Raw genomic sequence first — 52,188 nt, 5'->3', positions numbered from 1 at the left:
AGGAGGTGGAGGAGGCGCTCAAGGGCGATCCCCAGCACAGAACGCTCCTGGACTTCCTCCACCTGTGGAACCGCTTCGGCAGGGACAGCGTCCGCTTCGTGGAGGGCGACCCGCCCCGCCTGGTGACCCGCCTCGTCGACCCGGGACCGGCAGTGTCCCCCGTACTGGCGAAGGTCCGCAGCGCTCTGCTGATGAGCGGGACGCTGCACCCTCCGGAGATGTTCGCCGACGTCCTTGGTGCCGAGGGCGCGGTGTGCCGCCGCTATGCCTCCCCGTTCCCGCGGGAGAACCGCATGGTGCTGGCGGTGGGCGGGGTGTCCTCGCGCTTCCGCCTGCGCTGCCAGTCCATGTACGAGGCGGTGGCAAGGCAGCTGGTCCTGTGCTGCGCCGCCGTTCCCGGCAACCTCGCCGCGTTCTTCCCGTCCTACGACTTCATGACCATGGTGGAGAAGGCGCTGGACAGGAGCGCCGTCGGAAAGGAGGTGGTGGTGGAGCGGCGGGAGTTCGGGAAGAACGAGAGGGACGCGGTCGTCCATAGGCTCAGTGACGGCTCCAACCTCCTCATGGCGACGGTGAACGGCTCCTTCTCCGAGGGGGTGGACTTCAAGGCCAACCTGCTGTCCGCGGTGGTAGTGGTGGGCCTTCCCATCCCCCCGCCCTCACGGGAGGGGGAGAGCATGCTGTACTGCATGGAGAAGAAGTTCGGGCGGCGAAAGGCGGACCACTACGTGCACACCTATCCGGCCATCTCCAAGGTGCTGCAGGCGGCGGGGAGGGCCATCCGCTCGGAGACGGACCGGGCGGCCATCGTGCTCATGGACGATCGCTACCTCCTCCCGAGCATCCGAGCGGCCTTTCCCGACGACTTCGTGATCGAGCGGAGCAGGGACCTGGCAGAGGAGCTGTCGGGGTTCTTCCGGCACGATGTGCCAGTGGCGGGGCCCGCCGACGCCCCCTCCGCTCTGGATGAGGAGCCAAGGATTATCTAGGCGGAGCCGCTTCATCGCCCCCATGGAGGTCGTGCGCAGGGGGGCGGAAGCGGAGATCCGGCAGGGCACGTGGATGTGCCGTGACGTGGTGGTCAAGAGCAGGGTGCCCAAGGGGTACCGCCACCCCGACCTGGACCGGTCCCTGAGGTCCCATCGCACCCGCAACGAGGCGCGCCTGCTGCACGAGGCCAGGGAGGCAGGCGTGCCCACTCCCGTGATATACGATATCGACGTGCTCAACGCCGAACTCACCATGGAGGACGTCAAGGGCACCAGGGTGAAGGACGAGCTCGACGCGAGCTCCCCGGAACGGGTCGACGAGCTGTGCGGCGAGATAGGCAGACTTATCGCCCTGCTGCACCGCGCCGGGATCGCCCATGGCGACCTCACCACCTCGAACATGATAATGAGCGAGGGGCGGATGTGGTTCATCGACTTCTCGCTGGGAACAAGGAACGCCTCCCCGGAGGAGATGGGGGTGGACCTGCACCTGCTGAAGGAGGCGTTCCAGTCGGCGCACTCGCCCCTCCTTGGCCACTTCGACGCGATACTTGCCTCGTACCGCCGGCACTTCGACCGCGCGGACGGGACCATCAAAAAGATGAAGGAGATAGAGGGCCGGGGGCGGTACACCTGAAGATATACGCGGTCACCTCGAACCAGGGCAAGCTCAGGGAGTTCCGCTCGGTGCTGGGGCCCCTCGGCTTCGAGGTGGAGCACAGCGACGAGGATTGCGACGAGATACAGGCCGACACCTTGAGGGAGGTAGTGATCGGCTGCCTCGCCCAGCTGAAAGGGCGGGGGATCGGCGACCTCATCATCGACGACTCCGGGCTGTTCATCGACGCCCTCAAGGGGTTCCCGGGAGTATACTCCGCCTATGCCCTCAAGACCCTGGGGCTGCAGGGAGCGCTGAAGCTTATGGAGGGAGTGGATGACCGCGGCGCGCGCTTCGAGTGCTGCATCGGCGCCACCATAGGGGGCGAGGATATCATCGTCACGGGGCGTTGCGACGGCACCATCGCCCTGGCCCCGTCCGGCACGGAGGGCTTCGGCTTCGACCCCGTCTTCATCCCCTCTGGCCATTCCCAGACCTTCGCCGAAATATCAATAGAGGAGAAGAATAGTATATCCCACCGGGGGAGGGCTCTCCAAGCCTTCTCCGACGAACTTAGGAGAAGGAAGGAATGAAGCTTACAGAGAGGAAGATACTGGTCACGGGATGTGCCGGCTTCATCGCTAGCCACCTGGCAGAGGAGCTGCTGGCCAGGAACAACCGCGTAATCGGGGTGGACGATCTGTCCGCGGGGAAGCGGGAGTTCATGTCCACGATGCTGGGGAACGAGAACTTCGAGTTCATCGAGGGCGACCTCCTGAACATGGACCTGGCCCCGGCGCTTAAGGACGTGGAGGTGGTGTGCCATCTCGCGGCCAACCCGGACGTGCGCCTCGGCGCGAAGAACACTCGCATCCATTTCGAGCAGAACATCGCCGTCACCTACCGCCTCCTGGAGGCGTCCAAGGACCACGGGGTGAAGGACATTCTGTTCCCCTCCACTTCCACTATCTATGGGGAGACGGAGGTCATCCCCACGCCGGAGGACTACGGGCCCCTGGTACCCATTTCCGTCTACGGCGCATCCAAGCTGGCCTGCGAGGCCCTCATCGCCTCGTACTGCCATACCTTCGACCAGAACGCCGTGATATATCGCTTCGCCAATGTGGTGGGCACGAGGTCCACGCATAACGTCCTCCACGATTTCATCCGCAAGTTAAGGGAGGATCCCCAGAGCCTGGAGATCCTGGGGGCGGAGCCCGGCACCACCAAGTCCTACGTGCACGTCAAGGACTGCGTCAGCGGCATGGTCGCCGGCGCCGAGGGGGCGCGGGAGCAGGTGGAGATATTCAACATCGGCTCCCGGGACTGGATGACGGTGAAGGATATCGCCGACATCGTGGTGGAAGAAATGGGACTGCCCAACGTGGAGTACCGGTGGACCGGTGGGGTCAAGGGCGGCCGGGGATGGGTGGGCGACGTCAAGAAGATGCTGCTGGCGGTCGACAAGCTGGAGTCCCGCGGCTGGCAGCCTCGGCTTAGCAGCAAGGAGGCCATCCGCCGGGCCGTTCAGGAGATCCTAGCTTAGAAGGGCCACAGACCGTTGTCGTCGGCGGCGACCACGTCAAGCTTGTAGAGGTAGGGCGACTGCACGCTCCACCCCCCGTCCGCGCTGATCGGCACCGACCGCGCGGGTATGCCCCCAGCGTACTGGAATCCGGTGGTGTCCAGGACCAGCCAGAAGCCCATATCATCCTCTAGGTACGCCATCCGGTATTCCGAAACATCCATGCCGTAGAACGACGCCATGGCCTTCTCTATCTCGGCCAGCTCCTGCTCGTTCGATGCGACGAAGACCGAAGTGAAGGCGTGGTAATTGATGATGTTCACCCTGGCGTTCCCTCCCATGGCCGTGATGATGCTGGCGAGGAGGAATGACTGGTCCTCGCAGTCGCCCGTTCCGATCTCGATGGTCTCGGCGGGGCTTTGCCAGTGATCCTCAGGACCGTCCGATCGATACTCGACGTTGTCCCTGATCCACTGATAAGCCTGGGCGATCTGCAGGACGCTGTAGCCGCCGGGCTGCTCCCCCCTGACCTCGCTGACGATGGTCGCTACGGCGTCGAGGTCGATGTGCTCGTTGACCCGGTCGAAGTAGACACTGGGGTTCGAGTAGGTGGTATAACTCTCCGCCACCCCCAGCGGCTTTATGGCAATGAGCCCGATGGCGTCCCGGCTGATAGTGCCGTAGTCGTACCATTCCGTCCCGTCCTGATTGGATGCGGCCACTTTTACAATTATCTTGTAGTAATGCTTCCCTTCTTGAAGGGGGGCGCCGAAAAGGAGGAGGCCGACATCGGCCTGCTGGCCCGCGGATACGGTGACGCTGCAGTTGCGCGTGTACGTCTCTCCGGTGTCCCATTGCAGGCCCATGCCGTAGATGAACAGGCTGCCCGTGGGGTCGGAATTGGTGACCCTGAGGTCGAGGGCCCCGCCGTACCCAGCATAGACGTCAGCGGCCATGTCCCACACCAGGTTCAGAGTGTAGCCCGGAGCGGAGGCGGCGATGTCGCCGGGGAGGCCCATGTCCACCGGGGCGGCGGATATCGCGGCCGGACGGACCAGGTCGCTGGGGTCGAAACCAGCGTTCTGCCCGGACGCCAGCAGCGGGGGGAACGCGATCATGGCCAGGACCAGAGCGGTCACTGCCGTCGCGCCCACCAATAATTCGAACTTTCTCATTCGCGAGAGTGACGCTTATTCCTTTTAAATCGTTTCTGTGGCCATTATCAAAATAGATTCGCAGAGCTGGACAATGGCTGGGGAGCAAGCTTTATTCATGTGTTCATCCTTCCCCCGCTTCAACGGGTCCGTGGGGTAGCTTGGTCCATCCTTGGGGCTTTGGGAGCCTTAGACCCCGATTCAAATTCGGGCGGACCCACCACACCTTCTAGCCAGTTACTTGGTTATCTACGTAAATAACAGTGTTTTTCGCGTTATCGGTCGCCAGGGATATCGAGCCATCTCGCCCATTCAACGTCGATCATTTGTTTATGCCGCTGTCGGACCGGCCCAAGGACGATGCGGAGGTCGTCGCCATGATTCCGGAGCGTCACGGACGGGCCATCGGGGACGGCCCGCGAGAGGGTCGCGTTCAGGCCTTCAACATTGGTCTGAACGCACAAATCTCAACGACAGAGCCGCCCACGGAAACCAATTATTAGGCAGCATCGCCATCACGATGCGAATGGATGAGCTGGACCTACGAACATATCAGCTCCTGCATGCCAATGGGCGACTGACCTATCGGGAGGTGGGAGAGAAGCTGGGGATCAACACTGCCGCGGTCCATGCAAGGATCAGGCACCTTCTCGATGCGGGGATATTCACCAGGTTCACCGCCAAGCTCTCCCTGAGCTACCTCAACGGCGTGATCACCTTCCTGACCGGGGTGAGCGGGTTCAAGCCCCTGAGCCCCCACATCAATGAGCTGGTCAAGTCGGACTACATCGAGAAGGTCTTCCTGTTCGGGTCCAACCTGGTCATGCTGCGGCTGGTACTTCCCAAGTATGATGACCTGGGGCCGGCCATGGAGCACATCTGCGAGACCTTGCGGCTCCAGGACGTCCAGCTGATGCTTCCCTCCTCTATGGTCATCGGAACGGCGTCGGTGCACCCAAAGTACGTGGGGGATAGGGAACTGACCCTCCTTGACTACAAGATCGTGAACGCCCTGCACGACGATTCCAGGAGACCCCTGATCGGAGTGGCCGAGGAGCTCCAGTGCTCAGTGAAGACAGTGAAGAGCCGCCTGGACCACATGATAGAGGTCGGCGCGATCGAGTTCAGCGCCGACTGGAGGCTGGAAAGGTCCTCGGGGATACCGTCGGTGGTCATGGTGGACTTTCAGCCGGGGACCAGCAAGACCGAGCTGGTCAACACCCTAAGGTGCCGGTTCGGCCCTCACATCATCACCACGGCCCAGTACAGCAACAGGCCGGACTTCATGTCCGCCAACTGCTGGTTCCCCACCATGGAGGAGCATGGCATATTCATGCGCACCCTGGAGGGCATGGACAGCGTCAGGACGGCCAATTCCAGGATAATTCAGAGCACGCAGATCTACGAGACGTGGCGGGACAAGCTGCTGCAGATAAGGGCAGGAGCCAGAGGGGACGTCGATAGGCGATTGTCGAGATGATATTGCCTTTTTATTCACTTCGAAGTTAGAAAACGGGAAGAAAAAAGGCGCGGTCGGACCAAAAAATGAGGCTGCTCGCGAACACGGGCATATAAGCGTTCATGGTGGTCCCCAGACCATGAGCGAACTGCTAACGAGCCTCGCCATACTGTTGCTGATCGTTGCCCCCGCCATCGGCGGCCTTGCCTGTCTGGTCCTGGGAAAGCTAAAGCCCATCGGGAAGGTGGTAGCGGCGACATCGGCGGTCCTGTTCGTGGCCGTGGCATTCTTGGCATTCAAGGTGATCACGGACGGTCCCGTAACGATAATGTCCGCAGACCTCCCGGGGCTGGGGGCGCTGGTCCTGGCCATCGACCTCGTCCTCATGGCGGTCTTCGCTGTCGTCGCCTGGCGGGCCCGAAATGTACTAATGGGCGCCTTCGTGGCGGTCCAGCTCGTCACCCTGCTCCTCCTGGAGTCCGGCCTGCACGACCAGGCCGGGATGGCCATATTGATCGACCAGCTCAGCGTGCTGGTGGCCCTGATAACCTCGGTCATCGGCTCCATCATATGCCTCTATGCCGTGAAATACATGGAGCATTATCGGGACCACGGCCGCTTCTTCGCCGTCATGCTCCTCTTCCTGGGGGCCATGAACGGCGCGGTCTTCTCCAATGACCTGGTGTGGCTGTTCATGTTCTGGGAGGTCACCACGCTGTGCTCATTCCTGCTCATAGGGCACACCCGGACCGAGCAGGCCAGGGCCTCGGCCCTCACCGCCGCCCTCTACACCCTGGGAGGCGGGGCGGCGCTGGTCCTCGGGGCGGCGCTGTGCTCCCACTACTTCGGGACCACCTACCTGGACCAGCTGCCCGCGGGCGAGGGGATCGCCGGGCTGGCCCTGCTGCCCCTGGCCCTCCTGGCCCTGGCGGCGTTCACCAAGTCGGCCCAGGTGCCGTTCCAGAAGTGGCTCCTGGGAGCGATGGTGGCGCCGACCCCGGTCTCGGCGCTGCTGCACTCCGCCACAATGGTCAACCTGGGGGTCTACCTGCTCCTCCGCCTTTCCCCGAGCCTCAGCGGCACGGGATACCTGGTGAGCATCATGGGCCTCGTCGGGGCGGCCTCGTTCCTGATCACCGCGGTGCTGGCAATGACCCAGAGCAACGCCAAGAGGATCCTCGCCTATTCTACCGTCGGCAACCTGGGCCTGATCGTCGCCTGCGTGGGCCTGGACTCGTCGCTGGCCCTTACCGCCGGGATGCTCTTCCTGCTGTACCACGCGATATCCAAGGCCCTCCTGTTCATGTCCGTAGGGGTTGCCAAAGAGGAGCTCGGTTCGGAGGACATCGAGGCCATGGAAGGGCTTAGGGACACTCTGCCGGCGGTGGCGGCCGGCATCTTCGTGGGAGTGTTCATGATGGTCCTTCCCCCGTTCGGGATGTTCGCCTCGAAGTGGCTGCTGAGCGAGGCCGTCGCATCCGCTCCGGTCCTGGCGCTGCTCCTGGTCATAGGGTTCGGGGCCACCGTAGTGTACTATGCCAAGTGGCTGGGAAAAGTGCTCACGGCCGGTGCTGGGAAGGGGTCTTCGGACCGGGGTCGCCTTCCCCGCCGATACATCGCCGCGCTGGGAGCTACGGCGCTGATAGGGGTCGCCGCGACCGCGTTGATAGGTGCGGTGGTGGAGTACCTCGCCAGCCCCTTCGTCTCCTCGGTGTTCGAGATCCAGATCGCCGCGGGACCGGGGGGCCTGGAGACCCCCCAGGGGGCCCTGCCCATATTCCTGCTGATGATCATGGCCGCGGTCATGGCCGTCCTCTTCCTCCGTCGCCGCCGGGAGCGCCAGAATGACCCCATCGACGTCTACACCTGCGGCGAGGGCGGCGAGACCAGGACCGGCTCGTTCTATTTCTGGTCAGAGGCCAGGGTCGCCAGGCTGACCCGGCAGGGCAACCTGGTGGCCGCCGTCATGCTCCTGGCCATGACGGCGGTCCCCCTTCTTGAGGAAGTGATCGGATGACGGGCGTAGGAGAGCTGGTCGCGTCGGTGGTCCTGTGGGCCGCCATTCCCGTCCTGATAGGCCTCCTGCTGGGGCTGGACAGGCTCATCACCGCCCGACTGCAGGGGAGGAAGGGGCCCTCCGTGACGCAGCCGCTGAGGGACCTCTACAAGCTCTTGAGGAAGCAGGGAGGCCGGGTGCACGCGTCGCAGGCGGCCTTCGCCCTCTTGTCCCTGGTGCTCCAGGCCGTCGCCGCGCTGCTGCTCGTCACCGGGGGCGATGCCCTGGCGGCGCTCCTGATCTCGGGAGCTGGCTCCTTCGTCATGGTACTGGGGGCCTTCGCGGTCCCCTCCCCATACTCCCACCTGGGGGCGCACCGGGAGATGGTGCAGATCCTGACCATCGAGCCGGTGCTGCTGTTCGCGGTGCTCGCCCTGGGGTACGTCAACGGGTCGTTCCTGGCCTCGGAGATGGGTGACCTGATGGTCGCCGCGCTGCCCCTGGCGCCGGTGGCGATGGTCCCGGCGTTCCTGATCCGCCTGGAGAAATCACCCTACGACATAGCTACCGCCCACTCCGAGGTGGTGGCCGGCCCGTATATCGAGTACTCCGGCCGGGCCTTGGGCATCACCAAGCTGGCGCACTGGTTCGAGCTGGCGGTGCTGTTCGGGATACTGCTCCTGTTCTTCAACCAGCCCGACCCGCTGGTGGACGGGGCAGTGAAGGTAGCGGTCGTTGTGGCCATGGTGCTCGCGACGGCATTGATCGATAACGTGACCGCCCGGTCGACCAGATGGGGGATGCTGAAGCTAGCGCTCCCGTTCGGTATCGCCCTGGTGGCGCTCAACCTGGCGGTGGTGCACCTGATCGAGGGAGGGATGATATGATGATCACAAGCAGAGAAGCCCGCTCGCCGTGGATACTGCATTTCGACACCGGGTCCTGCAACGGCTGCGATATCGAGATATGGGCGCTGCTGACGCCCCGATACGACATCGAGAGGTTCGGCATGCTCAACAAGGGCAACCCCAAGCACGCCGATGTGCTGCTGGTCACGGGCCCGGTGAACAAGAAGAGCGCCGAGAGGCTGCGCCGGCTGTACGAGCAGATGCCCGACCCCAAGGTCGTGGTGGCGTGCGGGAACTGCGCCTCCACCGGGGCGCCCTTCGCGGACTGCTACAACGTGTGCGGCGGGGTCGACCAGGTCATCCCCGTGGACATCTACGTCCCCGGCTGCGCCGCCCGCCCAGAGGCATTGATCGACGGAGTGGTGGCAGCGCTGGCGAAGTGGAGGGAACGTAACGAGACAAATGAGGAGGTCAAGGCATGAACGGACACGCGAACTCACAGGCGATATCACAGATACGGGAGATGGCCGCACAGGCGGAGACAAGGCTGGTGACCATCGTGGCCAGCGAGGTAGGCGAGGGCGAGCTCGAGCTCATATACGTGCTCGACCGCGACGGCGGGCTGGAAATGGTCCGGTCAAGGTCCGGGATCGATGACGAACTGGAGAGCCTCTCCCCTCTGTTCCTGGGGGCCGAGAACCTGGAGCGGGAGATCATCGACCTGCTGGGAGCGAGGTTCGAGGGACTTGAGGGCGGCTTCCTGCTGATGCCCGGAGGCCCGACCGCCCCGCTGCGGCGCGCCCCCACGGAGGGATGAGCCATGTCCAAATCGACGCTGATACCGTTCGGCCCCCAGCACCCCGTGTTCCTGGAACCCATCAACCTCCAGCTGGAGCTGGACGAGGAACGGGTGGTCGGGGCGTCACTTAACTTCGGCTACGCCCACCGGGGGATGGAGAAGGCCATGGCCGCCGATTTCAGGCGGAGCATCTACCTGAGCGAGCGCATCTGCGGCATCTGCTCGTTCTATCACACCTCGGCTTACTGCCAGGGAATGGAGGCAATATTCAACGTGGTGCCGCCGGAGAGGGCGAAGCATGTCCGGATCGTCATGATGGAGCTGCAGCGCCTGACCTCCCACCTCCTGGCGCTGGGCCACACCGCCGAGGCCATCGGGTACGAGAGCCTCTTCATGCAGTGCTTCCGCGAACGCGAGAGGATCATGAGGCTGGTGAACAGCATTTCGGGCAACCGGGTCCACTACAGCATGAACACCATCGGAGGGGTCCGCGGTGACATCTCCCCCGAGCAGGGGAAGGAGGTGCTGAAGGCCCTGGACGATCTTGAATCGGGGTTCGCTGACCTGGCCGCGGTCTTCCACAGGGACGGCACCATCCGCAGGAGGATGGCAGGGGTAGGGGTGCTTGGCGCCGACCAGGCCAGGAGCTACGGGGTGGTAGGTCCGGTGGCACGGGCCAGCGGACTGCGCCAGGACCTCCGCCTGCTCTACTATGAGGACCTTGACTTCCGCCCCGTGGTCAGGGAGGAGGGCGATGCCTACGCCCGCACCTTGGTCAGGGTGGACGAGATAACGCAGTCCATCGAGCTGGTCCGCCAGGCCCTGGGACGGATGCCGGAGGGCCCCCTCCTGGCCCTGGTCAAGGGTAACCCCCCGCCGGGGGAATCCTTCACCCGCCTGGAGGCACCCCGGGGCGAGATGTTGTACTACATCCTGGCCAAAGGGAAGACCGAGCTGGAGAGGATAAAGATGAAGACCCCCACATTCATGAACGCGGCCGCCTTGAAGGCAATGGTGCCGGGGTGCGAGGTCGCGGACATCCCTACCATCACGGTGTCGGTGGACCCGTGCATATGCTGCACGGAGAGGTGATCTCATGAGCATGATGTCGATCGTGATCAAGAACCTCTTTTCGCGGCCGGACACGGTCCCTTACCCTGCCGCCCCGGCGGACCTTCCGGACAGCAACAGGGGAGGCGTCAGGTGGGACATGTCCAAGTGCTCCCTGTGCGGCCTATGCGCCAAGCGCTGCCCCACCCTGGCGGTGGCCGTGGACAAGAAGGCCGCCACCATAGAGCTGCAGGTGTTCCGCTGCATCGCCTGCGGGGTGTGCGTGGACATCTGCCCCCAGGACGCCATCGAAATGGTCCCGGAGTATTCCAGGCCGGGGCCGGCAAAGGATGTCAGGAAGTACCGGAAGGAGCCCACCTCAGCCGATAGGCCGACAGATAGATGACGGCGAGTACCACGCTGACGATGCCCATGACGGCGAACAGCCCGCTGTATGATCCTGTGATCCCATAGAGCGGGACCGCCGCCAAGGACGACAGGAACTGGCCCATATAGAGGCACATGCTGTACACGCCCATCACCTTGCCGAGGGTCGACAGAGGCACCGCGCTGGCGATCCAGTTGGCGAACGTGGGCATGGCCAGCCCCATCCCGAACCCGCATATTACCATGGCAACAACGAGCAGCGCCATGTTGTCGGAGGTACCCACGAGCACGAGGCCCCCGCCGATGATGGTGAACGCGATGGCGATGCCGGCCATCTGGTGAAATCTTCCGATGATCCTCCAATAGAAGAAGCCGGAGACAGCGGATATCAGCCCCATCGCTCCGAGGAGGATGCCGGCCAGGGCCGAAGAGCCAGGCGCCATCTCCGAGACCAGGTAGGGGATCTTCGTCGGGAGAAGGAAGGTTATCAGCTCGATCAGGAATATGCCCGCGCAGCATGCCAGGACGATCGGCCCGTTGAGCTTCTGGGGGCCGTGGGAGCCTCCTGGCGCAGTACCCTGCCGGGACGGCTCCTTCATTGTGAAGACGACCCCCACCAGGAACACCATCCCCAGAGAGTAGATGAGAAAAGGCATCCTCCAGTTGATGCCGGCCAAGGCCCCTCCGGATGTTTCCAGAGCGAGGACCCCCAACCCCATCGCGGCCGACTGCATCCCCAGCACCTTGGTCCGCTGGGTGCCGTGATAGTATAGTATGATGAGCGAAGTGGTGGTGGTCATTATCCCCGCGAGGGCAAGGCCGAGGAACGCGCGGCCCACCAGTATGCTGGTCATAGAATCGAGGAAGAACCCCGACACCCCGGCCGCGGAGAACAGGAACAGGGACGCCAGCAGGACCTTCACGTTGCCGAAGCGGTCGGCCAACGAGCCGATGAAGAAGCCGACGAACGCTATCACCAGCGAGGGGAGGGTGATGATCAGCGAGACCGTCGCCTCGGAGGTGCCCGGGAACGCCTCGCTGATCAGAGGCAGCGCCGGCGCCACCGCCGCCCCGCCCATCAGCACGAGCATCGATGAAAGGAGAATGAACACCAGAGTGAGCTTGGTAGGGACGAACGGTTCCTTATCCATGTGAGGAGGGCGCAAAGTGAGGACCTTATTTCAAACTATGCTTACGGGCGTGCCCCCAAGATAGGGCGCTCATCGTTCCGGGCAGATCGACCGGACCATGCGCTCCCGACGTTCGGACATTGACACACTATAGCGTGAGCCGAGCTATCATGTAGCACGTTGTTAAATAGAAGCCACTGCATATCCGGCGGCACAACTGATACAACGGGATGTGGACGATGTTCGGCATCGAGGACCCCTTCATCATACTTGGCTACGCACTTTCGATAGGCTTCGCCATATTGTGTATCGCGTACGGCTGGCTGAAGAGGAACGAGGGAGAGGGGAGCAATGGTTGACACTACCGTGTTCGCGATCTGCGCCATCGTGTACCTCGGTGTCACCATGTACCTAGGATACCTGGGATACAAGCAGACCAAAGGGGCCGACGACTACATGGTCGCCGGCAGGAAGGTGCATCCCTGGATCATCGGCATTTCTTACGGGGCCACCTTCATCAGCACCTCCGCCATTGTCGGCTTCGGCGGCATAGGCGCGATGTACGGCCTGGGCGTCATCTGGCTGACGGTCCTCAATATCGGCCTGGGAATCCTGGTCGCGTTCATCCTCTATGGGAAGAGGACCAGAAGGATCGGCCAGCAGCTCAAGGCCGTTACTTTCCCGGACCTACTGGGCAAAAGGTTCAACTCCCCGTTCATGCAGTACGCCACCGGCATCCTGATCCTCATCGCCATGCCGCTCTATTGTGCGGCCATCATCATCGGCGGGGCATGGTTCATCCACACCACCTTCGGGCTTGACTACGGCCTCTCACTGGTAGGCTTTGCCGCCATCACCGCGCTGTACGTCGTCTTCGGCGGGCTCATCGCGGTCCTGTACACCGACGCGATGCAGGGCCTGCTCATGCTGGTGGGCATGACCGTGCTCCTGGTCCTCACCTTCCTGGCCGTGGGAGGGGTGGGCGAGGGCTTCACCGCCCTGTCCAATCTCTCCCCGCAGATCCCTGACAACCTGCAGGCGGGAGGGCTGTATGACTGGACCGCCATGCCTGCCGCCGGGTCCACCATATGGCTGACCCTGGTGACCACCATGGTGATGGGGGTGGGCATAGGCGTTCTGGCCCAGCCGCAGCTCAGCGTCAGGTTCCTGACCGCCAAGGACGACCGGTCCCTCAACCGGGCGATAGCGGTCGGCGGTCCCTTCCTGCTGATGATGACAGGCGTCGCGTTCACCGTGGGGCCGCTGACCAACGTGTGGTTCTGGAATGAGCAGGGGCAATTGGCCGTTGCGGCTGCCGGCGGAAACGTTGACAACGTCATTCCCCTGTTCATCAACTCGGCCACTCCGGACCTGTTCGTAGTGATGTTCCTCCTGGTGCTCCTGGCCGCGGCGATGTCCACCCTTAGCGGCATCTTCCATACTATGGGCACCACCGCCGGGTACGATCTGTACCGGCATATCGCTAAGAAAGACCAGCCGTCCAAGAAGGTGACGCAGATAGCCACCTGCGTGATGATCGTGGCCTCGGTAGCGCTCGCCTTCGTCATGCCGGCCAACATCATCGCCCGCGCGACGGCCATGTTCATGGGGCTGTGCGCCTGCGCGTTCCTGCCTGCGCTCACCTATGCGCTGTACAGCAAGAGGCCGGCGGCGCTCCCGGCCAAGCTCAGCCTTTCCGTCGGCGCCATATCCTGGTTCCTGTGGACGGTGTTCGTGCACGCCGCGGAGGCGGGGCCGTTGGGCATATGCCAGGCCCTGTTCGGGCAGGTGACCCTCCTGGGCGCACCGTTCAACGTCATCGACCCCCTGATCATCGGTCTTCCCCTGGCCATCATCGCGCTGGTGGTCGGGATCGCACTGAGCACTGAGGCCAGGGAAAGGGCGACCGAGCCGGAGACGGCTTGAACGGGTCCCCCAGGGACCGCTTCCCGGAAGTGGTGGGCGGTCAAACCCTTTCAGACCATTTTTCACGGGTCGCGTGAGCGTTCCTGCCAGCTTTTCCCTGCTAACGCTCCAGCTCCAGCTGGTAGAACTCCGGGAAGCTCCATCTCCTGACCTCTTTGAAGGGGGCGAAAGCAGCCAGCATCTCCTCCTCGCTCATTCGATCGTGAAGAGGAGGACCGAAACTGGTCTCCTTCTTGGGGAAATCGACAATGGTGAGCTTGCCGCCCTTCTTCAGGCAGCGGCGCAGCTCGGACACCAGCAGGGGCTTGTCCTCGACCTCGTGGGCGACGTTGACCAGGATGGCGCGGTCGAGCGAGGAGCCCTCGAACGGCAGCTTGGGCAGCTCGGCCTTGACCGCCTCTATCTTCCCCTTCACCTCGAATGGAGCGTTGGCCATGATCTCATCTAGCATGTCCTGCTGGGCGTCCAGCGCGAACACCTTCCCCACGCGGCTAGCTAGAGGGATGGAGATGTAACCAATGCCGGCCCCGAGGTCGGCGACCACCTCGTTCGGCGAGGGGGCCATTCTCTCGATTATGCCTTCGGCCGGCTGCCTCTTCCGGCGGTTCTCGTCGTTCAGGCGCTTCCTCCCTTCTGCGGGGAACCTATGTCCTGCCATGCTTATCCTCCAATACTGCCTTCGTCACCTTCAGCGCCCCCCCGTCCCTGGCGATCTCGGTCTCCGCCTCAACGATCCGCAGGGCCTTGCGGTGCATGGGGGAATCGAGCGTCAGCGTTTCGTACTCCCCGCCCTCCCCGGCTACGTTCATCCCGTAGCGTCCGGACAGCTGCCTAAGCTCGGCGAGCGAGGCGAGGTCGATCTCCCGGCCCAGCCATGACGGCCCCAGCCCTTCGGCCGCCACCGTTACCAGCGCCGCCCTTATCCCGGCGCTGATCAGCTCCTCCATGAGCATGGACTGGTCCTTCCGCCACAGCGGGGAGAAGACGCGGAGGCCCAGGGGATCGCACACGTGGTTGATGCGGTCCCACTGATAGTCAGAGGCTATGGCCCCGGTGACCACTCCCTCCACATCGAGCCCGGAAAGCACCTCCGCCAGGGCCCTCAGGTCATCCTTCTCCTCGCCCGAACTTCCCACCGTGACCAGCTCCTTCCCCATGGCCGCGGCCATGAGGGGCACCAGGGCCAGGTTGGGAGTGTGGAACACCCAGGAATGGGGGTCCCGGGGCATCACGCTCACCAGGAGGTCGACGGCGTGGCCCTGCTGCTCCATCAGGTAGGCGGCGAAGGTGGAGTCCTTACCTCCAGAATACAGGGCGGCTAGGCGCATGAACGGTAATCATGACCTCCTGACTTAAGGCTTGACCCGTCCCCGCATCAGCATTATCTACCGCAGATTGCCATGGACCCGCCATGTACTGCCCCCGATGCGACCGGACCATCAAGAAGGACGACCTGGACCAGCTGAACCAGGAGCTCAAGAAGAAGTTCGACGTTGATTCCTTGGAGAGGGGCAACTGCCCGGTGTGCGGGACCGCCCTCATCGACCGGTCAAAGGTGCCGGCCAAGAAGGAGCTGCGCTGATGCGCCTCGACTCCCTGTCGTCCGTCGAGTTCAAGACGGCCATGAAGAAGAAGCCCATCGTGTTCCTGCCCATCGGCGGGACGGAGGCGCACGGGTACCACCTCCCCCTGTGCACCGACTCGGTGCAGCCAGAGTACGTCGCCGACCTAGTCTCCGACAGGGTCGGGGGCCTGGTGGCCCCGCCCCTGCGCTACGCGTTCCATTCATCCACCAAGAACATGCCCGGGACCATCGGCCTGAGCTTTGAGACCACCGTACTGGTGACCAGGGACATCATGGAATCCCTGATCGCGAACGGCGTGGACAAGCTCGTGGTCATCAGCGGCCACGCCGGCTCGTCGCATATGAACGCTCTGCGGCAAGCGTGCGCCGAGATCGCGGAGCGGCATGACGTCAAGCTCATGCTGCTGACGGACTATGATCTGGCCAAGCAGTTCCCCATCGACCAGAAGGGCGACGGGCACGGCGGCAAGCTCGAAACGTCACGCATGATGGACATCGCCCCGGAGCTGGTCAAGAAGGCCAAGAAGGCGGGAAGGTACGTCAGCCAGGGGTACATGATAGTGCGCGACCCCGAGCGGTCCATGCCTGACGGCTTCGTCGGCGACGCTCCCCGCGCCACCGCCGAGCTGGGCCGGGAGTTAAATTCATACATCATCGACCGGTTGACCGACGAGGTAAGAAGCTCCTTCGAGGTAAAGAAATGAGCGAAAAGAAGCTGCAGGCCGCCCGCAAGGCGGTGGAGTTCGTGAAGGACGGCATGGTCCTGGGCCTCGGCACCGGTTCGACCACCCGTCTGGCGGTGGACGAGATCGGAAAGCTGGTCGCCAGCGGCTACAAGCTGGTCGGCATACCGACATCCATAGAGACGGAGAAGCAGGCCCGGTCGCTGGGAATACCCCTGACCACCCTGGACCAGGTGAAAGAGATCGACCTGACCATAGACGGCGCGGACGAGGTGGATCCCCGGTTCCGGCTCATCAAGGGACTGGGCGGGGCGCTGCTGCGCGAGAAGATCGTTGCATACCATTCCAAGGAAGAGATAATCATCGTGGACGATTCCAAGATGGTCGACCAGCTGGGCGTCAAGACCCCCCTTCCGATAGAGGTCATCCCGTTCAGCCACGTGCGCACCAAGGAAGCGATCGAAGCGCTGGGCTGCGTGGCCTCGCTAAGGGGAGGGGACAGGCCCTTCGTCACCGACAACGGCAACTACATCTACGACTGCAAGTTCAAGGTCATCAGCGAACCTGAGAAGATAGAGAGGGATCTCAACTCCATCCCCGGGGTCGTGGAGAACGGCCTATTCATAGGACTAGCTAGCCGCGTTGTGGTGGGGACGGAGAAAGGGGCCGTGGTGAAGGAGAGGGCCTAGGCCGTTACTGCGCCACGGCCTGTTTCAGGGCCTTGACGTTGTTCTCGATCTCCTCGATCCGCTTTTTCTCTTCCTTCTCGATGGTCTCGACAATCTTGTCAAAGGGCAGGGCCAGCTTGTACGAGTGTACGGGCCTTCCCTTCCCTTCCTTCTTTATGTCCCTCTTGATCACCCATTTCCGCCGGCGCAGCTCCTGCATGGCGATAGAAACCTCTGGTTGCCTGAGCGCTGTGGAGATCTCGATCTCGACCGAAGTGGTCTCCTCCTTCTTGCGCAGGAACACCAGCGTCTTGGCGACGTTTTTCGGCATGTCCGTGCGCATCAGCAGCTTCACCAGGGTCTCGTCCTTTTTTGTGAATCCTCTCTCATTCATAATTTATCTTAAGCAATTATTAATGGCACCATATATATCACTTTCTATTTCAGCCTATGAACGCCCATAATGATGTGGTCCAGTACCTTTTTTTCCCTTTGTTCCAGGTTTTGTTAACTTTTTTTACGAACGGAAGAATTCTCAGCCACTTTAGTAATATGTATTCAAATCATTAATATATTAATTGAGCGTCAGGGACCCCCTTTTTCGGATGCTCCCGCCCCTCGGGCACGGTGCCAGAACTCGCTGTCGGCCCCCGGCGGAACGCACCTCGCGGGACGTTCCCGAAACATGCTCAAAATGATATAGCCAGATGTCCGATGCTTGCGGTACGTGAGACTGCTAATACTTTAAATATTAATTGCGTATTAGCGTAACTTACTTCGTAAAGGGTGTTAGTAATGAAGATGCCTCACACGATCAAAACCTACTGTCCCAAGTGCAAATCTCACACCGACCATGAGGTAGAAAGGGTCAAAAAGAAGAAGGCCAGTGAGCTCAAATGGGGTCAGAGGCGTTTCAGGCGCGCGACCTCCGGCTACGGCGGATTCCCCAGGCCCAAGCCCGAGGGGAGGGAGAAGCCCACCAAGAGGGTCAACCTCAGGTACAGGTGCAAGACCTGCAAGAAGGCCCACCAGAGGCCCTGCTTCAGAGCAAAGAAGTTCGAACTGGAGGAGTGATCACTATGTCAGAAGCTAAGACTGGTAAGTTCATCAAGGTGAAGTGCCCCGACTGTGCGAACGAACAGATCACATTCAAGAACCCGGCGGTCAACGTGACCTGCAACGTATGCGGGTCCACCCTCGTTAAGACCAGGGGCGGCGCGGGCGAGCTGCGCGGCAAGCTGGTCGAGGTGGTTGATTAAACATGGCCCGCCAAAGCGACTTCCCCGAGGAGGGCGAGCTGGTCGTCTGCACTGTCCAGAGCGTCAAGAACTTCGGGGCGTTCGTCTCGCTCGACGAGTACGATGCCAAGGAAGGCTTCATCCACATCAGGGATGTCGCTACCGGATGGGTCAAGTACATCAGGGACTACGTAAGAGAAGGGCAGAAGATCGTGTGCAAGGTCCTGGGCGTCGACTCGTCCAAGGGCCACATCGACCTTTCCCTCAAATCGGTGAACGAACACCAGAAGAGGGAGAAGATCCAGCAGTGGAAGAACGAGAACAAGGCCGACAAGCTCATTGAGATCGTGGCCGAGCGCCTGGGCAAGACCAAGGATGCGAGCTACGAGGAGTTCGGCTACGCGCTGATGGACAGCTTCGGTACCCTGTATGGGGCGTTCGAGCAGGTGGCCACCACCCCCGCCTCTCTGCAGGAAGAGGGTTTCGAAGGCCCCTGGACCAAGACCTTCATCGAGGTGGCGAAAGAGAACGTCACCCCCTCGTATGTGCAGATCGACGGCATGCTGGAGATGACCTGTCCCCTGCCGGACGGCGTGGACCACATCAAGGATGCGCTCATCGCCGGGATCGTATCGAGCAAGGAGCAGGTCAAGATCCAGTACATCGGCGCACCCAAGTACCGCGTGGTAGTGTCGGCCCCCGACTACAAGGCCGCCGAAGAGGAGATGAAGGCCGTTACGACCAACATCATCTCCAACCTCCAGTCATGCGGTGGCAAGGCGGTCTTCCACCGCGAGGCAAAATGAAGGATATTATAGTCGTAACCTCATGCGATAGCACCCCCATACTAGGATATGGCACGCTGGCCGGTCACATGGGAAAGGTTAAAACATGAGAACATCACTAAGAAAGTGTCCAAAATGCGTTGAATATACTCTGCTGGACCAGTGCGGTCGCTGCGGGTGTACTACGGACATGCCCATACCCCCCAGGTATTCTCCTGAGGACCGGTATGGCGAATACAGACGAAGATTGAGGAAGGAGCGTGGCGACTATGGAAAAGATCAAGACCATCATCCATGAGGAACCGGTTTTAAAGGGCCCCATCCTGATCGAGGGGCTCCCCGGGGTGGGCAACGTGGGCAAGCTGGCCGCGGAGCACCTCCTCGATCAGCTCAAGGCCAAGAAGTTCGCGGACATCTACTCGGCCTATTTCCCGCCCCAGGTCATCGTTGACGAGGACGGCGTGACCAAGCTGGTCAACAATGAGCTTTATTACTCACAGGCCGACGGCAAGCACCCTGACCTCATCATCCTGATCGGGGACTATCAGGGCCTCACCCCCGAGGGCCAGTACGACCTCTCGGACCACGTTCTCCAACTGTGCCAAAAGTACGGGGTGGACACCATATTCACCCTTGGCGGCTACGGGGTCGGCAAGATGGTGGAGCAGCCCCGCGTTCTCGGCGCGGCCACCACCAAGGAGCTGGTGGATGATATGAAGACCAAGGGGGTCATATTCTCCAAGGGAGAGCCCGGGTCCGGCATCGTGGGGGCGAGCGGCCTGCTGCTCGGCCTCGGCAAGGTCTATGGGATCAAGGCGGTGTGCCTTATGGGCGAGACCTCCGGCTACTTCGTTGACCCCAAGGGGGCCGAGGCGGTGCTGCGCATCCTGGCCGCCATACTCAACGTGGAGATCGACTTCTCCGAGCTGGTCAGCAAGGCCGAGCAGATCGACCTCATAACCTCCAAGCTCAAGGAGATCGAAAGCCCTGTGGAGCCTCGGAAGGAAGACCTCGGCTACATCGGCTGAACGACCCAAACCCTTTCAGCAATTCCCCTTTCGGATAAAAAAAGAAAAAATAGAAGGGGGAGGATTTTAGGCAAGCGTTTGAATGTGCATCCCATCCCATTCTTTGCAGGCCCTACTTCCTTAGATATTCAGACTCGAACACTTCCATGGCGGCGAGGGTCTTTTCTGCCTCCTCCATCTTCTTGACCTTGTCCATTACGACATCCACACGCTCGTAGATGAAGTCCCGGATCGCTGCGCGTATCGCCTCGGACCGTGAGGGGAAATCGTCCACCTTCACCAGGAAGTCCAACGCACGAACGTAGCGCTCGGGAAGACGTATCGTCACCTTCTCCAATTCTGGCTCTTCCATCCTCGCACCATGTGACGGGAGAGGTCGGATAGACCTCTTTTGTCCGACAATGTATTGCATAATATAGTATTTATATATAACTAGATAAGTCAAACTTTACGGGACGACCCGTCCACCTGGCGAGACCGCTGCTGGCATGGGTCCGAGGTCGGGACCGCTTTGGGCGAAGGTCTAAATATGGTATCCGTAATTAGGAGAGTGCGCCCCGACTTAGCTCAGTCTGGCTAGAGCGGCTGACTGTAGTGGGTTCCCGGTTTTTCCGGTATCACAGCCGCCGATATCAGCAGGCCCCCGGTTCAAATCCGGGAGTCGGGACCATAATTCTCCACCAAAATGTACGATCTGACCTTGGCTAGCAGGTCCGGCATCCTTACTGGCTTGGATAGGACCTCCTTTGCCCCCGCCCGCATCATCTCCTCGCCCTTCACCGAGGCGAAGGCGCTGACGCCGATCACCACAGCGCGGGGATCCATCTTCAATATCTCCCTGGTCGCCTCTATGCCGTCCATCTCCGGCATCAGTATGTCCATGAGCACCAGCTGGGGCCTTCGCTCCGCATACAGCTGCACCGCGCGGAGGCCGTTCTCAGCCTCCACTACGTCATACCCTTCCAGCATCTCCCTGAGGACTTCGCGTATGAAGTCGTCGTCATCCGCGATCAGGATCAGGGGTCGCATCCATGGTAGATTGGGAAGATTTTGGCTTAAACATTGCTAGATAGCCTGTCCAGCGCCGTCTGGACGTGCCCATCGCCCCTGTGCACCACCGCCTTAGGCCAGGTCCGCAATTGTGTTATATATCCCCGGCTCCCACGAGACAAACATTGCGGCGTGGGCGGGCGATCGGGGTCGCCTCACGTGGGGCCGCGGTTGGAAGGGGGATCACAATGGCAGAGAGGACCGCAGACGTCATCAGGGACCGGGACAAGGAGGAGCTCCGCCTGCTCTGGATGACGTTCATGCTATCCTCCGACATCATACTGGTCCATGAGCTGGATGGACAGATAATCGACTCGAACCCCACAGCCCAGGAGAGCCTTGGCTACAGCGCGGAGGAACTGGAGACCATGAGGATCAAGGACTTCGCTCTGATCGCCCCTTCGGAGTGGGAACACCGGAGAAAGTTCTTGGAGGAGGGAGGCGTGCTGAAGCACCGGACCGTCGACCGCCGCAAGGACGGCTCCACTTTCGAAGTGGAGGTGACCTCCAGGAAAGTGGAGGTAGGCGGGAGGAGCGTTGTCGTGGGGGTGGGGAGGGACATCACCGGCGAGCGTCTGGCAGAGATGATGAACCAGTCCCTGAACAGCATCGGCGCTGCCCTCAGCTCCTCCCTGGACCACGAAGGCATCCTCAAACTGGTCATCTCCACCGCTCGGAAGGCCATGGGAGCGGACGCCGCCGTGATCTACACGACGGGTGATGGGGGGTGGGTGCCGCGCTACGCTGACGGCCTTCCCCCGGAGCCTGAGAAGAAGGCATACGGCAAGAGCGAGATGAGAATATTCGAGATGGTGGAGAGGAAAGGCTCGGCAGTGGTGATCAATGATGTACTAAGCGACCCGCGCATTGACGCCAAGGCCGTCAAGCGCCGCTCCCTGCGCTCCATGATCGTCGCGCCTCTCAGGGCCAGAGGGCAGCTGGTTGGCATGATGTCCTTTGAGTGCCACCACCGCCAGGGGTCGTTCAACGACGCCCACATCGACTTCGCCAACACGCTCTCGAACTCGATATCCCTGTTCCTGGAGAACATCCAGCTCAGCGAGGAGGAGCGGGAGGCGTCGGGACACTTGAGGGACCTCATGGACATCGTGCCGGACGGCATACTTATCCTTGATAAGGAGGGGAAGTTCACCTATGCCAATGCCGAAGCTGAGCACATCTTGAGGATGCGGCGGGAGGACATCAGCACAAGGGGGTACGAGGACCCGGCCTGGGAATGGTGCATGCTGGAGGGCCAGGACAGGGAGACGCCTTTCGCCCTGCTGAAAAAACATAATTCTACCTACCGTGACCAGGAGTTCATGGTGCGGCTACCCGACGGTGAGAGCGTGGTCCTGTCGATAAGCATGTCCCCCACCATGAGCCCCCGCGGCGAGTTCGACGGGGCCATATGCTCCATCACCGATGTCACCCAGAGGAAGCGGGCGGAGAGCGCCCTGATGAGGCGGACCCACCAGCTGGAGGTGCTCTCCAAGGTGAGCGTGGAAATCAACTCCGAGCTCCGAACGGCCATGGTGATGCGGAAGCTGGTGGCGGCGGCCATGGAGCTGACCGAGGCCACCGCGGGCGTGTACGGGAGGTATGAGGACGGGGAGATCAGGTACACCGAGTACGCCGAGGGCGAGGATCACCTGCCCCTTGGCCTCACCTTTCCCCCGGGCCAGGGGGTGCCAGGCCTGGTCCTGGAGACCCATCGCCCCTACATGACCAATGACGCCGTCAACGATCCCCACGTCATCCCGGAGGTCCGGGAGAGGCTGGGGGTGGTCAACCTCGTCGGTGTGCCCATCATCGACAGCGGCGGGGAGCTCCTGGGTACCCTGAGCGTTCATAACAAGGCCAAGGGTAAAAAGTTCGAGGAGGAGGATGTCATGATCCTGCAAGGCCTAGCGGCGACCGCCGCGGTGGCCCTGGATAATGCCCGGATCATGGAGCAGAGGGATGGCTTCGAGAAGGAGCTGCAGAGGCAGAAGAGGGACTATCAGACAGTGTTCAATTCGGTCCCCGCTCTCATCGCCATCAAGGACACCGACAGCAGGATCGTCGACGCCAACCCCGCATTCATCCGCGCCTTCGGCCTCGATCCCGACGACAGGGAGGGTTGGCAGACCCACGCCACTCCAGAGGAGAGGGGGAGCTTTCGCCGGGACGACCTCGAGGTCATCGCCACCAAGCAGGCGAAGTATGGGATAATCGAACAGGGCACCGACGGCCGCGGGAACATATGCTGGTTCAGGACCGACAAGCTCCCCTATATGGATAGCGCGGGCGATGTCGTTGGAGTGATACTGTTCTCCCTGGACATCACCGAGTCCAAGAAGGCCCAGGAGGAGCTGGTCCTGGAGAAGGATTTCATGGCCAGGCTGATGGAGACGACCCCCGCGGGAATAACGGTGTTATACCGGAACGGACAGATCGTCTTCGCCAATCAGGTGGCCGAGCGCATCCTCGGCCTGAGCAAGGGAGGATTGCTGACAAGAACGTACAACGACCCTCAATGGAAGATCACTGACTACTCGGGAAACCCTTTCCCTGACGAAGCGCTGCCGTTCCGCAGGGTGATGGACTCGGGCCAGCCGGTATTCGGGGTCCGGCACGCCATCGTCCATCCGGACGGAAGGCGGGTGCTCCTGCTCATCAACGCCGCCCCGTTGAACGAGGAGGGGGACCTCAGCGGCGTGATAGTCTCCCTAATGGACGTCACCGAGGCGGTGATGGCGGAGGAGGCCTTGCAGGAGTCGCTGAACACCTCCGACGACATCGTGCGGCAGATGCCGTCGGGCATCCTCATCTTCCAGTACGAGGGGGCGGACCGCATCTACCTGGTCAGCGCGAACCCCACCGCGCAGATGCTGGTGGGGGGCCTGGAAGGGGCCAGGGACATGGAGTACTGCCAGATATGGGAGGGGAACGATTTCCTGGCCACCAAGGACGAGCTTCTGGAGGTCGCCAAGACCGGGAACACCCTGTGGAAGGAGAACGTGCATTATATGGGAGGGCCGGCGGAGGGAGCGTTCAATCTGCGGGCGTTCTCGCTGCCCAGCCACCGCATATGCCTGAACTTCGACGACGTGACCCAGAGGCTGGTGGAGGCGGACCTGCGGCGGAAGGCCTATTCGCAGATAGAGAAGAACATCGAGCACTTCGCCACCTTGGTGGACAGGATCCGGAACCCCCTGTCGGCCATCATAGCTCAGGCGGAGGACCTGGGTCCGGACGCCTCTCGAGGGATCCTCCAGCGCACCGAGGACATCGAGAGGATCATCAAGGAGCTGGACCAGGGGTGGATCCAGTCGGAGAAGGTCCGCTCGTTCCTGAAGCGGAACATTTAGCCCAGCAGCTCCCGGGCCGCGTCCTCCGCCTCGGAGAGCACCTTCTCCTCATCCATGGTCCTGACCGCGCGGTCCTGCATGACCACGTTCCCGTCGCACAGCACCGTCTTTACGTTGAGGCCGTACGATGAATACACGATATTGGAGACCAGGCTGCCCATGCGCATCGGGCGGAGGTTGGCCGCTTTCCCGTCGAGGATGACCAGGTCGGCCTTCTTGCCCACTTCTATCGAACCGATCATCGATTCCATCTTCACCGCCCTGGCCGCATCCACGGTGGCGAGGTCCAGGACCTTCTGGGCCGGGAGCACGGTTGGGTCCCAGCGGCTGGCCTTCTGCAGCAGCGACAGGGTCTTCATCTCCCCGAACATGTCCAGGGAATTGTTGGTCGTGGAGCCGTCGGTGCCGACGGATACCGTGACATTGTTCTGGAACATCTCCGGGATCGGAGCGACCCCGCCGGTAGCGAGCTTCATGTTGGACACCGGGCAGCTCGACACCTTGGTGCCGGTCCTGGAGAGGTGGCGGACCTCGTTGATGGTCAGCCATGCAGAGTGCGCAGCCACGCAATGATCGTTCAGGAAGCCGATGGAGGCGAGGTAGTCGCCCGGCCGGCTGCCCTCCTTGCGCTTGCAGTCGGAGACCTCCTTCCTCGTCTCCGACAGGTGGAAGGTCTGCAACAGGTTGTTCTCCAGGGCATACTCCTTGGCCCCCAGGAAGGTCTCGGTGGAGCACACGTACACACCCTGCAACCCGACCGCGGGGTATACGCGGGGACGGTCCTTGAACTGGCGGTGGAACCGCTTGCAGTTGTCCAGCGGATTGCCCTTCTGAGTGGTGAACTGCTCGTCCAGAACTGCCCATCCCAGAATGCCGCGTATGCCCGATTTCTCGACCGCCCCGGCGATGACATCCTCGGAGTAGTACAGGTCCAGGAATGTGGTGGTGCCGGAGCGTATCATCTCCAGGCAGCCCTGCGCCGCGCCGGCGGCAATGTCCCGGTCGGTCCTCTTGGCGTCGGCAGCGAAGGTGGTGTCGAGGAACTGGGGGAAGGGCATGTCGTCGGCGATCCCCTTCATGACGGACATGGCGACATGGGTGTGAGTGTTGATGAGGCCGGGGATGACCACGTCACCGGACGCGTCGATCACGGCGTCGGAGCCTTCCTTCACCTCGCCCACCTTGGCGATGGTGCCGTCCTCGATCAGTATGTCGCCCTTGACAATGTCGCGGGAAGCGTTCTGGGTGACCAAATAGGCGTCCTTGATGAGCGTGCGCATCGGAATCTCTGGTGTATATAATTCAGGCCGTATTTACATCTTATACGTATGTCATGGAACGGGGACGCCGACCATTTTCATGTTATCGGTACGTGCTGGATGCCCCCAATGGGATCAGTATTATGCCCCATCGTCCATAACCGGTTTAAACCCCGCATTATCGAGCAGGGGGCGAGCAATGAGGAGCAACTAGGCTGCATTGACATTCTCAGAAGGCCCCAGCATGAACGATGCCGATATTGGGATCCCGCGCGAGGGGAGTGCGATCATATTCTGTAGGATTGATCGGTTTCTGATTTCTTGTAGCATTGGGGCAAAAGAGTACATAGAGGAGGTCATTACTGTAGACCGGGGCTGTTGAGGCGTTCGATTGACCAGCGTTACTTTCCTGGGGACGGGCGGGGGCCGGTTCGCCACCATTTATCAGGTCCGGGCCACCGGGGGTTTGTACATCAATGATGGAGTGCGCCTGCATCTCGACCCCGGGCCATCGGCGCTCATGAACATGCGGCGATTGGCCCTGGACCCTGCCAAGACCAACGCCGTCCTTATCTCCCACTGTCATCCCGACCACTATGCCGACGCGGAGATGCTGGTGGAGGGCATGACCAAGGGCGGGTTCAAGCACACCGGGACGCTGGTGGGCAGCAGGAGCGCAATGGAGGGGACCGACGGGTTCAGCCCCGCGGTGTCGGCATACCACCAGTCCATCGTGGGCAGGGCCATCGTGGCGGAGGCGAACAGTACCTTCACCGTCGGGGACATGAGGATCGATGCCACGCCGACCTCGCACGGCGATCCTACCGGGGTAGGGTTCCGTTTCCACTGCTCGGCCGGCAACATATCGTACGTCAGCGATACTGAGCTGGGGCCCGGGATCGCGGAGGCCCACAGGGGATCGAGGGTGCTTATCCTGAACGTCACCAGGCCCCTCAACTCACGGGTACCGAAGCATCTCTGCACCGAGGAGGCCGCAACGCTGGCCAAAGAGGTCGGTCCAGAGGTGGTGGTCCTGACGCATTTCGGCATGAAGCTGGTGCATGACGGCGTCAACAAGCAGGCCCGGTACATCGAGCGGTCCTCGGGAGCCAAGGTCATAGCGGCAGAGGACCTCATGACCGTCCAGGTAGGCAAGACCGTTCGCGCCACCAGGTCAAGGGGCCAGGAGCTGGTGGAGGGCGGCAGGGAGCGCTTAGACCTCGACAAGTAGCGCCCCGGGAAGCGTGCCTCCATATGATCGAACGTCCAGACCTATTCTCCGGATGAAAGGGGCGAACGGAAAGGCGGCCCAGTTTCACCCGCGCATAAATTAAAAATAATCGCTTGCCGATGGTTAGGTAATGATCATTTGCCAGCTAGCGGGCTTTTTGGGAAGCGGTAAGACCACCCTCCTCGTGCGCTTAGGCACCGAGCTCAGCCAGGCGGGGAAGAAGGTCGCCATCATCGTCAATGAGGTGGGCGAGATAGGTGTCGACGGGGCGGTCATCGACTCCTTTGGCCTGAAGACCGTGGAGATAACCGAGGGGTGCATCTGCTGTTCCTTGTCGGGCAGCCTGCAGAACACCCTGCGCGAGATAAGCTCCAAGTTCGATCCAGATGTCATAATCATAGAGCCTACCGGCATCGCGCTGGCATCCAAGATCAACGATTTCGTCAGGAGGGCCATGGTCGGCGAGGAGCACATGTATACCATATGCCTCATCGACGCCTACCGGGCCATCGAGCTGTTCAACGAGGCCGAGCTGTTCCTCAGCCGCCAGATCATCGGCGCCAATATAGTGGCGGTCAACAAGATCGACATCGTGGATGAGGCTACCAAGACCCAGGTGACGGACATAGTCAACAGGGTCGCCCCCGGTTCCAAGATAGCCTATGTGTCCGCGAAGACCGGCCAGGGACTGGAACCTCTGGTCGCTCTGCTGGAGGGAAGGGCATGAACGAGGAGAACTCCAAGGAGATGGCCGACGCCGGCTCCTTCGGAATGAAATTCCGCTTCCATGCCCACGGCAGCATGGATGTGGATAGGTTCATCGGCCTGGTGGAGGGCACCCTCACCGAGGTAGGGAAGAGGGTCGTGGGGAAGAGGCGCGCGCTGATCGGGCACGTCAAGGCGTTCATCACCACCGAGCACGGCACCCTCAAGGTCAACCTCATAGACATGAAGCTGGGGCCGGAGACCGTTAATCGCATCACCTCTCCCACCGTGCATGAGGGGGAGATGAAGTTCATGGCCGCGCTGGTCGGCATCTCCGATCATGATCTCGAGGAGATCATGGAGGCCAGCCTGGAGGAGCTGGGGAAGAGCCTGCACTTGGAGATCGAAGAGCACGATCACGAGCATGTTCACGAGCTCCACGAGCACGGCTGCGATCATGATCACGAGCACGAACATTAGCGAGAGTGAGAAAATGGGCTATGGAATCTCGATAGATGTGGGGACCAGCGGCACCAGGATGCACGCTGTCGACCTGAGCGACAATAAGATTATATCGACCGCCATCACCGTCCGCCACCCCGTTCCGGGCGCGAACGTGATGGACCACCTGACCTTCTGCATAGAGGTGGACAGGGAGATCGCGCACAAGCTTCTCATCGACACCGCCAACAAGCTGATGAAGATGCTGGAGATCGACCTGAACAAGGTAGAGAGGGTCGCGATATGCGGCAACCCCATCCAGCTGTCGATGTTCCAGAACATGGAGATACGGGACCTCGCCTATGTGGGCGAGAACACTCTGAAGTCCAAGGGGGTGGAGCTGCAGAAAAGAGATGCCCGGCTCATCAGCGCGAAGGAGCTCGGCCTGGAGCTGCCGGAGGGGGTGATGGCCATGGTCCCGCCGGCCATCAAGCACGAGATCGGCGCCGACGCGCTGGCCATGATGTACCAGACCAAGCTCCTCGAGCAGGAAGGGAACGTCCTGGTCACGGACTATGGGACCAACGCCGAAATGGCGCTTAAGGTCGGCGATGAGATCCTCACCGGCTCGGCGGCCGCCGGTCCGGCCATTGAGGGGCAGTCCATCAAGGCGGGCATGCTCGCCTCCCCCGGCGCCATCAGCGACGTCAACTCCGACGGGTACTGGAGATGCACCGTGCTCGATGATTCGATCAACACGCAGGAGGGGGATAAGGTAGAGCCGAACACCGGGAACGTGGTGGAGGAGGGACCGATGCACGGCAAGGCCCTGGGCGTCACCGGCACCGGGGTCATCGCCGCCATCGCCGTGGCCATGGAGTACGGCCTCATCAAGTGGCCCCACATCACCACCGTGGACAACATGCTGCATCTGCAGGACGGGATCACTCTCACCGAGCACGATGTCCTGGAGGCCGCCAAGACCTTCGGGGCCATGAGGGCCGGCCACTTCACCCTGCTGCAACACGCTGGCCTCAAGATAGAGGATCTCGACATCATGTACATGAGCGGCGCGTCCGGGACCTACGTCGATGCCCTAAAGGCGCAAAGGGTCGGGCTGCTCCCTCCCACGCCCAAGAAGATCTACCAGTTCGGCAACACCTCGCTGGCCATGGCGACGGACCTGGTTAAGGACCCCGAGCTGCTGGAGAAGCTGCAGAAGCTGGCGAACTCCATCAGGGCGAATCACATCATGTTCGCCACCGACCCCATCTTCGAGAAGGTGTTCGTTCAGGAGCTGGCGTACTGGCAGGAAGGTATGCCCATGGAGGTCTACAACATGATGCTGGAGATGGCGGAGATCCAGCCCCTGCCCGCCGAGATAAAGCCGGCCGAGGTCATCAGGGTGGTCAAGAGGGACATACCTGATCTGGGGTCGAAGGGGCTCAAGGTCCTGAGGGACATCGGGGTTCACATCAGCGGCTCCTTCGAGGGCTGCACTGGATGCGAAGCCTGCCTGAGAGAGTGTCCCGAGCGTGCCATCAAGGTCACCCAGGGCGGCAAGAGCGGCTTCCAGATTGAGGTAGCTTCAGACCTGTGCAATGGGACGGCATGCATGAGGTGCGAGCGCATCTGCCCGGAGAAGGTCTTCAAGTTCAAGGAGCTGCACAAGGGCCTGAAGGAGACCGCATAAGGGCGACGGAGCGCAGGCCCCGCGGGGCCCCCGCCCTCATTTTTTTCAACTCCTCAGAGCGAGATCTCCCGCCTATCTCGAAAGATCGGTCGATCCCGTGATGAAGGAGGAGATGATCGCTCCCGAGCTCACATCTCGTAGTTCTTGGGGCTGAACAGGGGGATGTCCTTGTAGGCCCTGAGGCACTGATCTACGAACCTGCCCTCCTCGTCCGGCAGCGCGCTCAGGTCGGTGATTATCTTCCTGAGCATGTCGCTCTCGTGCTTGGACAACTTGAGCATGCCGATCTTGTTCGATTCCTCGATGATCTTGGCGGCGGTCATGCCGGCGGCCTTGGACCTCAGGTAGATGTTGCTGCCATACTCCACGATGGCCTGGCCGATGCGGTAGGCGTTGTCGTAGGCGAGTATATGGGCCTCGGGGCAGCGGAACCGGTCGGTGGCCATGTACAGGTCGCGCAGGAGCTTGTCCTGCTTCAGCTGCTTGGCGGTGTTCATGAGCGCGCACTCGTAGCCGATCGAACCGAGCCAGCACTGGACGGACGAGCCGCCGAACTCGGGGTGGTACTCTACCGACTCGTTGGACCACAGGTCGCACACCTGGGCGATGAGGTTGCCCATCATGTCGGCGTGGGCGCACTGGGAGTTCTTCCCCTCCTGGGCGGTGGGCTTGCCGGCGATGGCCTTGACGATGGGGCCCTCGTAGCCGCAGTCCTTGTCCGGACCGGTGGCGCCGCACTCCCAGGCCACCAGCGTCCTCGCCGAGGCGATGGCGCGGGTCACAGCGGAGAAGGTCCTGGGGATATCCTTGTCCAGGTACCCGCCGGCCATGAACATGGAGGTGTTGGCCCCGGCGCAGTTGGTGTCGCCGCCCGCCTTGACCTTGCTCTTCTTGGCGATGTCGACGATCTGCGGCCACAGCCATTCCATATCGATGGAGCCGAGGTAGCCTATGCCGAACAGCCATCCGCGGATGTCCTGCCGCAGCACCGAATGGTCGGCCACCTCCTTCCCGCCCATGGACTCGATGGACAGCAGGTCGGCGCCGTTGGCGGCGGCGATCTCGATCGACTCGATGGTCTTCTCGGGATAGTTGTGCTTCTTGTCCATTCCAGGCCTCAAGCCCTCCTCGGCCAACCGGGGGTCCGCCAGGGTATGGCGGATGGACAGGGCGATGCCGTACTCGTCGTGGTACTTCTGCATCATCTCCTTCTGTCCGGCCACCACGGGCTTGGCGAACTTCTCCGGCTCGTTGACCATCTGGAATATGTGCTCGTTCTCCAGCTGCACCGCCGGGAACCCCAGGGTGATGGCGCGGTCGAGAATGTCCTTGGTGATGTAGTCCACATACTCCCGCCTCAGGGTCTCGGGGCTCTTCTCGGCGCCCGGCCGTGGGGCGAAGTTAATCTCCGGGACCACCACTCCCGCGCCGATGGTCTGCCCGAGCCCGTAGGACACGGGGAATCTCGCCTCCCCGAAGACCATGTCGTCCGGGGCGCTGTACTCCATCTTGGTGTATCTTCTGATCGCCATTCCCATGCCTCCTTACTTCGCCCCCGCGCCGCCGGTGATGGCGTCCCAGTTGTCCCTGAGCTTCCTCCAATCCCAGCCCTCCATGGCCTTGTTGGCCAGGGCGGGTCCCATTATGGCCTTGCTGGCGTAGACCCCCAAGGGGTACGATTCCACGTACGCTCTGTTCACCGCGCCGCCGGCGCAGACGAAGGGGATGTTGATGCCTTTCTCCTGCAACTTCTCCGCGACCCGGGGGAACGCGGACATGGTGGTGGTCATCAGGGCGGTGCCGGTGACCACGTTGGGCTTCTCCCTCTCCACCGTGTCGATGACGTCGACCACGGCGACGTCCCTTCCCATGTCCACCACGGCGTAGCCGTTGGACTTCAGCAGGACGGCAGCGATGTTCTTGCCGATGTCGTGGGGGTCGCCCTCGGCAACGTGCATGACGATCTTGCCCCTGCCCTCGCGGGCGCCGGTCATCTTGGACTCGCATATCTTTACGCCCTTATCCATGGCATCGGCGGCCACCATGACATGTGGCAGGTAGTAGATGCCACGCCCGTACAGCTCGCCGACGACGTCCATTCCTTTGATGAGACCCTGCTCTATGACCTCCTCGGGGCTGAATATCTTGAAGGCGGCGGTAACGTCCTCGCCTATGTTCTTGTAGCGCATGAACACAACGTCCTCCGCTATCTTCTTGAGAAGCGGGTCTTTCGGGACCATCCGTCCCGCCAGCTCTTCCGGGGTCTCCCTCGATTCCATCTGGATATCATAGCGCCTGAGGACCCGGTCGTAGTTTACACTCTTCAGATCTATCATGTTCGCACCTCAGCCCCTGTCCTCCAACAGGGCGAAGAGCACCTGAGGAAATGCTCTCCAGCTGAAAGCTCCGTATGAAATATAAGTAAGTACTCTAAGATGGTAGCGATATCAGCGCCGCCCCGTGCTCGGAAAGCGTTCGCTTTCGGCCCGAACGATCTTGGCCATGGGTGCATGGACCACATCCGGCCCATATCGGCCCCGACGACTAACGTTCGTCAGATATGAAGGGCGTTTCGAAAATGGATGGTCTCGAGGCCCGAAAAATCGCATGCCTCGATCTCGGCCGCCTTCCGTGCATCCAAAGGTACCGCCCAGATATGAGCGCTCGGGCCGATGATTTCTCAGCATCGTCCGCAATGACCGCTATGATTTCCGATAATGTTGATATAACTGACTTTGGGTAGTTCGTTGCGGTGTCTGAGGTCGGTGGCTCAACTTTCCTCCTAAGCAAAGTTTTTCTGAATCCCCACCACACCGGCCTTAGGCACCGACCAGATATTTGCGGCGAGGCCTAGGTCCGGGGGGAAGCCTTTTGTTACCTTCTGCTCATGCCCACGCGATGCAGGTCGAACAAGAGGTCCTCGGGAAGGTCTCCCCTACCGCGGAGAGACGGGATGCGATACAGCGGACCGTCCGGAGCCTGCTCGAGACCGTCAGAAAGGAAGCCGATGCCCGCGATCTTGGCCTGGAGGTCATGCTGGTGGGCTCGGTGGCCAAGGACACCTACCTGAACGACCCGGACATCGACGTTTTCGTGCTGTTCCCCGAGCTGATATCCAGGAACAAGCTGGAGAAGACCGGCCTGGACATCGGGAGGAGGACCCTGACCAAGGTGGAGGAGAGATATGCCGAGCACCCATACATCCACGGAGAATGGGAAGGCCTGGAGGTCGACCTCGTCCCCTGCTATCATATAAAGGACCCCCAGTGCCTGCGCTCGGCGGTGGACCGGACGCCGTTCCATACGCGTTACGTGCAGTCGCACCTTGGGGAGGGGCAAAAGGGGGAGGTGAGGCTGCTGAAGCGCTTCGCCAAGGGAGTGGGGGTCTACGGCGCGGAGGCGCGGGTCCAGGGCTTCTCAGGCTACCTCCTGGAGATCCTGGTAATGAAGTACGGCTCCTTCCGGGCGGTGCTGGAGCACGCCTCCGAGTGGAAGAAGGGCGTCACCCTGGGCCTGGAGGAAGACCAGGGAAAGAGGTTCCAGGACCCCCTGGTGTTCTACGACCCGGTGGACAGGGGCCGCAATGTGGCGTCGGCGCTGTCGGCGAACAGCTTCGCCCTGTTCATCCATGCCGCCAGGGAATACCTCAAGGCGCCGTCGGAGCGCTTCTTCTTCCCCTCGCCGAGGGAGCCGCTCTCCGTGGAGGACATCAGGAAGGCCGTGGCCGAGAGGGGCACCGGGATGGTAGTGGTAGAGCTGGACCGGCCGGACCTCATCGACGATAACCTCTATCCCCAGGCGAGGAAGTCCCTGGACGGGCTGGCGGCCCTGCTGGCCAGCTACGACTTCACGGTGCTGGACAAGACGTTCCACATCGGCGACCGCATCAGGTTCGTGATCGAGCTGAGGTCGCTCACGCTCCCCCGGGCGGCGAGGCACAATGGCCCCCCGGCGTGGATAGACAACGCCTCCTCCTTCCTGGAGAAGTGGAAGGGCGCCGGACTGAGCGAGCCGTTCCTGGAGAACGGGCACTGGTCGGTGATGGTGAGGCGAGAGCATACCGGGCCCAAAAGCCTGATCGAGGCGAAGTTCTCCTCGGCGGGGCTGGGGAGCGATCTCAGGGACCTCAAGGGGTTGAGAGTGGAGACCGGCGAAATGGCGATCAGCGAGAGGAACCGCGCGGCCCTGTCGTTATTGCTGGATAAAAGGAAGAACTGGGAAGTTTGAGGTTTGGCCTTTCAGGCGGAGAAAGGCGGGTTCATGAGGAGGATCCACACGCCCAGCGAGAGCAGCATGTACAGCGCTATGTTCCCGAGCATGGAGTTCCTGTCGGAGTCCTCCTTCTTGGCGAACTGGAGGATGCGAAGCTTGGGCAGCCCCTTCATGACGACGTACGCCCCCACGATGTACACTAAGAAGCCAAGGATATTGCTGACCGCGGCCCCCGCCAGGAACGCCAGCGCGCCGAACACTATGGCCAGTCCGGCCGTGAGCATCATGGCCTTCGTTATCACGATATCCTTCTCGAGAAAGGCCTTCTCATCGAACTCTGGAGGCACCCATTCATAGGTGTCCTCCTTCTCGCCCTTTCTCCGCTTCTTAGCCATGGGGCTCCCTAAAGACAATCGGCTAATAAACTTTCTGGAAGACCATTGGGGAGCGGGGCCCGGCGGCGCGGGAGGGGCGCTCCGGGAGGTCGCTTTTCGGCCGGTCGCCGACATGCTGGCTAGCTAACTGTAGTGGGTACTTTCAATCACCCGGGAGGGCCCTTTTATAGTTATATGAGGTTCGTGAGAGGGAAGGTGCATAAATGCCCGGAAACAGCATAGAAGAGTTGCCTGGTGTTGGACCCGCAACTGCAGAGAAGCTGCGTGATGCCGGCTATGTCGACCTGATGGCGATCGCGGTAGAGTCCCCCAAAGTCCTCGCGGAAGTGGCGGAGATCGGGGAGAGCACCGCGGTGAAGATCATCTCGGCGGCAAAACAGGCCGCCGACGTCGGGGGGTTCGAGACGGGAGACCTGATACTTGAAAGAAGGAAGAACATCCACAAGCTCACCTCCTGCTCGAAGGCTTTCGATGAGCTCATGGGGGGAGGCTTGGAGACCCAGGCCATCGCCGAGTTCTTCGGCGAGTTCGGGAGCGGGAAGACCCAGATGTGCTTCCAGCTGGCCGTCAACGCCACCCGTCCGGTGGAGGACGGGGGCCTCGACGGGGACGTGTTCATAATCGATACCGAGAACACCTTCCGCCCGGAGAGGATAGTCCAGATGGCCACCGCGCTGGACCTGGACCCCGAGGCGGTCCTCAAGAGGATCCATGTGGCGAGGGCGTTCAACTCTCATCACCAGATGCTGCTGGTGGAGAAGGCCCAGGAGCTGGCGCATGAGATGAACGTCCGCCTGATGATCGTGGATTCCCTGACCGCCCACTTCCGTGCCGAGTATGTCGGCAGGGGCGCCCTGGCGGAGAGGCAGCAGAACCTGAACAAGCACATGCACGACCTGCTCAGGTTCGCCGACCTCAACAACGCGGTGATAGCGGTCACGAACCAGGTCTCGGCCAAGCCGGACGCCTTCTTCGGCGATCCCACCCGGCCCATCGGCGGCCACATCGTTGGCCATGCCGCCACCTACAGGCTGTACCTCAGGAAGAGCAAGGGAGGGAAGAGGATAGCAAGATTAATTGACTCCCCCAACCTACCCGAGGCCGAGGCGGTCATTACCGTTGGCGAGGATGGAGTCAGGGACTGAGAGCACCACTACGGCCGCGCCCTGCCCGGGAGGGAGGGCGTGAGCCATAAACCCTACTTTTTCGAACTTTCCGGAGAACATGCCAGCCTGCCTGAGGCCGAGGCCATGGCCTGCTGCCGCGCCGAGTGCGGGGCTTGTGACCTCGTCGCCGATGGTCCGGGGTTCATCGTCGCTTCGTTCGACGGCGAGCGGCTCGGGACCATAGGCTCCAGGATCGCGCTGACCCATCGCATCGGGGCGTACCTGGGCTCCTGCTCCCCGCAGGACGTTGATCCCTTCGCTTCCCGCCTGGAGCTGCCAGACGGCTCGGTGGCGGTCAGGGCCAAGAGGTACCGGGAGTACCTGCCGGAGGTGGACGTCGGCAAGCTCGGCTCTAGAGTGGGGGCGCTGGTGGCGAAAGGGCGGAAGGTCGATCTGGCCGACCCCGATGTCGAGCTCCGGGTGCTCCTCTCCGACCGCCTCCACTTCTTCATCTCCGAAAAGGTGGTGGACCGCCGCTCCTTCGAACTGCGCAAGGTGGCGGAGCGGCCGTTCTTCTCGCCCATCTCCCTCCACCCCAAGTACGCCCGCGCTCTTATCAACCTCACCGAGGTGAAGCGGGGAGAGCGGCTCCTGGACCCTTTCTGCGGGACCGGGGGGCTGCTCATCGAGGCCGCCTCCATGGGCGTCCGGGCGGTGGGCTCCGACATATCGGAAGAGATGGTGCAGGGGGCCAAGGAGAACATGGGGCACTTCGGCCTGCCATGGGAGACGGTGGAGAGGGCGGACATCGGGGACGTCCGGAGCATGTTCGGCGAGGTCGACGCTGTAGCCACCGATCCGCCCTACGGAAGATCCACCAGCACCAGGAAGGAACCCCTCGGGGACCTGTACCCTCGGGCGCTGCGCTCGATCTCGGGAGCGGTGAAGAGTGGCGGCAAAGCGGGGGTCGTTCTGCCCCGCCCCTGCCCCGTCCCGCCGGAAGAGCTGGAGCTGGAGGGAACGCATCTGCAGAGGGTGCACCGCTCGCTCACCAGGCACTATTGCCTGTTCAGGAAGAAATGACCTGGACCGTCAGCTCCTGTGACTCGATCAGGCCGCCCGAGGTCCCCACCAGCTTGATATTGTTCACGCCCTCCGGGGCGGCGTTCTCGACGTACACCCGCACCGTCACCGAGGCGCTGCCGCCATAGGGCAGGTTCAGCTCCAGTTCGTCGGTGGAAGCGTCCTGCGTTCCACCGGTCAGGTACAGATACCCCCTCATGTGGCCGGGGAGGTCCTCCAGCGACAGCTCGACCACGCTGTCGGTGTTGCCGGTGTTGTTCACCAGCATGGTGAAGTACGCATAGTCGTCAGCGCGAACGGCGGCGAGATTGCCCCCCGCCGCGTCCAGGGTGAAGGAGTGGTCCGGGGCGATGGTCATCAGAGGCTGCGGCACGAAGGTGAACAGCAGCACCGCCATGGAAACCGCGCCCACCGCCTTGGTCTTGCCGCTGATATTGGAGATGTCGTTCAGCGGGGAGGGGTGCCTCAGCCCCAGCAGCAGCACGATGAGGGCGAACATCAGCCACCCTCCGTAGAGGGCGGCGGCCAGCATGAGGGCGCCGAAGGTCACGTACCCGAGGTACTTGGCGTTCTCGCCCAGCAGGCCCCGGGCGATGTGCCCGCCGTCCAGCTGCCCTACCGGCAGGAGGTTGATGGCGGTGACCAGGAAGCCCACCCACGCGGCGAAGGCGGTGGGATGGAGGGCCATGCCTTCAGGTATGGGGATCAGAAGGAACAGTAGCTCGAACAGCGGCTGGATGGCCACGGCCATGGTGCCGTCGGTGATGGGGCCGGAAAGGGGGTGGCCGTTGGCCGTAAGGTATAGCCCCATCAGCGCCACGGGGATCGTTACCGCCAGCCCGCCCAGCGGCCCCGCCGCCCCAATGTCCACGAGGGCCTTCCGGTTCGGCATGGGGTCGCGCAGCGATATGAACGCCCCGAAGGTCCCGAACGGCGGGATCGAAGGTATGAAGAACGGCAGGGAGGCGTCCACCCCGTGCCTCTTGGCCGCCCAGTAGTGGCAATACTCATGGACGCCCAGGATGGCCATCAGAGGGATGGCGAAGAACAGCGCGCCGTACCCGACGTTTTCCAGGCTCAGCAGCGCCGCCGAGCCTTGGTAGTCGGACCACAGCATCATCCCCGCGAAGGTGGTGGTGATGAACGTGATGAGCAGCAGGACCTTGTTGGTCCAGGAGCTCCTGGTGCGGTACTGGGGGTTCCTGATGACCGCGATTGTATACTCCCCGCCGGAGTAGTGGATCACGGGAATGAAATGTACGGCCTTCAGCTCCTTGCGCAGCTTCTCGAAATCCGCTCCCAGGGCGTCCTTGTTCAACGGATCGACCATGAGGGTGACGGCCGAGTAGCCGACCTTGACCTCGTAGATCTTGAAATGTTTCTCTACCCGGGAGCGTACCAGCTCGACATCGGCCGCGACGTTGATGTCGCTGAACATCGACCTTCCCCAACCCTGCCCGCGCTTAAAAGTTTATGGATTCTAGAACCGGCGACCGTGGATCGAACGCGGCCTGCGAACCCCGATACACCATACCCCGATACATCATATAATGAAGGATCAGCATCGGACGGAAGGCGGCGTCTCCACGCTAAAAATTCGGGCACAAAACATTATTATCCCCATCGGGATGAAGCCCCATGAACAGGTACATCCAGCTATTCAGGGTCGGCAACTGCGTGATGGGGGTGGTGGGCCTGGTCCTGGGCACCCTCGTGGCAGTGGGCACCGGGATAGTGGACCACCTGCAGGCCGTGGCCCTGGCCTCCGCGGTGGTGTTCCTGTTCTTCATCGGAGGCAATTCCCTCAACGACTACCTGGACAGAGAAGTGGACAAGCTCGCCCATCCCGAGCGCCCCATACCGTCGGGCCGCATGCTGCCGAGGACCGCTCTGCGCATCTCCGCCGCCGCGTTCGCGCTGTCCATACTGGCGTCCCTGTTCCTGAACCCCCTCTCCATCGCGGTGGTGCTCACGGCCGTGATCATAATGCTGGCCTACGAGCTGAGGACCAAGAAGATGGGGCTTATCGGGAACATGTCCATCGCCTGGCTGACCGGCGCGCTGTTCCTGCTGGGAGGAGCGATAGTCGGAAGGATAGAATACACCGTGGCCATCGGGATCATGGCCTTCCTGGCGACCCTCGGGAGAGAGATCGTCAAGGACATCCAGGACATGGGCTCCGACTTCGACCGCAAGACCCTCCCGCAGAAGATCGGGGCGAAGAGAGCGGGAGTGGTGGCGAGCATAGCGTTCCTGGCGGCGGTGGCCCTATCGTTCCAGCCGTACCTGGCGGGCTTCTTCAACGAGGCTTATTTGGCAGTGGTTTTGTTAGCCGATGCAATATTTATATACTGCTCGTATGTTCATTTCCGAAACCCCAAGCAGGGCCAAAGATGGGCGAAATACGGCATGCTGGTCGCCCTCGTCGCGTTCTTGTTGGGAGGTTTGCTATGAAAGTTAGAGAGGCCCTTACGGAGAAGATGAAGAGAGGAACGCTCCATATGACCTTGATCGACCCGGCCAAGCAGGAGCCGGTCAAGGCGGGGGAGATCGCGGAGGTCGCCTCGAAGCTGGGGACCGACGCGATCATGGTAGGGGGCTCCACCGGGGTCACCCAGGAGAACCTGGACGACACCATCAAGGCGATCAAGGCCAGGTCCAGCGTGCCCGTGATATATTTCCCATCGTGCGCGAAGGCCATGTCTCCGTACGCCGACGCCATCTATTTCATGAGCATGATGAACTCCCGCACCGTGCAAATGGTGATGAGGGAGCAGATGAAAGGCGCACTGGTCGTGCGCAAGCTGGGCATCGAGCCCATCTCCATGGGCTACATCATCGTGGCCCCGGGGATGAAGGTAGGGGAGGTCGGGGAAGCCGAGGTCATCCCCCGCGACGACGCCAAGCTCGCCGCCGCCTATGCTCTGACCGCGGAATACCTGGGCATGCAGTCCGTATACCTGGAGGCGGGGAGCGGGGCGCCGCAGCCGGTGCCGGAGGACATGATCAGGGCGGTCCGCGAGACCATAACGATACCGCTCATCGTCGGCGGAGGGATCAGGGACGCCGAGACCGCCGCTAAGGTGAAGAACGCCGGGGCCGATGTCGTGGTCACCGGCACGGTGGTGGAGAACGGGCGCTTCTCCAAGCGCCTGGAAGAGATCATCCGCGCGGTGAAGTGCTGATCATATCATTTTCAGAAGCATCTCGTGAACGCGGCTGTCCCCTGATAGCTCGGGATGGAAGCTGAGGGCGAGCATATTGCCCTGGCGCGCCATCACGATCTTGTCTCCGTAGCTGGACAGGACCTTGCAGTCCCCCCACACCTTGCGGATGACGGGGCCGCGTATGAACACCCCTGGGAACGGGGCCTCGAGCCCCGCGATGTCCAGGGGTGCCTCGAAGCTCTCCCGCTGCCGGCCAAAGGCGTTGCGGTCGACCCCCATGTCCATGAGGCCCAGGAGCCTGGTGCCGGTCTTCTCGACCTCGGCGTCCCCTTCCTTGGCCAGGAGCACGCATCCCGCACAGGTGCCCATCATGGGCACGCCCTCCTCGGCCATGCGCACGATGCGGTCGTGCAGCTCGAAGCGGCGAAGGAGCTTGGAGATGGTGGTGCTCTCGCCGCCGGGGATCACCAGGCAAGAGACCTCTTCGAGATCGGAAGGACGGCGGACGCTGACGACCGCGCCCTTGACACCGAGGCCGGCCATAGCCTGCTGCAACGCCCTCACGTGCTCCGGTGCGGCTCCCTGGACCGATACCACTCCTGCTTTCATCCGGTCACCCCAGCAGCACCGCTGAGATGAACCTTTCGCACGTTCCTATTACGTTCCGCATAGTACTTGGTGGATTCAGGTGCGGGCGATGAGCTCGCCGACCTTCTTGGACAGCAGCTCGGCGGAGTACGGCTTGGCAATGGCCATGTCGAATCCGAAGCTGGCCGGATCGGCCATGGCGGGGTCGGTCAGGAAGCCGCCGGAGACCGCCAGCTTGAGCCCGGGGTTCTCCTCCTGCATGGTCCGGGCCGCCTCCCTGCCGCCCATTCCCGACGTCACTGCCAGGTCCAGGATGGCCAGGTCGAAGGGCTGGCCGCCCTCACGGGCATCCCGGCACACCGCCAGGGCCTCGCGCCCGTCGCGGGCCACCTCCACGTTGTACCCAAGGTAGGTCAAGAGATCCCCGATGGCTTCCAGCACGCTCTCGTCGTCGTCCATCAGGAGTATCTTTCCCTTGCCGCGCACCAGGTCCGGCGCGGCGGTGTCGGGTCCGGCCGGTTCGGCGGGCTGGGAGGTCATCAGGCGGGAGGCCAGGTTCCTGGCCGCCACCGACGCGCTCTCGATCTGCTTGAGCTTGTTATACATCCTGCCCTCGGGGATGACGTACTCCTTGGCCAGGGACACGCTTCCCAGTATGACCGTGAGGGTGTCGTTGAGGTCGTTGGCGATGATCTCCTGATGCTCGTCCGCAAGAGGCATGGGCCCGGCGGCAGCCTTGGCCTCCTCGCTCTCCCTCTCATTCTCCAGGAGAGCCCGTTCGGCCAGCATCTGCTCGGTGCGGTCCTCGATAAGCGACATGATGTACCGGGGGGAGCCGCGCTCGTCGCGCACCACCGACATGGAGATAGATACCTGCACCACGGTGCCCAGCCTCCGGTGGAACCTCGCCAGGAGGGTGCCCGAGCGCGCCCGTCCGCTCACCAGCTGATCATACATCCCGGCGATGAATATCATGTCGTCGCGGTGGGTGTAGCTGTGATAGGTGGAGCCTGTGATCTCCTCGGGGGAGCGGTCCAGGAGCTCGAAGAACTTACCGTTGGCCTCCACGACCTTTCCCTCCAGGTCGGTGCGGACCACCGCAACCCCGGCCTGGTCGAAGATGGCCCGGAAGCGGCCGTTGCTCTCGTCAAGGGCCTCGCGGTCCCTGGCCAGCTCGGCGGCCTTGGCGTACATGGACGCCTTGGCGGCGCGGATCTCCGTCTCGATCTCCTCGAGCTTGGTACTGAGAGCGGCGATCGACGCGCCCTTGCCCGCATTCGCTTCCTGGGCCTCGGCCAGCTGGGCGCGAAGGTCCGTAAGCTCGGCTTCCGCCGCCCGCAGTTCCGTCCTGAGGCCGTCGGCCTCCTTCGCCCGATCCCCGGCCTCGGAGGCGCTCTTCTCCGCCACGGCCTTGCGGGTGATCAGCTCGGACTCCCTGAACGCCGCGGCGGCCTGCAGGTTGGTTATTAGCGACTCGCGCTCATTGAGCTCGGCGGAATACTTCGCCACGGTCTCCTTCATAGAGCCGATGAGATCGCCCTCCTCGCGGACCAGCTGGACCAGCCGCCCCCTCTCCCCCTCCAGGGACGCCTGGGCTTCCTGGACCTCCTGCAGTTCAGCAGTACGGGCGGCCAGGTCGGCCTTGGTGCCCTCTGCCAGCGCGACCGCGGCGGACAGCTCCGCATGGGTCCTGCCCAGTTCCCCTTCCAGCTCCGCGATGCGCGCGTTGGCCTGGGACAGCGCTTCCTCCCTTTCAGACAGGTCCGTCCGAGCGCCCCGTAGCTCGCCGATGCGGGCCTCCAGCTCGGCGGTCCGCGACGTCAGCTCCGTCCGGATGCTCTCGACGGCAGCGAGGGCGGCGGACAGATCGGTGCTGGCCTTGGTGATATCGACGTCCAGTACCCCGATCCGGGCATAGGTCGCGGAAAGCTCCTCATCCCTCTGAGAGAGGATCTCCCGGACCTCCTGCAGTTCCCCGATGCGGGCCTCCAGCTCGCTCCTGGTGCCCTCCACGGCGGCCTGCGCGGATGCCAGCTCGCCCCGGAGGCTGGCCATCTCGGCGTTCCCCTGGTCGAGCCGCTCCTGCACCGCGGCGAGCGATTCCTCCTTCTGAGCTATGATTGTCCGCGCGATCCCCAGCTCGGATTCCATATGCTCCGCCTGCTGCCGTAGCTGGATGATGTCGGCCTGCTTCTGCGCCACTGCGTCCTGGGTGCCGGCGAGGGCCTCGCGGACCGTGCCAAGCTCGGCGTCCTTGGCCTGCAGGGCCTCCTGCATAGCTGCCGCGGCCCCGTCCTTCTCGCTGAGGGAGGCGTCCTTCTCCGCGATGGCCCTGCGGGCAGCGCTAAGCTCCTCATCTCGTTCCGTCAGAGAGGAGTTGAGCCGCTCGACGTCGCCCTTTGCCTGCGACAGCTCATGCTGGCTTGTCGCCAGGGCCTCGTTGAGAGATACCAGCGCGGCGTCCCTCTCCTCCATGGCGGCCCTGAGCTGGGCCTGGTCGGTCTCGAGCAGACAGATCCTCCGGCCCCTGGCCTCCGCTTCGGACTCTGATATCTCGGCCCGCTTGCGGTGCTCGTCAATAGCCTGCTTGGCCGCCTTCCGCCCGGTGATGTCGCGGTCCATTCCGCGGTACCCGGAGAACTCGCCGTTCCGGTCGAACAGGGGGTTCCCGCTCATCTCCAGGAACACGGTGTGGCCATCTTTGTGCCTGACCTCCTTCTCCAAGGCGGTTATCGGCGCGTGGTCCTCGACCGCTTTGGCCAGAGCATCGGAGACGCGTTCCGCATCCCCCGGCGATACCATGTCCAGGATGTTCTTGCCCAGGACCTCCTCGGGCCGCAGCCCCAGGATGTCCTTGACCCTCGGGGAGGAATACACGTACGCGCCGTCCTTCCCGATCTCCCATACCCAGTCCGAGGTCCTCTCCGCGAACTCGGCGAACCGGCGGCGCGATTCGTCGAGCGCTGCCTCCAGCTTTTTCTTGGTGGCCGCCTCGTTCTCCAGGCGCTTCTTGGTCTGCTCCATCTCCAGCTGGCGGTCCTTTAGGTCCGCCTCCCACGAGGAGGAGCGTCTGATGCTGTCCAGGACTCGGTCCAGCTCCGCTCCCGCATATCCGCCCTTGAGGAGGACCTCGGCGGGAATGCAGAGGTGGTTCTTGCACACGGAGCCGTGGGACGCTACCTTGGGATGCGCCTTCACCGCCGTCAGGAGCGCTTCCGGAGGGAAGGCCCTGCGGTCGTACTGGCATATGGCCCGCACGCTGATGCCGGGGTCCAGCGAGTTTAGCTTGGCCTCGTATTCGGCCCACCTCTCCACCCCGGGGAGGTTCTCCAGCGCCCACGACATGTCCGAGATGATGCGCATGGCGGTGAACCCATAGTCCTTTGCCAGATCGGCGATGTTCCCCACCACGCGGAGGGTCCAGTCGGGGTCGAACCGTCCCATCTTGAAGTAGACCTCGCTCTTGTTGGCGAGGATCAAGGAACCGTTGCTCACGGCCTTGTCCACGTCGACGTGCTCCGCCTTGAGGGCCTCGACCACGACCTGGTCCTTCCCGTCGTTGGAGATATACAGGCACAGCTCGCCCTTCTCCAGCCCCACCCGTATCAGCTGGGTAAGAGCCGACAGCTCTTCCTCGGCCGTCTCGTAGATGAGCGCGATATGATCTTCGGACACGCTCTGCTCGGCCTCCGGACCGAGCGCCGGTTGGTCACTGACGGAATCGACCATGATGAACCTTCCTCGCCCCCGGCCCCGGCCGGGGAAACCCTCCAGTTAGGGGTGCTCCACCCATACTGGCGTATTGAGAGATAAATTCTCGCTACGATAATAATGGTTCTCAGATTACACGTTGCCAAAAAGCTAGAACTTGGCGGGCCTCGCGGGCGGGGAAGTCATCCGCCCATCCATTCCCGCCCCGTTTCCGTCAGGACGTAGATGCGCCATTTCCTGAGCGGGTAGGACTCGATCAGTCCCGCCTGCTCCAGTACGCTGAGGTGATAAGAGAGCTTGGAGTCGGTGAGCCTGGTGACCTCTTTCAGCACGCAGGGGCATAGGTCGCACCGCGATAGGGAGTGCAGGATGCGCAGCCGCGTGGGGTCGGCGAGGGCCCGATGCATACCTGCCTCCATCTTCAGTCGGTCCGGCGGGGGGATGCTTTCCAGCACACTCTCCAGGCCCCCGGCGCTCTCAAGGCGCACCTCCAGCTCTCCGGGCAGCCGGGGCTTGCCGTTCACAACGCAGCACACCTCGCCATCCGCCTCGGCCTCCTTCTTGCGAGAACTGTTCGTCATGGTCCTCTCGTGGTATGTCGTCGTCCCTAGAAAGCTTCTGTCTTGGTCCTTCCGCCGGCCGGATGCCCCCTGCGGCAATGATATATATCGCAGAATAGTTCAACTATCCTTGAAATGAGACGGGAGAATCTTCTCTAGCGGGGGCTGGGGCATCATGGCTGGCGGACTGATGAAAAAGCTGTCGTTCCTGAACCGGTACCTGACGGTCTGGATATTTGCGGCCATTTTCCTGGGCCTGGGGCTCGGAGTGATGGTCCCTGATCTTTCGAACTTCCTGAACTCGCTGAGCATCGGCACTACTTCGATACCGATCGCCATCGGCCTCATCCTTATGATGTACCCGCCCCTGGCCAAGGTGAAGTACGAAGAGCTGTCCGGGATCACCAGGCAGCCCGACGCTAAGAAGATGTTCGGCACCTCTCTCGCCCTGAATTATATAGTCGGGCCGATGCTGATGTTCGCCCTTGCATGGATCTTCCTTCCTGACCAGCCCCTTTACCGCATCGGGCTCATCCTCACGGGCATAGCTCGATGCATCGCCATGGTCCTGGTGTGGAACCAGCTAGCCGGAGGTGACGGCGAGTACTGCGCCATGCTCGTGGCCCTCAACTCGGTCTTCCAGGTCCTGATGTACTCACTATACGCGTACTTCCTGGTATACTTCCTCTCGGACATCATATCTCCAGGCTCAGGCCAGGCGGTGGAGATATCCATCATATCGGTGGCCGTCAGCGTGGCCACATATCTGGGCATACCGTTCCTGGCAGGCATAGTCACCCGCTACGCCCTGGTCAGGAAGAAGGGAGCGGAATGGTATGACCGCAAGTTCGCCCCCCGGATCGGCAAGGTCTCGCTGCTGGCGCTGCTGTTCACCATCGTGGTGATGTTCTCGCTTAGGGCGGAGGACGTCCTTGCCCTGCCCTGGGATGTGGTCAGGATAGCCGTCCCCCTGCTGGCGTACTTCCTGATAATGTTCACGCTGTCGTTCTGCCTGAGCATCAAGCTAGGGTTCGACTATCCCCGCGCGGTCGCGCAGACCTTCACCGCCGCGTCCAACAACTTCGAGCTGACCATCGCGGTGGCCATCGGCGTGTTCGGGATCGGGTCGGGGGTAGCGTTCGCGGCGGTCGTCGGTCCGCTGGTGGAGGTGCCGGTGCTCATCGCCCTGGTGAACCTGGCGTTCTGGTTCCGACGCCGTTATTATGATGGGTACGGCAAGGTCAAGGGCAACGTCAGGAACAGGCCGGCCCTGCCGGCACAAAAGTGAGGTGAAAGGATGACCATCGAGGAGATAGACCTGTACAAGCTGAAGGAGGAGGACTTGATGAGGTATCTGCCGGATACCGACACCCCCTCGTGCGGGGGAAGCCCCCGGGCCGACCTCGCGCGAGCGCTGGTCGCCGGAAAGATGAAGGCGGTCGAATGTGGCGCCATCGACAGGAAGCTGGCTGAGGTCATGGACGCGGTGCTGGGCATCGACATCCACCTGCCGGAGAGCGACCCCATGCAGCAGAAGGTGCCGGAGAGGCTGTTCGAGTACAATTCGCCGGACGCGAGCTCGCCGGTCATCATCACCGGCAACTCCGTGATAACCCACCAGATCCTCAAGCTGATATTCGAGGCATCCAAGATCAAGGCCTTCGTGATGCCGGTGGATACCAACGGTTTCACGCTGGACAACGCAGTGGTCGAGGGGGTGCTGACGCCCCTGGCGGTCATGAAGGCCATCACTGACAGCGGGATAGCGGCCAAGACATCCGGACGGAGGGCCGTCATCTCGGACCTCGCCAAAGGACAGAAAAGCGGCATCGAGCGCATAACCAGGTGGACGCTGGAGGTCGGCCCGGTGAGCGGGTTCGAGCTGCCCCTGTATCTGCTGGGGCGCTGAGCTCGCGGTGATGGGGTGGCAAAGATCCGGGCATGCAGAGAAGCATTGGCCCCCTGGCTCAAGGGGGAGGTGAGACGGCACTGCGCCGTATGCGGACATGAGGTGGAGCGCCTGGAGCGCTCCTGCCCCTCTTGTTCAGCCCATCTGCGGAAGGAGTGCCCAGAATGCCACTACTGGGTGGAGATCGATGCGGCGTACTGCATCGCCTGCCGCCGCCCCTTCCCGGTGCCGCCGCCACCCAAGGCTACCGTGAAGCTGTGGCACGAACAGGGGTGACCTCCGCGGCCGGGGGCGGCCTTACCATCGGCAGCCCGGCCGCGCTCCACCCGGTGGTCCCGCCGATGACGTTGGCAATCATCCTATGGCCGCTCGCCGCGAGGATGCTGGCCCCTATGCTCCCTCTCAGGCCGGAGGCGCACATCACCGCCACCTTCCGGTCGCGGGGGACCGGGGCCTGCCCCCGTACCAGGTCCTGCAGGGGGATGTGGTGCGCGCCTTCCACGTGGCCGCTCTCCCACTCCCTCTCGTTCCGCATGTCCAATATGAAGATATCCTCGCCGGACCTCCGGCGCTCCTCCAGCTCCATAGGGATCATGGCGGCAAACCCCTCGGCGGGCAGACCGGCCTTGGCCCAGCCCTCCATCCCGCCGTTCAGGCGGCCGCCCAGGCGGTCGTAGCCGACCCGTATCAGATCACGGACCGCCTGGGCGGGGTCCTCCATGCCCAGGACCAAATAGAGGGGACGGCCGTAGGGGAGCACCCATCCCGCGTAGTGGGGGAGGACCTGCAGGGGGATGCTGACGGAGCCAGGTATGTGCACGCCGGCGAAGGCGGGGGGCGAGCGGACATCGACTACCACGCCGCCGCTCATCCTAGATGTGAGGCCTTCCGGGGAGATTAGGGGAAGGCGGGGCGTTCCTCCCAGCACCGGCTGCCCCTCCAGGTTCAGCTCCTCCATCCTCTTGAAGTACGGGGGAAGCTCCAGCTTCTCCCGGAGCTTCATATCCACGAAGCCCTCCCTGGTACTGAACTGAAGGGCGGGGTTCTGGCACATCTCCAGGCCGATGGTGCTCTCCTCACGGGAGGATATGCTCCCGCCGCACGCGGAGCCGGCCCCGTGGGCCGGGTAGATGATGGTGCCGGGGCCGAGGGGAAGGATCTTGCAGTGCAGCGAGTCGAACAGCTGGGAGGCCATCCGGGCCGCCCGCTCCGGCCCCATGAGGTCGGTCCTGCCCACCTCACCGACGAAAAGGGCGTCGCCGGTGAACGCCGCCACCGGCTCCGGCCCTGAGGAGAGGTCGAACAGGACAAAGGACATGCTCTCGGGAGTGTGCCCCGGGGTGCTGAGCGCCCGAAGGCGCACCTGTCCCACATCGAACTCCTGGCCCTCCCTCACCACCGCGCCGTAGCCAAAGCCGAGATCCCCGTGGAATATGGGCGCCCCGGTCACGGCCGCCAGCTCCCTTGACCCGGTGACATAGTCCTCGTTGCGGTGCGTCTCCAGGATAAGAACGATGTCCATGCCCGCCTCGTCGGCCAGGTCGACATATATCTGGCAGTCCCTCCGGGGGTCCACCACCGCCGCCCCATCGCCCGAGCCTACCAGGTATGACAGGTGGGCCAGCCCCTCTGCCTTTATCTTCCTGACGAGGACGGGGTCCGCCATGGTCACGACCTGGGGCCCGGACCTCAATCGAGGTTTTGGGCCAGCTGGTCCAGGAGCGAGGCGGGGCTCTCTACGGGGTACTTGAGCTTCGGCAGGAGCTGGGAGATGTCCCGTCCCCCCACGTCTATCCCCTGCAGGCGTTCCCTGGCCTGCTCCTTGCTCAGAGGGAACGGCAGGTCCTTCATGGCCTTAGCCACCCCTATGGACCAGGCGTTCTTACCGTCATCACGGGAGACGCCGGTCTGCCTGCTTATCTCGTGCAGCAGGTCGGCAGGAGTGGCCACGGGGAAATGGATGCTATCGACGAACTCGTCGATGCTGCGACCCTCCACCCTGATGCCACTAAGCCTGTCCCTGACGTCCTCCTCGCCCATGGGGAACGCCGCCCCTCGCATTCGGGAGGCCACCTCCACCGCCCAGTTGATCGTCCTTGTTGGTGATCGTGCCATGATATATCCGCTCCGGCCAGGGCCCCGGGGGCCGCCGGTCCCGCCCCCTGGGAGGACCGTCTGACCGGAATTCCTCTCCAAAAAGCGATTTATCAATGTTGGGGCGGCAAACAGTGGGGGGCGGTCGAGGGGACCGCTCACCGGGCGACGCCGTCCCCGCCCGGCCGGGTAAGAATTTTCTATCCGTGGCTGCATCAGTACCCTCGCCGCCGGACGGGGCGCGGGGACGGGAGCAGATGGGGCTGGCCATATTGAGCGACTTCGACGGGACCATTACCGACATCGATACTGCCGCATACATCCTGGACCGCTTCGCGCGGGGGGACTGGAAGGCCGTGGACCGCCTGCTCGAGGATGGTGCCATCACCATCGACGAGTGCATGAGCCGGCAGTTCGCCATGATAGGCATCTCCAGGGACCGCATCATCGCCGAGCTGGAGGCCATCGTCGCCCCCCGGGAAGGGTTCCCTACCCTGGTGGAGATGTGCGCCCGGAACGGCGCCACATTGAGGATAACCAGCGCGGGAATGGACTTCTACATCCGACATTTTCTAAAAGCGAGGGGATGGGGAGCCATCGACGTGGTGGCCCCCCGCATCGACGAGGGGGCCGGGGGCATAACGTTCTCCTTCCCGCCCCTGGAGCAGGAGGGGGCGCTCAACTTCAAGGACGACCAGGTCCGGATGGAGAAAGGGAGGGGGAACGTCGTCGCATATCTCGGGGACGGCGTCTCCGACCTCGCCGCGGCGCTGTCGGCGGACCTGCCGTTCGCGGTGGAGGGATCGCGCCTGGACCGGCTCCTGGAGAAGAGCGGAAAGGCCTACCAGCGCTTCACCGGCTTCTCCGAGGTCCTGCCGGTCCTGTTCGGCCATTACTTCTCAGGCCTGAAGTCCAGCGAGCCCGAGTTCATACAGTAGCGCAGCCCGGTGGGCCTCGGGCCGTCATCGAAGAGATGGCCCAGGTGCCCCCCGCAGCGGACGCACTTGACCTCGGTGCGCATCATGCCGTACCGGACGTCCTCGGCGGTCTCCACGTTCTGCGGGGCGATGGGGGCGAAGAAGCTGGGCCATCCCGTCCCGGAATCGAACTTGGCATCAGATGAGAACAGGGGAAGGCCGCACCCCCCGCACACGTAGGTCCCGGCACGATGCTCGTCCCAGTACTCATTATGGAATGCTGGCTCGGTCCCTCCCTGCCTCAAGATGCGGTACTTGTCCGAGGGCAATATCCTCTTCCACTCCTCTTCACTCCGCACTAGCTTTTCCACGTTTCCCACGTTCTTGGAAGCCATTTGTCCCAACTCCTATTCACCTTGCAGGCCCTTTTTGTCAGCCGCCCACTATTAAACTCATGGGCTTGCAGCTAAACTCAGCCTCAAGTGCCATATGGCCTTCGGCCTCATCATTCGCCGCATTCGGCTCGCTGACGCGGAGCCTGCCGCCTTCCCGCGTAGAGAAGGCGGCGATAATCCAAGATACGCTGGCATGCCTGGTTGAGTGCGCTACAAGCGTATCGAGATAGTGAGGAACATCTGGCGAGAGATCAGCGACGATACAATTGGTATTTCTGGCTACATGTAATCCCTCTTCGAAAAGAGTGGGTTTGCTGGCGATACATATATAAAATGGGCCTGGTCCAACTTATCGTCGCGTGAGGGGTGGGTCGGGTCGCCATGAAGGATGAGCTGACGATAACCATAGCCAACTGGGCTGGCGTGAACACGGGCGACGATGCCATTTTCTCCTCTCTCCTGAACGTCCTTAAATCAGCGGTCTCTTCCAAACTGACCGTCTACGTCCTGGCGGACAACGAGAAGGAGATACAGAGAAAGTTCCACTCGGTCGCGGGCACCGCGCCCATATTCGAATACTACAAGCCCCAGCATCTGCCCCGGGTGCTGGGGTTCCTGCGGCGCTCGGACCTGGTGATCTACGGCGGCGGGGACCTCATCAACGGAGACCTCTGCAGCATGTCGTTCCTCCGCCTGGCCAAGCTGATGGGGGTTCCGGTAATGTGCTGCAGCGTCGGCGCCCTGCCCCTGCAGTCCTCGTTCCAGCGCTTCTTTACTCGAAGGGCGCTCAACTGCATGGACGCCATCACCGTGCGGGACGAGAGCTCCAAGGACCGGCTGCAGGCCCTGGGCGTGGACAAGGTACCCATCCAGGCAACGGCGGACCTGGCCTTCCTGCTGTTGCCCAAGCTGGACGGGAACAGGCTCCTGGAGAATAACGGGCATAGCGGAGCTTCGATGACCATCGGGGTGAACGTGCGCTCCCAGGACGAGATGTACTACTTCTATTCCACCTGGGACGAGGACAAGTTCCTCGACACCGTGGCCAGCGTGTGCAACCGTATCATCAGCGACCTGGACGCCCACATCGTCTTCCTGCCCATGGAGACCTGCGAGCGGAAGAAATACTACCATACCCAGGTGTTCGACGAGACCATCGGCCACCGCATCCTCGGCAACATCGAGAGGAAGGATCGCTTCTCCATGCTGGCTCGCGAGTACACCCCGGACGAGCTGAAGGGGCTGCTCAGCCACATGGACCTGCTGATAGCGATGCGCCTGCACACCCTTCTCATCGCCTCCGACCAGGGCATCCCCATGGTGGCGTTCGACTATGCGCCCAAGCTTCACTCATTCATGTCCCAGATCGGGCGGGAGGACTTCCTGGTGGACACCACCGACCTGAGCGAGGAGGGCATCATGGAGAAGGTCCGCACCGCGCTGCAGGACGAGGGATGGAGGGACAAGGAGCGGGTCCGCTCTCTGTGCAAGAGGTCGCAGGAGAACGTGGACGTGATCAAGGACGTGCTGGAGACCAAAGAGGCGGACCACCGGAAGTTCTACACGCACCTGCCGCTGGTCCCCCTGTTCGTCGCCTCCAATTACGCTATAGACCTCGTCCTGGCCGTCAAGGGCCGGTCCGCCCGAAAGACCAAGAGGAGGAGACGACCCTTTTCTCCAGTTTCCACAGGTAGCGAAAAACTTTTTAACCCCTCGCTAATCCAGCCTTTCATGGTCTCACCTCAGGTCGAGAAGCTCTTTAACTCACTGAAGAGCGCCGGAATAGTCTCCGAGGACAAGGCGGTAAGCGCTGAGAAGGCCACGTCCCTCTCCAAGCTTCCCAAGGCCCAGTGCATGAACGCATTGGCCGAACTGGAGAAGATGGGCGCGGTAAAGAAGCGCAAGAAGAACAACGCTGTAGATTATTATCTTGTGAAAACAGCTCTTTAAGGTCCTTTTCAGAACGATGCCGGCCCGCATGCCGACCTTTCCCATTTTCATGTGCAGTGAGAGAGCCCGGGACCTGCATCCGTCAGCGCCCCGCGGCCCGTCCTTTTGGTACTTCCGCCCGGGCGGGACCGCAGGGCCGCCGCCGCTCTTATTATGAACCAGAGGCTCCGACGTGGGAAGTGCACACGGAGGTACATCAAATGAAGGTCAGTATCGAGATGCCCGCGCTCCCCATGGCCGTCGTGGTGGCGGGGACCGTGGTGAGAGGAAGGCCGAACTTCATGCCAGCGGGCTGGGTCACCATGGCCAACATGAGCCCGCCCCAGCTGTCCATAGCCGTGGCCAAGGGGCGGTACACCGCGGAGGGCATTCTGGAGGCCGGTGCGTTCTCCATCAACCTGGTCACGGCGGAGATGGTGGAGAAGGCCGACTATTGCGGACTGTTCTCCGGCCGGGACACCGACAAGTCGGACGTGTTCGAAACGTTCAAAGGAGAGCTGGAGATGGCCCCGCTGATAACC

56 protein-coding genes and 2 tRNA genes (1 of these 58 cut by a window edge) are annotated in these 52,188 nt (G+C 62.3%); 40 read left to right on the top strand and 18 right to left on the bottom strand.

The window, feature by feature from the left end; genetic code table 11:
• The 4 genes from WYS_RS01520 to WYS_RS01505 all read left to right on the top strand — a co-directional run.
• A partial coding sequence (locus WYS_RS01520; protein WP_019176393.1) for a helicase C-terminal domain-containing protein occupies window positions 1-989 on the top strand: 989 nt, incomplete at its 5' end.
• 22 nt (window positions 990-1,011) lie between these two features.
• The gene (locus tag WYS_RS01515) at window positions 1,012-1,626 is read left to right on the top strand and encodes a KEOPS complex kinase/ATPase Bud32 (RefSeq protein ID WP_019176392.1); all 615 of its coding nucleotides are present in this window, start codon (window positions 1,012-1,014) and stop codon (window positions 1,624-1,626) included.
• Window positions 1,623-2,180, top strand: a complete 558-nt coding sequence (rdgB, locus tag WYS_RS01510; protein WP_026068692.1) for an RdgB/HAM1 family non-canonical purine NTP pyrophosphatase — start codon at window positions 1,623-1,625, stop codon at window positions 2,178-2,180. The genes WYS_RS01515 and rdgB overlap by 4 nt, the downstream gene beginning before the upstream one ends.
• The gene (locus tag WYS_RS01505; protein WP_019176390.1) at window positions 2,177-3,133 is read left to right on the top strand and encodes an NAD-dependent epimerase/dehydratase family protein; all 957 of its coding nucleotides are present in this window, start codon (window positions 2,177-2,179) and stop codon (window positions 3,131-3,133) included. Before rdgB ends, WYS_RS01505 begins: the two co-directional genes overlap by 4 nt.
• Here WYS_RS01505 and WYS_RS01500 read toward each other — a convergent pair.
• A complete protein-coding gene (locus tag WYS_RS01500) occupies window positions 3,130-4,287 on the bottom strand; it encodes a transglutaminase domain-containing protein (protein WP_026068691.1) in 1,158 nt (385 codons plus the stop codon). The two genes, WYS_RS01505 and WYS_RS01500, sit on opposite strands and share 4 nt — an antisense overlap.
• A 124-nt stretch (window positions 4,288-4,411) precedes the next feature.
• Here WYS_RS01500 and WYS_RS01495 point away from each other — a divergent pair.
• The 8 genes from WYS_RS01495 (at window position 4,412) to WYS_RS13925 (ending at window position 10,824) form a co-directional block, all read left to right on the top strand.
• Window positions 4,412-4,489: transfer RNA gene (locus WYS_RS01495), tRNA-Pro, on the top strand.
• Window positions 4,490-4,792: 303 nt separating this feature from the next.
• Window positions 4,793-5,746: an AsnC family transcriptional regulator gene (locus WYS_RS13935; protein ID WP_019176387.1), complete on the top strand. Its 954-nt coding sequence runs from the start codon at window positions 4,793-4,795 to the stop codon at window positions 5,744-5,746.
• A gap of 118 nt (window positions 5,747-5,864) precedes the next feature.
• A complete protein-coding gene (locus tag WYS_RS13930) occupies window positions 5,865-7,742 on the top strand; it encodes an NADH-quinone oxidoreductase subunit 5 family protein (protein ID WP_019176386.1) in 1,878 nt (625 codons plus the stop codon).
• Window positions 7,739-8,608, top strand: a complete 870-nt coding sequence (locus WYS_RS01475) for an NADH-quinone oxidoreductase subunit H (protein ID WP_019176385.1) — start codon at window positions 7,739-7,741, stop codon at window positions 8,606-8,608. Before WYS_RS13930 ends, WYS_RS01475 begins: the two co-directional genes overlap by 4 nt.
• Window positions 8,608-9,051, top strand: coding sequence for an NADH-quinone oxidoreductase subunit B family protein (locus tag WYS_RS01470; protein WP_019176384.1), 444 nt, complete (start codon window positions 8,608-8,610; stop codon window positions 9,049-9,051). Before WYS_RS01475 ends, WYS_RS01470 begins: the two co-directional genes overlap by 1 nt.
• Entirely contained in the window at window positions 9,048-9,386 is a 339-nt protein-coding gene (locus WYS_RS01465; protein WP_081579762.1) for an NADH-quinone oxidoreductase subunit C, read from the top strand. The genes WYS_RS01470 and WYS_RS01465 overlap by 4 nt, the downstream gene beginning before the upstream one ends.
• 3 nt (window positions 9,387-9,389) lie before the next feature.
• Window positions 9,390-10,460: a hydrogenase large subunit gene (locus tag WYS_RS01460; protein ID WP_019176382.1), complete on the top strand. Its 1,071-nt coding sequence runs from the start codon at window positions 9,390-9,392 to the stop codon at window positions 10,458-10,460.
• Between the two features lie 4 nt (window positions 10,461-10,464).
• The gene (locus tag WYS_RS13925) at window positions 10,465-10,824 is read left to right on the top strand and encodes a 4Fe-4S binding protein (RefSeq protein WP_019176381.1); all 360 of its coding nucleotides are present in this window, start codon (window positions 10,465-10,467) and stop codon (window positions 10,822-10,824) included.
• On the opposite strand, the gene WYS_RS01450 is transcribed toward WYS_RS13925, so the two are convergent.
• Window positions 10,772-11,956 carry an MFS transporter gene (locus WYS_RS01450; protein WP_019176380.1) on the bottom strand — a complete coding sequence of 395 codons (1,185 nt, stop codon included), beginning with the start codon at window positions 11,954-11,956 and terminating at the stop codon, window positions 10,772-10,774. The genes WYS_RS13925 and WYS_RS01450 overlap by 53 nt on opposite strands.
• A 218-nt stretch (window positions 11,957-12,174) precedes the next feature.
• On the opposite strand from WYS_RS01450, the gene WYS_RS16575 reads away from it, so the two are divergent.
• Together WYS_RS16575 and WYS_RS01440 are read left to right on the top strand one after the other, a co-directional pair.
• A complete protein-coding gene (locus WYS_RS16575) occupies window positions 12,175-12,294 on the top strand; it encodes a symporter small accessory protein (RefSeq protein WP_019176379.1) in 120 nt (39 codons plus the stop codon).
• Complete coding sequence (locus WYS_RS01440) at window positions 12,287-13,861, top strand: sodium:solute symporter family protein (protein WP_049796207.1); 1,575 nt, start codon at window positions 12,287-12,289, stop codon at window positions 13,859-13,861. Before WYS_RS16575 ends, WYS_RS01440 begins: the two co-directional genes overlap by 8 nt.
• Before the next feature lie 100 nt (window positions 13,862-13,961).
• Here WYS_RS01440 and WYS_RS01435 read toward each other — a convergent pair whose 3' ends face one another.
• Window positions 13,962-14,519 (bottom strand): class I SAM-dependent methyltransferase, encoded by a 558-nt coding sequence (locus WYS_RS01435; protein ID WP_019176377.1) that lies wholly within the window; start codon window positions 14,517-14,519, stop codon window positions 13,962-13,964.
• Window positions 14,506-15,189 (bottom strand): diphthine--ammonia ligase, encoded by a 684-nt coding sequence (locus tag WYS_RS01430; protein ID WP_019176376.1) that lies wholly within the window; start codon window positions 15,187-15,189, stop codon window positions 14,506-14,508. Before WYS_RS01430 ends, WYS_RS01435 begins: the two co-directional genes overlap by 14 nt.
• Window positions 15,190-15,272: 83 nt before the next feature.
• On the opposite strand from WYS_RS01430, the gene WYS_RS15845 reads away from it, so the two are divergent.
• From WYS_RS15845 to rpiA, 3 genes are read left to right on the top strand one after another with little or no spacing between them, the layout of a single operon-like run.
• Complete coding sequence (locus tag WYS_RS15845) at window positions 15,273-15,443, top strand: hypothetical protein (protein ID WP_019176375.1); 171 nt, start codon at window positions 15,273-15,275, stop codon at window positions 15,441-15,443.
• Window positions 15,443-16,150 (top strand): creatininase family protein, encoded by a 708-nt coding sequence (locus WYS_RS01420; protein ID WP_019176374.1) that lies wholly within the window; start codon window positions 15,443-15,445, stop codon window positions 16,148-16,150. The genes WYS_RS15845 and WYS_RS01420 overlap by 1 nt, the downstream gene beginning before the upstream one ends.
• Window positions 16,147-16,818, top strand: a complete 672-nt coding sequence (gene rpiA / locus WYS_RS01415) for a ribose-5-phosphate isomerase RpiA (protein ID WP_019176373.1) — start codon at window positions 16,147-16,149, stop codon at window positions 16,816-16,818. Before WYS_RS01420 ends, rpiA begins: the two co-directional genes overlap by 4 nt.
• A 4-nt stretch (window positions 16,819-16,822) precedes the next feature.
• On the opposite strand, the gene WYS_RS01410 is transcribed toward rpiA, so the two are convergent.
• Window positions 16,823-17,191, bottom strand: coding sequence for a hypothetical protein (locus WYS_RS01410; protein WP_019176372.1), 369 nt, complete (start codon window positions 17,189-17,191; stop codon window positions 16,823-16,825).
• A gap of 401 nt (window positions 17,192-17,592) precedes the next feature.
• Here WYS_RS01410 and WYS_RS01405 point away from each other — a divergent pair, with 401 nt between their 5' ends.
• The 5 genes from WYS_RS01405 (at window position 17,593) to WYS_RS01390 (ending at window position 19,848) form a co-directional block, all read left to right on the top strand.
• Window positions 17,593-17,871: a 50S ribosomal protein L44e gene (locus WYS_RS01405; RefSeq protein WP_019176371.1), complete on the top strand. Its 279-nt coding sequence runs from the start codon at window positions 17,593-17,595 to the stop codon at window positions 17,869-17,871.
• Between the two features lie 5 nt (window positions 17,872-17,876).
• On the top strand, window positions 17,877-18,056 hold the full coding sequence (locus WYS_RS01400; RefSeq protein WP_019176370.1) for a 30S ribosomal protein S27e: 180 nt from the start codon (window positions 17,877-17,879) through the stop codon (window positions 18,054-18,056).
• A 2-nt stretch (window positions 18,057-18,058) separates the two neighbouring features.
• A complete protein-coding gene (locus tag WYS_RS01395) occupies window positions 18,059-18,841 on the top strand; it encodes a translation initiation factor IF-2 subunit alpha (protein WP_019176369.1) in 783 nt (260 codons plus the stop codon).
• A gap of 85 nt (window positions 18,842-18,926) precedes the next feature.
• The gene (locus tag WYS_RS16600) at window positions 18,927-19,118 is read left to right on the top strand and encodes an RNA-protein complex protein Nop10 (RefSeq protein ID WP_081579761.1); all 192 of its coding nucleotides are present in this window, start codon (window positions 18,927-18,929) and stop codon (window positions 19,116-19,118) included.
• Window positions 19,090-19,848 (top strand): proteasome assembly chaperone family protein, encoded by a 759-nt coding sequence (locus WYS_RS01390; RefSeq protein ID WP_019176368.1) that lies wholly within the window; start codon window positions 19,090-19,092, stop codon window positions 19,846-19,848. Before WYS_RS16600 ends, WYS_RS01390 begins: the two co-directional genes overlap by 29 nt.
• Window positions 19,849-19,960: 112 nt before the next feature.
• Here the strand turns inward: WYS_RS01390 and WYS_RS13920 are convergent, their stop codons facing one another.
• Window positions 19,961-20,200, bottom strand: coding sequence for a ribbon-helix-helix domain-containing protein (locus WYS_RS13920; protein WP_019176367.1), 240 nt, complete (start codon window positions 20,198-20,200; stop codon window positions 19,961-19,963).
• Window positions 20,201-20,404: 204 nt separating this feature from the next.
• Between WYS_RS13920 and WYS_RS01380 the strand changes: the two genes are divergently transcribed.
• A tRNA-Tyr gene (locus WYS_RS01380) sits at window positions 20,405-20,518 on the top strand.
• Here WYS_RS01380 and WYS_RS16595 read toward each other — a convergent pair.
• A complete protein-coding gene (locus tag WYS_RS16595) occupies window positions 20,497-20,817 on the bottom strand; it encodes a response regulator (RefSeq protein WP_394296327.1) in 321 nt (106 codons plus the stop codon). The two genes, WYS_RS01380 and WYS_RS16595, sit on opposite strands and share 22 nt — an antisense overlap.
• Before the next feature lie 269 nt (window positions 20,818-21,086).
• On the opposite strand from WYS_RS16595, the gene WYS_RS01370 reads away from it, so the two are divergent.
• The gene (locus WYS_RS01370) at window positions 21,087-24,251 is read left to right on the top strand and encodes a PAS domain S-box protein (RefSeq protein ID WP_019176366.1); all 3,165 of its coding nucleotides are present in this window, start codon (window positions 21,087-21,089) and stop codon (window positions 24,249-24,251) included.
• On the opposite strand, the gene WYS_RS01365 is transcribed toward WYS_RS01370, so the two are convergent.
• Window positions 24,248-25,531, bottom strand: a complete 1,284-nt coding sequence (locus WYS_RS01365) for an amidohydrolase family protein (protein ID WP_019176365.1) — start codon at window positions 25,529-25,531, stop codon at window positions 24,248-24,250. The two genes, WYS_RS01370 and WYS_RS01365, sit on opposite strands and share 4 nt — an antisense overlap.
• Window positions 25,532-25,754: 223 nt before the next feature.
• On the opposite strand from WYS_RS01365, the gene WYS_RS15840 reads away from it, so the two are divergent.
• The 5 genes from WYS_RS15840 to WYS_RS01345 all read left to right on the top strand — a co-directional run bounded on the left by WYS_RS15840 (window position 25,755) and on the right by WYS_RS01345 (window position 29,580).
• The gene (locus tag WYS_RS15840) at window positions 25,755-25,892 is read left to right on the top strand and encodes a hypothetical protein (RefSeq protein ID WP_155897723.1); all 138 of its coding nucleotides are present in this window, start codon (window positions 25,755-25,757) and stop codon (window positions 25,890-25,892) included.
• A gap of 9 nt (window positions 25,893-25,901) precedes the next feature.
• On the top strand, window positions 25,902-26,741 hold the full coding sequence (locus WYS_RS01360) for an MBL fold metallo-hydrolase (protein WP_019176364.1): 840 nt from the start codon (window positions 25,902-25,904) through the stop codon (window positions 26,739-26,741).
• Between the two features lie 130 nt (window positions 26,742-26,871).
• On the top strand, window positions 26,872-27,468 hold the full coding sequence (locus WYS_RS01355; RefSeq protein ID WP_026068688.1) for a GTP-binding protein: 597 nt from the start codon (window positions 26,872-26,874) through the stop codon (window positions 27,466-27,468).
• Window positions 27,465-27,926, top strand: coding sequence for a hypothetical protein (locus WYS_RS01350; RefSeq protein ID WP_019176362.1), 462 nt, complete (start codon window positions 27,465-27,467; stop codon window positions 27,924-27,926). Before WYS_RS01355 ends, WYS_RS01350 begins: the two co-directional genes overlap by 4 nt.
• Window positions 27,927-27,939: 13 nt before the next feature.
• A complete protein-coding gene (locus tag WYS_RS01345; protein ID WP_019176361.1) occupies window positions 27,940-29,580 on the top strand; it encodes a methylamine methyltransferase corrinoid protein reductive activase in 1,641 nt (546 codons plus the stop codon).
• Between the two features lie 128 nt (window positions 29,581-29,708).
• Here WYS_RS01345 and mtaB read toward each other — a convergent pair whose 3' ends face one another.
• Together mtaB and WYS_RS01335 are read right to left on the bottom strand one after the other, a co-directional pair.
• Window positions 29,709-31,112, bottom strand: a complete 1,404-nt coding sequence (mtaB, locus tag WYS_RS01340) for a methanol--corrinoid protein co-methyltransferase MtaB (RefSeq protein WP_026068687.1) — start codon at window positions 31,110-31,112, stop codon at window positions 29,709-29,711.
• Between the two features lie 12 nt (window positions 31,113-31,124).
• A complete protein-coding gene (locus WYS_RS01335; protein ID WP_019176359.1) occupies window positions 31,125-31,916 on the bottom strand; it encodes a B12-binding domain-containing protein in 792 nt (263 codons plus the stop codon).
• A gap of 562 nt (window positions 31,917-32,478) precedes the next feature.
• Between WYS_RS01335 and cca the strand changes: the two genes are divergently transcribed.
• On the top strand, window positions 32,479-33,807 hold the full coding sequence (cca, locus tag WYS_RS01325; protein ID WP_019176357.1) for a CCA tRNA nucleotidyltransferase: 1,329 nt from the start codon (window positions 32,479-32,481) through the stop codon (window positions 33,805-33,807).
• An 11-nt stretch (window positions 33,808-33,818) separates the two neighbouring features.
• Here the strand turns inward: cca and WYS_RS01320 are convergent, their stop codons facing one another.
• Window positions 33,819-34,187: a hypothetical protein gene (locus WYS_RS01320; protein WP_019176356.1), complete on the bottom strand. Its 369-nt coding sequence runs from the start codon at window positions 34,185-34,187 to the stop codon at window positions 33,819-33,821.
• Window positions 34,188-34,390: 203 nt separating this feature from the next.
• Here WYS_RS01320 and radA point away from each other — a divergent pair, with 203 nt between their 5' ends.
• Window positions 34,391-35,332, top strand: a complete 942-nt coding sequence (gene radA, locus WYS_RS01310) for a DNA repair and recombination protein RadA (RefSeq protein WP_026068686.1) — start codon at window positions 34,391-34,393, stop codon at window positions 35,330-35,332.
• Between the two features lie 39 nt (window positions 35,333-35,371).
• Window positions 35,372-36,376, top strand: coding sequence for an RsmD family RNA methyltransferase (locus WYS_RS01305; protein WP_147654527.1), 1,005 nt, complete (start codon window positions 35,372-35,374; stop codon window positions 36,374-36,376).
• Here the strand turns inward: WYS_RS01305 and WYS_RS13910 are convergent.
• Window positions 36,363-37,814, bottom strand: a complete 1,452-nt coding sequence (locus WYS_RS13910) for a site-2 protease family protein (RefSeq protein ID WP_019176353.1) — start codon at window positions 37,812-37,814, stop codon at window positions 36,363-36,365. The genes WYS_RS01305 and WYS_RS13910 overlap by 14 nt on opposite strands.
• Before the next feature lie 200 nt (window positions 37,815-38,014).
• On the opposite strand from WYS_RS13910, the gene WYS_RS01295 reads away from it, so the two are divergent.
• Together WYS_RS01295 and WYS_RS01290 are read left to right on the top strand one after the other, a co-directional pair.
• Window positions 38,015-38,830 carry a UbiA family prenyltransferase gene (locus tag WYS_RS01295; RefSeq protein WP_019176352.1) on the top strand — a complete coding sequence of 272 codons (816 nt, stop codon included), beginning with the start codon at window positions 38,015-38,017 and terminating at the stop codon, window positions 38,828-38,830.
• Complete coding sequence (locus WYS_RS01290) at window positions 38,827-39,561, top strand: geranylgeranylglyceryl/heptaprenylglyceryl phosphate synthase (protein ID WP_026068683.1); 735 nt, start codon at window positions 38,827-38,829, stop codon at window positions 39,559-39,561. Before WYS_RS01295 ends, WYS_RS01290 begins: the two co-directional genes overlap by 4 nt.
• Here WYS_RS01290 and pdxT read toward each other — a convergent pair whose 3' ends face one another.
• The 3 genes from pdxT to WYS_RS13905 form a co-directional block, all read right to left on the bottom strand.
• On the bottom strand, window positions 39,562-40,152 hold the full coding sequence (gene pdxT, locus WYS_RS01285; RefSeq protein ID WP_019176350.1) for a pyridoxal 5'-phosphate synthase glutaminase subunit PdxT: 591 nt from the start codon (window positions 40,150-40,152) through the stop codon (window positions 39,562-39,564).
• Window positions 40,153-40,227: 75 nt separating this feature from the next.
• Window positions 40,228-43,860: an MEDS domain-containing protein gene (locus tag WYS_RS01280; protein WP_019176349.1), complete on the bottom strand. Its 3,633-nt coding sequence runs from the start codon at window positions 43,858-43,860 to the stop codon at window positions 40,228-40,230.
• 164 nt (window positions 43,861-44,024) lie between these two features.
• Window positions 44,025-44,423 (bottom strand): ArsR/SmtB family transcription factor, encoded by a 399-nt coding sequence (locus WYS_RS13905; protein WP_019176348.1) that lies wholly within the window; start codon window positions 44,421-44,423, stop codon window positions 44,025-44,027.
• Window positions 44,424-44,592: 169 nt separating this feature from the next.
• Here WYS_RS13905 and arsB point away from each other — a divergent pair, with 169 nt between their 5' ends.
• Genes arsB through WYS_RS15835 form a run of 3 tightly spaced genes read left to right on the top strand, consistent with a single transcriptional unit; the run spans window position 44,593 to window position 46,587 of the window.
• Window positions 44,593-45,690, top strand: coding sequence for an ACR3 family arsenite efflux transporter (gene arsB / locus WYS_RS01270; RefSeq protein WP_019176347.1), 1,098 nt, complete (start codon window positions 44,593-44,595; stop codon window positions 45,688-45,690).
• Window positions 45,691-45,699: 9 nt separating this feature from the next.
• Window positions 45,700-46,311 carry a hypothetical protein gene (locus tag WYS_RS01265; protein WP_019176346.1) on the top strand — a complete coding sequence of 204 codons (612 nt, stop codon included), beginning with the start codon at window positions 45,700-45,702 and terminating at the stop codon, window positions 46,309-46,311.
• Between the two features lie 15 nt (window positions 46,312-46,326).
• A complete protein-coding gene (locus tag WYS_RS15835) occupies window positions 46,327-46,587 on the top strand; it encodes a double zinc ribbon domain-containing protein (protein ID WP_147654526.1) in 261 nt (86 codons plus the stop codon).
• On the opposite strand, the gene WYS_RS01260 is transcribed toward WYS_RS15835, so the two are convergent.
• Together WYS_RS01260 and WYS_RS01255 are read right to left on the bottom strand one after the other, a co-directional pair.
• Window positions 46,556-47,977 carry an MBL fold metallo-hydrolase gene (locus tag WYS_RS01260; RefSeq protein ID WP_019176345.1) on the bottom strand — a complete coding sequence of 474 codons (1,422 nt, stop codon included), beginning with the start codon at window positions 47,975-47,977 and terminating at the stop codon, window positions 46,556-46,558. The genes WYS_RS15835 and WYS_RS01260 overlap by 32 nt on opposite strands.
• A 23-nt stretch (window positions 47,978-48,000) precedes the next feature.
• The gene (locus WYS_RS01255) at window positions 48,001-48,426 is read right to left on the bottom strand and encodes a hypothetical protein (protein WP_147654525.1); all 426 of its coding nucleotides are present in this window, start codon (window positions 48,424-48,426) and stop codon (window positions 48,001-48,003) included.
• A gap of 185 nt (window positions 48,427-48,611) precedes the next feature.
• On the opposite strand from WYS_RS01255, the gene WYS_RS01250 reads away from it, so the two are divergent.
• A complete protein-coding gene (locus WYS_RS01250) occupies window positions 48,612-49,343 on the top strand; it encodes an HAD-IB family phosphatase (RefSeq protein WP_162137672.1) in 732 nt (243 codons plus the stop codon).
• Here WYS_RS01250 and msrB read toward each other — a convergent pair.
• The gene (gene msrB, locus WYS_RS01245; RefSeq protein WP_019176342.1) at window positions 49,298-49,717 is read right to left on the bottom strand and encodes a peptide-methionine (R)-S-oxide reductase MsrB; all 420 of its coding nucleotides are present in this window, start codon (window positions 49,715-49,717) and stop codon (window positions 49,298-49,300) included. The two genes, WYS_RS01250 and msrB, sit on opposite strands and share 46 nt — an antisense overlap.
• A gap of 381 nt (window positions 49,718-50,098) precedes the next feature.
• Between msrB and WYS_RS01240 the strand changes: the two genes are divergently transcribed.
• Together WYS_RS01240 and WYS_RS01235 are read left to right on the top strand one after the other, a co-directional pair.
• Complete coding sequence (locus WYS_RS01240; protein ID WP_019176341.1) at window positions 50,099-51,667, top strand: polysaccharide pyruvyl transferase family protein; 1,569 nt, start codon at window positions 50,099-50,101, stop codon at window positions 51,665-51,667.
• Between the two features lie 200 nt (window positions 51,668-51,867).
• A protein-coding gene (locus tag WYS_RS01235) for a flavin reductase family protein (protein WP_019176340.1) crosses the window boundary here: on the top strand, window positions 51,868-52,188 show its 5' portion. It continues 246 nt past the right edge of the window; only the first 321 of its 567 coding nucleotides appear in the window; the start codon lies at window positions 51,868-51,870; the stop codon falls past the right edge of the window.

It is taken from the genome of Methanomassiliicoccus luminyensis B10 (genome assembly GCF_000308215.1).
GTDB lineage: Archaea > Thermoplasmatota > Thermoplasmata > Methanomassiliicoccales > Methanomassiliicoccaceae > Methanomassiliicoccus > Methanomassiliicoccus luminyensis.
This window is presented reverse-complemented; position numbering and strand designations above follow the sequence as displayed.

Bases quoted from the DNA above. Each gene is read 5' to 3' on its own strand.
- WYS_RS01515 (WP_019176392.1), top strand. From the start codon at position 1,012: ATGGAGGTCGTGCGCAGGGGGGCGGAAGCGGAGATCCGGCAGGGCACG.
- WYS_RS01505 (WP_019176390.1), top strand. From the start codon at position 2,177: ATGAAGCTTACAGAGAGGAAGATACTGGTCACGGGATGTGCCGGCTTC.
- WYS_RS01500 (WP_026068691.1), bottom strand. From the start codon at position 4,287: ATGAGAAAGTTCGAATTATTGGTGGGCGCGACGGCAGTGACCGCTCTG.
- WYS_RS13935 (WP_019176387.1), top strand. From the start codon at position 4,793: ATGGATGAGCTGGACCTACGAACATATCAGCTCCTGCATGCCAATGGG.
- WYS_RS13930 (WP_019176386.1), top strand. From the start codon at position 5,865: ATGAGCGAACTGCTAACGAGCCTCGCCATACTGTTGCTGATCGTTGCC.
- WYS_RS01475 (WP_019176385.1), top strand. From the start codon at position 7,739: ATGACGGGCGTAGGAGAGCTGGTCGCGTCGGTGGTCCTGTGGGCCGCC.
- WYS_RS01470 (WP_019176384.1), top strand. From the start codon at position 8,608: ATGATCACAAGCAGAGAAGCCCGCTCGCCGTGGATACTGCATTTCGAC.
- WYS_RS01465 (WP_081579762.1), top strand. From the start codon at position 9,048: ATGAACGGACACGCGAACTCACAGGCGATATCACAGATACGGGAGATG.
- WYS_RS01460 (WP_019176382.1), top strand. From the start codon at position 9,390: ATGTCCAAATCGACGCTGATACCGTTCGGCCCCCAGCACCCCGTGTTC.
- WYS_RS13925 (WP_019176381.1), top strand. From the start codon at position 10,465: ATGAGCATGATGTCGATCGTGATCAAGAACCTCTTTTCGCGGCCGGAC.
- WYS_RS01450 (WP_019176380.1), bottom strand. From the start codon at position 11,956: ATGGATAAGGAACCGTTCGTCCCTACCAAGCTCACTCTGGTGTTCATT.
- WYS_RS16575 (WP_019176379.1), top strand. From the start codon at position 12,175: ATGTTCGGCATCGAGGACCCCTTCATCATACTTGGCTACGCACTTTCG.
- WYS_RS01440 (WP_049796207.1), top strand. From the start codon at position 12,287: ATGGTTGACACTACCGTGTTCGCGATCTGCGCCATCGTGTACCTCGGT.
- WYS_RS01435 (WP_019176377.1), bottom strand. From the start codon at position 14,519: ATGGCAGGACATAGGTTCCCCGCAGAAGGGAGGAAGCGCCTGAACGAC.
- WYS_RS01430 (WP_019176376.1), bottom strand. From the start codon at position 15,189: ATGCGCCTAGCCGCCCTGTATTCTGGAGGTAAGGACTCCACCTTCGCC.
- WYS_RS15845 (WP_019176375.1), top strand. From the start codon at position 15,273: ATGTACTGCCCCCGATGCGACCGGACCATCAAGAAGGACGACCTGGAC.
- WYS_RS01420 (WP_019176374.1), top strand. From the start codon at position 15,443: ATGCGCCTCGACTCCCTGTCGTCCGTCGAGTTCAAGACGGCCATGAAG.
- rpiA (WP_019176373.1), top strand. From the start codon at position 16,147: ATGAGCGAAAAGAAGCTGCAGGCCGCCCGCAAGGCGGTGGAGTTCGTG.
- WYS_RS01410 (WP_019176372.1), bottom strand. From the start codon at position 17,191: ATGAATGAGAGAGGATTCACAAAAAAGGACGAGACCCTGGTGAAGCTG.
- WYS_RS01405 (WP_019176371.1), top strand. From the start codon at position 17,593: ATGAAGATGCCTCACACGATCAAAACCTACTGTCCCAAGTGCAAATCT.
- WYS_RS01400 (WP_019176370.1), top strand. From the start codon at position 17,877: ATGTCAGAAGCTAAGACTGGTAAGTTCATCAAGGTGAAGTGCCCCGAC.
- WYS_RS01395 (WP_019176369.1), top strand. From the start codon at position 18,059: ATGGCCCGCCAAAGCGACTTCCCCGAGGAGGGCGAGCTGGTCGTCTGC.
- WYS_RS16600 (WP_081579761.1), top strand. From the start codon at position 18,927: ATGAGAACATCACTAAGAAAGTGTCCAAAATGCGTTGAATATACTCTG.
- WYS_RS01390 (WP_019176368.1), top strand. From the start codon at position 19,090: ATGGAAAAGATCAAGACCATCATCCATGAGGAACCGGTTTTAAAGGGC.
- WYS_RS13920 (WP_019176367.1), bottom strand. From the start codon at position 20,200: ATGGAAGAGCCAGAATTGGAGAAGGTGACGATACGTCTTCCCGAGCGC.
- WYS_RS16595 (WP_394296327.1), bottom strand. From the start codon at position 20,817: ATGCTGGAAGGGTATGACGTAGTGGAGGCTGAGAACGGCCTCCGCGCG.
- WYS_RS01370 (WP_019176366.1), top strand. From the start codon at position 21,087: ATGGCAGAGAGGACCGCAGACGTCATCAGGGACCGGGACAAGGAGGAG.
- WYS_RS01365 (WP_019176365.1), bottom strand. From the start codon at position 25,531: ATGCGCACGCTCATCAAGGACGCCTATTTGGTCACCCAGAACGCTTCC.
- WYS_RS15840 (WP_155897723.1), top strand. From the start codon at position 25,755: ATGAACGATGCCGATATTGGGATCCCGCGCGAGGGGAGTGCGATCATA.
- WYS_RS01355 (WP_026068688.1), top strand. From the start codon at position 26,872: ATGATCATTTGCCAGCTAGCGGGCTTTTTGGGAAGCGGTAAGACCACC.
- WYS_RS01350 (WP_019176362.1), top strand. From the start codon at position 27,465: ATGAACGAGGAGAACTCCAAGGAGATGGCCGACGCCGGCTCCTTCGGA.
- WYS_RS01345 (WP_019176361.1), top strand. From the start codon at position 27,940: ATGGGCTATGGAATCTCGATAGATGTGGGGACCAGCGGCACCAGGATG.
- mtaB (WP_026068687.1), bottom strand. From the start codon at position 31,112: ATGGCGATCAGAAGATACACCAAGATGGAGTACAGCGCCCCGGACGAC.
- WYS_RS01335 (WP_019176359.1), bottom strand. From the start codon at position 31,916: ATGATAGATCTGAAGAGTGTAAACTACGACCGGGTCCTCAGGCGCTAT.
- cca (WP_019176357.1), top strand. From the start codon at position 32,479: ATGCAGGTCGAACAAGAGGTCCTCGGGAAGGTCTCCCCTACCGCGGAG.
- WYS_RS01320 (WP_019176356.1), bottom strand. From the start codon at position 34,187: ATGGCTAAGAAGCGGAGAAAGGGCGAGAAGGAGGACACCTATGAATGG.
- radA (WP_026068686.1), top strand. From the start codon at position 34,391: ATGCCCGGAAACAGCATAGAAGAGTTGCCTGGTGTTGGACCCGCAACT.
- WYS_RS13910 (WP_019176353.1), bottom strand. From the start codon at position 37,814: ATGTTCAGCGACATCAACGTCGCGGCCGATGTCGAGCTGGTACGCTCC.
- WYS_RS01295 (WP_019176352.1), top strand. From the start codon at position 38,015: ATGAACAGGTACATCCAGCTATTCAGGGTCGGCAACTGCGTGATGGGG.
- WYS_RS01290 (WP_026068683.1), top strand. From the start codon at position 38,827: ATGAAAGTTAGAGAGGCCCTTACGGAGAAGATGAAGAGAGGAACGCTC.
- pdxT (WP_019176350.1), bottom strand. From the start codon at position 40,152: ATGAAAGCAGGAGTGGTATCGGTCCAGGGAGCCGCACCGGAGCACGTG.
- WYS_RS01280 (WP_019176349.1), bottom strand. From the start codon at position 43,860: ATGGTCGATTCCGTCAGTGACCAACCGGCGCTCGGTCCGGAGGCCGAG.
- WYS_RS13905 (WP_019176348.1), bottom strand. From the start codon at position 44,423: ATGACGAACAGTTCTCGCAAGAAGGAGGCCGAGGCGGATGGCGAGGTG.
- arsB (WP_019176347.1), top strand. From the start codon at position 44,593: ATGAAAAAGCTGTCGTTCCTGAACCGGTACCTGACGGTCTGGATATTT.
- WYS_RS01265 (WP_019176346.1), top strand. From the start codon at position 45,700: ATGACCATCGAGGAGATAGACCTGTACAAGCTGAAGGAGGAGGACTTG.
- WYS_RS01260 (WP_019176345.1), bottom strand. From the start codon at position 47,977: ATGGCGGACCCCGTCCTCGTCAGGAAGATAAAGGCAGAGGGGCTGGCC.
- WYS_RS01255 (WP_147654525.1), bottom strand. From the start codon at position 48,426: ATGGCACGATCACCAACAAGGACGATCAACTGGGCGGTGGAGGTGGCC.
- msrB (WP_019176342.1), bottom strand. From the start codon at position 49,717: ATGGCTTCCAAGAACGTGGGAAACGTGGAAAAGCTAGTGCGGAGTGAA.
- WYS_RS01240 (WP_019176341.1), top strand. From the start codon at position 50,099: ATGAAGGATGAGCTGACGATAACCATAGCCAACTGGGCTGGCGTGAAC.